At 71.3% G+C, this 57,470-nt stretch carries 44 protein-coding genes and 2 pseudogenes; 12 read left to right on the top strand and 34 right to left on the bottom strand.

Annotated elements, in window-relative coordinates; translation table 11 throughout:
• The coding region (locus C3488_RS20470; protein ID WP_103841442.1) for a GTP-binding protein at positions 1-803 on the bottom strand (803 nt) is incomplete at its 3' end.
• Between the two features lie 370 nt (positions 804-1,173).
• On the opposite strand from C3488_RS20470, the gene C3488_RS20465 reads away from it, so the two are divergent.
• Together C3488_RS20465 and C3488_RS20460 are read left to right on the top strand one after the other, a co-directional pair.
• Entirely contained in the window at positions 1,174-1,689 is a 516-nt protein-coding gene (locus C3488_RS20465; protein ID WP_103841440.1) for a DUF6082 family protein, read from the top strand.
• 252 nt (positions 1,690-1,941) lie between these two features.
• A complete protein-coding gene (locus C3488_RS20460; RefSeq protein WP_103841438.1) occupies positions 1,942-2,178 on the top strand; it encodes a hypothetical protein in 237 nt (78 codons plus the stop codon).
• Positions 2,179-2,255: 77 nt separating this feature from the next.
• Here the strand turns inward: C3488_RS20460 and C3488_RS41670 are convergent.
• Positions 2,256-2,411, bottom strand: a pseudogene (locus C3488_RS41670) (citrate/2-methylcitrate synthase); the annotation flags it as partial.
• Here C3488_RS41670 and C3488_RS20450 point away from each other — a divergent pair.
• The 4 genes and pseudogenes from C3488_RS20450 to C3488_RS20435 form a co-directional block, all read left to right on the top strand.
• A pseudogene (locus C3488_RS20450) lies at positions 2,404-2,875 on the top strand (citrate/2-methylcitrate synthase); the annotation flags it as partial. The pseudogenes C3488_RS41670 and C3488_RS20450 overlap by 8 nt on opposite strands.
• Positions 2,876-2,918: 43 nt before the next feature.
• A complete protein-coding gene (locus tag C3488_RS20445) occupies positions 2,919-3,869 on the top strand; it encodes a sucrase ferredoxin (RefSeq protein ID WP_103841436.1) in 951 nt (316 codons plus the stop codon).
• A 119-nt stretch (positions 3,870-3,988) separates the two neighbouring features.
• Positions 3,989-5,710 carry a sensor histidine kinase gene (locus C3488_RS20440; protein ID WP_103841434.1) on the top strand — a complete coding sequence of 574 codons (1,722 nt, stop codon included), beginning with the start codon at positions 3,989-3,991 and terminating at the stop codon, positions 5,708-5,710.
• Positions 5,707-6,396 carry a response regulator gene (locus C3488_RS20435; protein ID WP_103841432.1) on the top strand — a complete coding sequence of 230 codons (690 nt, stop codon included), beginning with the start codon at positions 5,707-5,709 and terminating at the stop codon, positions 6,394-6,396. The genes C3488_RS20440 and C3488_RS20435 overlap by 4 nt, the downstream gene beginning before the upstream one ends.
• Before the next feature lie 16 nt (positions 6,397-6,412).
• Here C3488_RS20435 and C3488_RS20430 read toward each other — a convergent pair whose 3' ends face one another.
• The 3 genes from C3488_RS20430 to C3488_RS20420 all read right to left on the bottom strand — a co-directional run bounded on the left by C3488_RS20430 (position 6,413) and on the right by C3488_RS20420 (position 9,226).
• Positions 6,413-7,474 carry an ABC transporter substrate-binding protein gene (locus C3488_RS20430; RefSeq protein WP_103841430.1) on the bottom strand — a complete coding sequence of 354 codons (1,062 nt, stop codon included), beginning with the start codon at positions 7,472-7,474 and terminating at the stop codon, positions 6,413-6,415.
• 83 nt (positions 7,475-7,557) lie between these two features.
• Complete coding sequence (locus C3488_RS20425) at positions 7,558-8,421, bottom strand: ABC transporter permease (protein WP_103841428.1); 864 nt, start codon at positions 8,419-8,421, stop codon at positions 7,558-7,560.
• Positions 8,411-9,226, bottom strand: coding sequence for an ABC transporter ATP-binding protein (locus C3488_RS20420; protein ID WP_103841426.1), 816 nt, complete (start codon positions 9,224-9,226; stop codon positions 8,411-8,413). The genes C3488_RS20425 and C3488_RS20420 overlap by 11 nt, the downstream gene beginning before the upstream one ends.
• Before the next feature lie 161 nt (positions 9,227-9,387).
• Between C3488_RS20420 and C3488_RS20415 the strand changes: the two genes are divergently transcribed.
• On the top strand, positions 9,388-10,080 hold the full coding sequence (locus tag C3488_RS20415; protein WP_103841424.1) for a response regulator: 693 nt from the start codon (positions 9,388-9,390) through the stop codon (positions 10,078-10,080).
• Positions 10,081-10,138: 58 nt separating this feature from the next.
• Here the strand turns inward: C3488_RS20415 and C3488_RS20410 are convergent, their stop codons facing one another.
• The 6 genes from C3488_RS20410 to C3488_RS20385 form a co-directional block, all read right to left on the bottom strand.
• Positions 10,139-11,731 (bottom strand): cation acetate symporter, encoded by a 1,593-nt coding sequence (locus tag C3488_RS20410; protein WP_103841422.1) that lies wholly within the window; start codon positions 11,729-11,731, stop codon positions 10,139-10,141.
• Positions 11,728-12,288, bottom strand: coding sequence for a DUF485 domain-containing protein (locus tag C3488_RS20405; RefSeq protein WP_103841420.1), 561 nt, complete (start codon positions 12,286-12,288; stop codon positions 11,728-11,730). Before C3488_RS20405 ends, C3488_RS20410 begins: the two co-directional genes overlap by 4 nt.
• A gap of 68 nt (positions 12,289-12,356) precedes the next feature.
• On the bottom strand, positions 12,357-13,040 hold the full coding sequence (locus C3488_RS20400) for a response regulator transcription factor (protein WP_103841418.1): 684 nt from the start codon (positions 13,038-13,040) through the stop codon (positions 12,357-12,359).
• The gene (locus C3488_RS20395) at positions 13,037-14,188 is read right to left on the bottom strand and encodes a sensor histidine kinase (protein WP_103841415.1); all 1,152 of its coding nucleotides are present in this window, start codon (positions 14,186-14,188) and stop codon (positions 13,037-13,039) included. The genes C3488_RS20400 and C3488_RS20395 overlap by 4 nt, the downstream gene beginning before the upstream one ends.
• Positions 14,185-14,709, bottom strand: a complete 525-nt coding sequence (locus tag C3488_RS20390; RefSeq protein ID WP_103841413.1) for a CcdC protein domain-containing protein — start codon at positions 14,707-14,709, stop codon at positions 14,185-14,187. The genes C3488_RS20395 and C3488_RS20390 overlap by 4 nt, the downstream gene beginning before the upstream one ends.
• Before the next feature lie 245 nt (positions 14,710-14,954).
• On the bottom strand, positions 14,955-17,078 hold the full coding sequence (locus tag C3488_RS20385) for a type IIA DNA topoisomerase subunit B (protein WP_103841412.1): 2,124 nt from the start codon (positions 17,076-17,078) through the stop codon (positions 14,955-14,957).
• Positions 17,079-17,519: 441 nt separating this feature from the next.
• Here C3488_RS20385 and C3488_RS20380 point away from each other — a divergent pair, with 441 nt between their 5' ends.
• The gene (locus C3488_RS20380) at positions 17,520-17,750 is read left to right on the top strand and encodes a hypothetical protein (RefSeq protein WP_103841410.1); all 231 of its coding nucleotides are present in this window, start codon (positions 17,520-17,522) and stop codon (positions 17,748-17,750) included.
• Positions 17,751-17,954: 204 nt separating this feature from the next.
• On the opposite strand, the gene C3488_RS20375 is transcribed toward C3488_RS20380, so the two are convergent.
• The 11 genes from C3488_RS20375 to C3488_RS20325 form a co-directional block, all read right to left on the bottom strand.
• Complete coding sequence (locus C3488_RS20375; RefSeq protein WP_103841408.1) at positions 17,955-18,773, bottom strand: serine protease; 819 nt, start codon at positions 18,771-18,773, stop codon at positions 17,955-17,957.
• Between the two features lie 120 nt (positions 18,774-18,893).
• Positions 18,894-20,432 carry an RNA polymerase sigma factor gene (locus C3488_RS20370; RefSeq protein WP_103841448.1) on the bottom strand — a complete coding sequence of 513 codons (1,539 nt, stop codon included), beginning with the start codon at positions 20,430-20,432 and terminating at the stop codon, positions 18,894-18,896.
• A gap of 605 nt (positions 20,433-21,037) precedes the next feature.
• On the bottom strand, positions 21,038-21,925 hold the full coding sequence (locus tag C3488_RS20365; protein ID WP_103841407.1) for a FadR/GntR family transcriptional regulator: 888 nt from the start codon (positions 21,923-21,925) through the stop codon (positions 21,038-21,040).
• A gap of 162 nt (positions 21,926-22,087) precedes the next feature.
• On the bottom strand, positions 22,088-23,827 hold the full coding sequence (locus tag C3488_RS20360; protein WP_103841405.1) for an ATP-binding cassette domain-containing protein: 1,740 nt from the start codon (positions 23,825-23,827) through the stop codon (positions 22,088-22,090).
• A gap of 217 nt (positions 23,828-24,044) precedes the next feature.
• Positions 24,045-24,803 carry an NUDIX domain-containing protein gene (locus tag C3488_RS20355; RefSeq protein ID WP_103841403.1) on the bottom strand — a complete coding sequence of 253 codons (759 nt, stop codon included), beginning with the start codon at positions 24,801-24,803 and terminating at the stop codon, positions 24,045-24,047.
• A 131-nt stretch (positions 24,804-24,934) separates the two neighbouring features.
• Positions 24,935-27,073 carry a glycogen debranching N-terminal domain-containing protein gene (locus C3488_RS20350; protein ID WP_258053535.1) on the bottom strand — a complete coding sequence of 713 codons (2,139 nt, stop codon included), beginning with the start codon at positions 27,071-27,073 and terminating at the stop codon, positions 24,935-24,937.
• 200 nt (positions 27,074-27,273) lie between these two features.
• Entirely contained in the window at positions 27,274-28,815 is a 1,542-nt protein-coding gene (locus C3488_RS20345) for a DUF4192 domain-containing protein (protein WP_103841401.1), read from the bottom strand.
• 343 nt (positions 28,816-29,158) lie between these two features.
• Complete coding sequence (locus tag C3488_RS20340; RefSeq protein ID WP_103841399.1) at positions 29,159-31,915, bottom strand: bifunctional YncE family protein/alkaline phosphatase family protein; 2,757 nt, start codon at positions 31,913-31,915, stop codon at positions 29,159-29,161.
• A 4-nt stretch (positions 31,916-31,919) separates the two neighbouring features.
• Positions 31,920-33,284: an ABC transporter permease gene (locus C3488_RS20335; RefSeq protein ID WP_103841398.1), complete on the bottom strand. Its 1,365-nt coding sequence runs from the start codon at positions 33,282-33,284 to the stop codon at positions 31,920-31,922.
• The gene (locus C3488_RS20330) at positions 33,281-34,222 is read right to left on the bottom strand and encodes an ABC transporter ATP-binding protein (RefSeq protein WP_103841396.1); all 942 of its coding nucleotides are present in this window, start codon (positions 34,220-34,222) and stop codon (positions 33,281-33,283) included. The genes C3488_RS20335 and C3488_RS20330 overlap by 4 nt, the downstream gene beginning before the upstream one ends.
• A 363-nt stretch (positions 34,223-34,585) precedes the next feature.
• On the bottom strand, positions 34,586-36,745 hold the full coding sequence (locus tag C3488_RS20325; protein WP_103841394.1) for a RecQ family ATP-dependent DNA helicase: 2,160 nt from the start codon (positions 36,743-36,745) through the stop codon (positions 34,586-34,588).
• 376 nt (positions 36,746-37,121) lie between these two features.
• Between C3488_RS20325 and C3488_RS20320 the strand changes: the two genes are divergently transcribed.
• Positions 37,122-37,757: a hypothetical protein gene (locus C3488_RS20320; RefSeq protein ID WP_103841392.1), complete on the top strand. Its 636-nt coding sequence runs from the start codon at positions 37,122-37,124 to the stop codon at positions 37,755-37,757.
• A 686-nt stretch (positions 37,758-38,443) separates the two neighbouring features.
• Here C3488_RS20320 and C3488_RS20315 read toward each other — a convergent pair.
• From C3488_RS20315 to C3488_RS20305, 3 genes are all read right to left on the bottom strand, one after another.
• The gene (locus tag C3488_RS20315; RefSeq protein ID WP_103841390.1) at positions 38,444-39,046 is read right to left on the bottom strand and encodes a hypothetical protein; all 603 of its coding nucleotides are present in this window, start codon (positions 39,044-39,046) and stop codon (positions 38,444-38,446) included.
• A 69-nt stretch (positions 39,047-39,115) separates the two neighbouring features.
• Entirely contained in the window at positions 39,116-39,817 is a 702-nt protein-coding gene (locus tag C3488_RS20310; RefSeq protein ID WP_103841388.1) for a ribonuclease HII, read from the bottom strand.
• Positions 39,818-39,956: 139 nt separating this feature from the next.
• Positions 39,957-40,580, bottom strand: coding sequence for a TetR/AcrR family transcriptional regulator (locus C3488_RS20305; RefSeq protein WP_103841386.1), 624 nt, complete (start codon positions 40,578-40,580; stop codon positions 39,957-39,959).
• Between the two features lie 174 nt (positions 40,581-40,754).
• Here C3488_RS20305 and C3488_RS20300 point away from each other — a divergent pair, with 174 nt between their 5' ends.
• On the top strand, positions 40,755-42,302 hold the full coding sequence (locus C3488_RS20300) for an MFS transporter (protein WP_103841384.1): 1,548 nt from the start codon (positions 40,755-40,757) through the stop codon (positions 42,300-42,302).
• 198 nt (positions 42,303-42,500) lie between these two features.
• Here the strand turns inward: C3488_RS20300 and C3488_RS20295 are convergent, their stop codons facing one another.
• The 3 genes from C3488_RS20295 to C3488_RS20285 form a co-directional block, all read right to left on the bottom strand.
• Positions 42,501-43,406 carry an ADP-ribosylglycohydrolase family protein gene (locus C3488_RS20295; RefSeq protein WP_103841382.1) on the bottom strand — a complete coding sequence of 302 codons (906 nt, stop codon included), beginning with the start codon at positions 43,404-43,406 and terminating at the stop codon, positions 42,501-42,503.
• A 12-nt stretch (positions 43,407-43,418) separates the two neighbouring features.
• Positions 43,419-44,078, bottom strand: coding sequence for a histidine phosphatase family protein (locus tag C3488_RS20290; protein WP_103841380.1), 660 nt, complete (start codon positions 44,076-44,078; stop codon positions 43,419-43,421).
• Between the two features lie 140 nt (positions 44,079-44,218).
• Entirely contained in the window at positions 44,219-44,824 is a 606-nt protein-coding gene (locus C3488_RS20285) for a YdbC family protein (protein ID WP_103841378.1), read from the bottom strand.
• A gap of 152 nt (positions 44,825-44,976) precedes the next feature.
• On the opposite strand from C3488_RS20285, the gene C3488_RS20280 reads away from it, so the two are divergent.
• Entirely contained in the window at positions 44,977-45,507 is a 531-nt protein-coding gene (locus tag C3488_RS20280) for a TerD family protein (RefSeq protein WP_258053534.1), read from the top strand.
• A 58-nt stretch (positions 45,508-45,565) separates the two neighbouring features.
• Here the strand turns inward: C3488_RS20280 and C3488_RS20275 are convergent, their stop codons facing one another.
• Together C3488_RS20275 and nrdR are read right to left on the bottom strand one after the other, a co-directional pair.
• Positions 45,566-48,454, bottom strand: a complete 2,889-nt coding sequence (locus C3488_RS20275; RefSeq protein ID WP_103841374.1) for a vitamin B12-dependent ribonucleotide reductase — start codon at positions 48,452-48,454, stop codon at positions 45,566-45,568.
• Positions 48,455-48,601: 147 nt separating this feature from the next.
• Positions 48,602-49,162, bottom strand: a complete 561-nt coding sequence (gene nrdR, locus C3488_RS20270) for a transcriptional regulator NrdR (protein WP_103841372.1) — start codon at positions 49,160-49,162, stop codon at positions 48,602-48,604.
• A gap of 524 nt (positions 49,163-49,686) precedes the next feature.
• On the opposite strand from nrdR, the gene lexA reads away from it, so the two are divergent.
• Positions 49,687-50,466 (top strand): transcriptional repressor LexA, encoded by a 780-nt coding sequence (gene lexA, locus C3488_RS20265; protein WP_103841370.1) that lies wholly within the window; start codon positions 49,687-49,689, stop codon positions 50,464-50,466.
• A gap of 211 nt (positions 50,467-50,677) precedes the next feature.
• Here lexA and C3488_RS20260 read toward each other — a convergent pair whose 3' ends face one another.
• From C3488_RS20260 to C3488_RS20245, 4 genes are all read right to left on the bottom strand, one after another.
• A complete protein-coding gene (locus C3488_RS20260) occupies positions 50,678-52,675 on the bottom strand; it encodes an ATP-dependent DNA helicase (RefSeq protein WP_103841368.1) in 1,998 nt (665 codons plus the stop codon).
• A gap of 145 nt (positions 52,676-52,820) precedes the next feature.
• Positions 52,821-53,597 (bottom strand): GNAT family N-acetyltransferase, encoded by a 777-nt coding sequence (locus C3488_RS20255; protein WP_181139098.1) that lies wholly within the window; start codon positions 53,595-53,597, stop codon positions 52,821-52,823.
• A gap of 69 nt (positions 53,598-53,666) precedes the next feature.
• Positions 53,667-55,550, bottom strand: coding sequence for an IucA/IucC family siderophore biosynthesis protein (locus C3488_RS20250; RefSeq protein WP_258053533.1), 1,884 nt, complete (start codon positions 55,548-55,550; stop codon positions 53,667-53,669).
• A 301-nt stretch (positions 55,551-55,851) separates the two neighbouring features.
• Positions 55,852-57,306: a diaminobutyrate--2-oxoglutarate transaminase family protein gene (locus C3488_RS20245; protein WP_103841364.1), complete on the bottom strand. Its 1,455-nt coding sequence runs from the start codon at positions 57,304-57,306 to the stop codon at positions 55,852-55,854.
• Positions 57,307-57,470 lie beyond the last annotated feature (164 nt).

Here is a 57,470-nt window from a genome sequence, read left to right as displayed (position 1 = left end):
TTGATCCGGTACAGGCCCTCGGGGCGACTGTCGAGGAAGTCCAGCAGCCGGCGGGGGTTCATGGGCACGTCGGAGCGGAAGGACAGGCTGTCGTACGCGGTGTGCAGATGGGCGTGGTGCGCCTCGTCGTGCCCCTGCCCGTGACCGTCCTGTCGGGGGATGTCGTCGAAGGACAGCTGCCCGACGCGTTCCTCGGCCGGCCGGCAGTCGAAGAGGAACTCCGGGTCGATGCGCCCGTAGGCGGCCGGGACGACGGCGGCACGGTCGGCGAGCGAGCGCACCAGCCGCAGAACCCGCTCGCTGTCCTCGGCTCGGTCGGTCTTGTTGACGACGACGAGGTCGGCGAGGGCGAGATGGCGGTCGAGTTCGGGATGCCTCTCGCGGGTGGCGTCGAACTCCACGGCGTCGACGACCTCGACGAGCCCGCCGTAGACGACGCGCGGCTGCTCGCTGGCCAGCACCATGCGGACCAGCTCCCGAGGTTCGGCGAGTCCGCTGGCCTCGATGACGATGACGTCGATGCCGGCGGAGGGCTGGGCGAGACGATCGAGGTAGAGATCGAGCTCGCTCGCGTCGACGGCGCAGCACAGGCACCCGTTGCCGAGGGAGACGGTGGAGTCCCCGAGGGCCCCGGCGACGGCCATCGCGTCGATCTCGATGGCCCCGAAGTCGTTGACGACGGCCCCGATGCGGCTGCCCCCGCTGTGGTGGAGGAGGTGGTTGAGCAGGGTGGTCTTGCCGGAGCCCAGAAATCCGGCGAGTACGACGACCGGTATCTGTTGTGGACTCGACGACTGGGTCACTGTGCGCCCCTTTTCACACCCGTGCGCCCGCCGGCGCGCGGACCGGCGGCCGTACGGGGACGGCTCGCGGACCGGCTCACGCCGCAACGGGTCGGCTCTCTTACGAGGATTGAATGCCGACCCAGGATACGAGTGCGGGGAAAGCCCGCGAAGTGAACGATTGTTAGCACCACTTGCGGGGCAGACGTTGGGCATGGCGCAGGAGCGTGCGACCCTCGCTTCCCTCCGTGCGCCTCCTCTCCGCCTCCCGGCCGATCAGAGCCGCTCGGCACCCTGGGAGACGGCAAGCGCGCCGCCCATCGCTCGCCGGTCCCCACCAGTCGACCCGCACCCGACGACCGGCGGACGGTCGCCTGATTCGGGGGTTGACATGGTCACACAGAGCTCCGGCATACGGGGGCTTGGCTCCCTCTCCAGGGCGAAGCTGGCAGCCGCCTTCGGCGCCATGACCGGTTGGGGCTCGCGCCAGCGCAAACGCGCAGCGCTCGTGGAGCAGCACCGGCTCCACTTCGAGTTGTTGTGCAAGGCCATGGACGACCCCGCGCTGGCAGCCGTCCTGGACACGTACGACACGGACGTCCCACCGGACAGGCAGCGCCAGTACCTCTTCGCCAACGCCCTGTATATCAACGCTCTGTATTACCACCGAATCGGGGCGCTGAGTCTCAACGAGCTGTACGGGCACCTTCGGATGATCTGCCGCAACGACATCTTCCGCGAGTACTGGGCGGCCACGCGCCACCATCGCGAGAGCCTGCCCGCCTCGTCCGAGGAAGCCAGGCTGGGCACGTTGACGGACGACTTGGTCCGCGACATGGACGCCCTGGTGCGGGAGCAGGAGGACGGCGAGCAGTGGTGGGTGGTGGGAGAACTGCCAGAGGAGTGACGGACGTCAACTCACGGTATGGATGGGAAGACGCGTGACTGGCGCGGGCTGTAGTCTTCCCCGAGTCTGATGCGGTGAAACATTCCGCAAGCTTCACATTCCCTGTGCAGGGCTGCCTTGCCCACGAGGACCGGCGGCCACTCATGAGTTCTTCCGGGCCCCCTCATGAGCTATCCGGACGAAGGAGGCCATCAGCCCGTGCAGCGTCCCACGCACCCCTCGGCCCGTCCCTCGACCAGGCTAGGAACGGACTTGAAGATCGTGCGTCGAGTCGGCGCCTCGCCCCGGGAGCGCGGCAGCGTCTCGGGCCAGAGCTGCCCCGACATCTTCGAGCTGAGCGACGGCAACTTCGCCGTCATCGGCACAGAGGCCACGGATGCTCTTGACGCGGAGCTGCCGCCCGACGCCTCACGGGCGGACTATGAACGGATCGTCGTCATCAGCCGCGAAACACTGCTCCACGCGAAGGCCGACATCCCCGAAGCATGAGGACGGGCGCTCATCCGCCCTTCCACCCGTGGCCTCGATGCGAACAGCATCGAGGCCCGATGGTCATCCGACCCTCCTGCCACCGCCGGCACAGCCACCGGCGGTTCCGGGCCGACATACCGGGCCGCCGGGCGGATGATCGTGGAGCCTTCCGCCTGTTCCAGGATGTTGGCGCTCCAGCCGACCACCCGGGCCGTCGCGAAGGTAGGGATGAACATCTCGCGCGGCAGGCCGCTGGAGGGGCCGTTGCACGGTGCGGCCAGCAGCCTGGCGCACCGGATGCTTCTCGAGGTCCTGGGCCGAGGCACCGCCGCTCCCGTCGTCGCCGACGAACTGCGGGCCGGGCGCCGGATTCCCGGACTCGGACACCGCCTGTATCCCGGCGAGGACCCTCGCGCGCGCCCTTTTCGCGGCCCTGGAGGACCTGCCGTCCGCGGCACCCGCGCTGGCCGCGGCCCGGGACGTCGCGTCCACCGCGGCCCGCCACACCCCCCTGCACGGCGACGTCGACCTGGCCCTCGCCGTGTTCACGGCGTCTTCGGGCATGGACGCCACGGCCGGCGAGACCGTCTTCGCCGTACGCACGCACCGCGGGATGGATCCCCACACCCTGGAGGAGTACGAGGAACGCTGCCTGCGGATGCGTCCCAGCGGTCGGTACACGGGAGCGCGCCCGTCACAGCCGCTCCCGGAGTGAGCCCGACGTTCACCGCCGGCCAAGTCAGGTTAGGCTCACCTCTGTGAGTACGTGCACGACCGCGTCCCGGGACCTCGACGAGCCCCTCGCGGGGACCGCGGCGACCGCGAGGACCTGGTTGCTCCTGGAACAGCCCGGCCCTTGGGGTCCCAAGGCGCTCACCTCCAGCCACCTGGACCGGGCGCTCGGCCGCGCCCTGGAGGCGGCCGCGGAGGGCACCGGCGTGCGGATCGCGCTGATCCGCCGCCCCGGGCGGCACGCCGACTGCGGCACGCCCGCCGAACGGCAGGTCTACGTGGCGCACACCGTGCCCGGAAACGTCTGGCTGCACGCTGCCACGACCTCCGCGCCGGAGCGACTGCTCGATCTGGACTTCGCCGCCCTCGGCACGGGCGATCCGCACAGCTTCGACTCGGTTCTCCAGGGGCGTCCGCACAGCGGCGACCCGCTCGCCCTCGTCTGCACCAACGGCAGGCGCGACCGCTGCTGCGCCCTCCTCGGCCGGCCCCTCGCGGCCGAGCTGACCGCCTCCGGCGTCGGGGGCGTCTGGGAGGTCACCCACCTCGGCGGCCACCGCTTCTCCCCCACAGTGCTCGTCCTGCCGTTCGGATACGCGTACGGGCGGGCCCGGGCCGCCCACGTCAAGGAGGTCCTCCAGGCCGTGCGCGACGGGCGGGTCGTGGTCGAGGGATGCCGCGGCAGCTCCGCCTGGGAGCGGCCCGCGCAGGCCGCGGAGCTCGCGGTGCGCACGACGGCCCAGGAGTACGCGGCGGGAGCGCTGACCGTTCTGCGCACCGACGGCGCGGCGCCCCGCTGGAAGGTCACCGTCGCCCACGCCGACGGCCGCCTGTGGCGCGTCGTCGTGGCCCAGCGCGCCTCGCTGCCGCCGCGCCCGGAGAGCTGCGGCTCGGTGCTGGGTTCCCCGGCGCGGATGGACGTGGTGTCGGTACGGGAGCTGCGCACCGCGGTCGCCGCCCATCCGGCGCGCTGCTGAGGCGCGGGCCCCGCGCGGGACGGGGGCGGCTCCGCGAGACGGGCGGCACCCGCTCCGCACAGGAGATCCACGCCACACCCCCTACGGCACGGCGCGCCCGTCCCCGTACCGTCGTACCCATGAGCCCCTCTGCCCCTGCACGACGACTGCGCCTCGGTCTGCCGCGGCGGATGTTCTCGCAGGTCCTGCTGATGCAGGTGGCGATCGCCGCGGGCGTGGCCGTGCTCGCCACCGGGCTGTTCCTGGCGCCGCTCAGCCGCCTGCTGGACGACCAGGCGATGCGCCGGGCCCTCGCGATCGCGCAGACCACGGCGGCCCAGCCGCAGATCGCGAGGGATCTGCAACGGACGCGGCCGTCGCCCGACGGACCCGTGCAGGCGGAGGCGGAGCGCATCCGCAAGGCCAGCCACGCCGAGTACGTCGTGGTGATGAACACCCGATGGGTGCGCTGGTCGCACCCGGACACCACCCAGATCGGCAAGGTCGTCTCCACCGACCCGAGCGGTGCCCTGGCCGGCAGGGACGTCATGGCCATCGACAGCGGCACCCTGGGCCGCTCGGCCCGCGGCAAGGTACCGCTGCGGGACGAGCGCGGCAGGATCATCGGGGCGGTCTCCGTGGGCATCGAGTACGACAGCGTCCGGGCCCGGCTGATCCACGCGATCCCGGGGCTGTTCGCGTACGCGGGCGCGGCCCTGGCGATCGGCGCGCTGGCCGCGTACCTGATCTCCCGCAGGGTTCAGCGGCAGACCCGTGATCTCGCCTTCTCTGACATCTCCGCGCTGCTCGCCGAGCGCGAGGCCATGCTGCACGGCATCAGGGAAGGCGTCGTCGCCCTGGACCGCGAGGGGCGGGTGCGTCTGGTCAACGACGAGGCGCAGCGCCTGCTGGGCATAGGTGACGAGGTCGTCGGCCGCACCCTCGACGACGCGCTCGGCGAGGGCCGTACGACCGATGTGCTCGCCGGACGGGTCACGGGCACCGACCTGCTCACCGTGCGCGGGCACCGGGTCCTCGTCACCAACCGCATGCCCACCGACGACGGAGGTGCCGTCGCCACCCTGCGCGACCGGACCGAGCTGGAGCAGCTGGGCCGTGAACTGGACTCCACACGCGGTCTGATCGACGCCCTGCGCGCGCAGGACCACGAACACGCCAACCGCATGCACACACTCCTGGGACTGCTGGAACTGGAGATGTACGAGGACGCCGTGGAGTTCGTCGGCGAGGTGGTGGGCGACCACAGGGCCACGGCGGAACAGGTCACCGAGAAGGTTCACGATCCGCTGCTCGCGGCCCTGTTGGTGGGCAAGGCGACGGTCGCCGCCGAGCGTGGGGTGGCCCTGTGGATCGCCGACCGGACACTGCTGCCGGACCGGTTGATCGATCCCAGAGGTCTGGTCACGATCGTCGGGAACCTGGTCGACAACGCACTCGACGCCGTCGCGGGCACTCCGCACGCGCGCGTGGAGGTCGAACTGCGTGCGGAGGAGCGCACGGCGGTCATCAGGGTACGCGACACCGGCCCCGGAATACCCGCCGAGCGGCGGGAGCTGGTCTTCACGGACGGATGGTCCACCAAGCAGCCCCCGGCGCACGGCAAGCGCGGCATCGGGCTGTCCCTGGTGCGCCGACTCGCCGAGCGCCAGGGAGGCGGCGCCCGGGTGACCGAGGCGGACGGAGGAGGCGCGGAGTTCGTCGTCGTCCTCCCCGAGGCGCTCGAGGAACCGGAGCCGGCCGGCGCAGACCGCGGGGTCCTCGTCCCCGCCCGTCAGGCACCTGCGGACAGGGCGCCCGCCCCGGACAGCCCCGCCCCGATCCCCGAGGAGGAGTCGCGATGACCCGGCCGATCGACGTACTGGTCGTGGACGACGACCCCCGGGTCGCCCGGGTCAACGCCGCGTATGTGGAGAAGGTCGCCGGCTTCCGGGTGGCCGGCCAGGCGCACAACGCGGCTGACGCGCTGCGGCAGATGGAGACGCTGCCCCACCTGGACCTGGTCCTGATGGACCACTACCTGCCCGACGACACGGGACTCGCGGTCGTGCAGGAGATGCGCCGGCGCGGCCACCAGACCGATGTGATCATGGTGACGGCGGCCCGTGACATCCGGACGGTCCAGGCCGCGATGCGGCACGGCGCGCTCCAGTACCTGGTCAAACCGTTCGCCTTCGCGGGCCTGCGCGCCAAGCTGGAGGCGTACGCCGAGCTGCGGCGCACCCTCGACGGCGGCGGTGAGGCCGAGCAGGCGGAGGTCGACCGGATCTTCGGCGCTCTGTCGGCGGGTTCGGAGCCGGGGCTGCCCAAGGGGCACTCGGCGACGACGGCGGAGCTGGTACGCCGTGCCCTGGTGGACGCCCCGGGGCCGCTGTCCGCCCAGGAGGTCGCCGAGCGGACCGGGCTGAGCCGCCAGACCGCGCAGCGCTATCTGAAGCTCCTGGAGCGCACGGGGCGGGCCACGCTGACCCTGCGATACGGCGACGCGGGCCGCCCCGAACACCGCTACGTGTGGGCGACCCGCGTCTGAGGCACGGCCGTCGGGCTCAGCCCGTGGCCTTCTTCACGAACTCGGTGGTGAACGTCTTGCCGAGGTCGATCGTGGCGTTCTTGATGTTCGGGTTGAACGCCTTGAGGACCTTCTCGACGGTCTCCGGGCCGTCCTCGGGCATCACGCCGTCCTTGGTGAACATCGGCAGCGTGCTCTTGATGGCGCTCGCGTAGAGCGTCTTGTTGCCCTGCGAGTAGTCGGCCGGCATCTTGGCGGCGATCTCGTTCGCGGAGTGTGTGGACATCCACTTGAGGGTCTTGACGAACGCGTTGGCGAGCTTCTGGACGGTGTCCTTGTGGCTGTTGACCCAGTCCGTCTGCATGTACAGGCTCGACGACGGGTACGGGCCGCCCAGGGCCTCCTGCGACCCCTGCGGTGTCCGCATGTCGACGAGCACCTGGCCGAGGTTCTTCTGCAGGACCGTGGCGACGGTCGGGTCCGTGGTCATGCCGGCGTCGATCGAGCCCTGCTGGAGGGCGGAGATGAACGTCGGACCGGCGCCGACGGCGACCGGGCTGAACTCGCTGACCTGCACACCGTTCTTGACGGCGAGGTACTTGGTGAGGAAGTCGGTCGAGGAACCGAGGCCGGTGACGCCGAGCTTCCTGCCCTTGAAGTCCTTGGGCGAGGTGATGTCCTTGGCGCGCTTGTTGGAGACGATCTCCACCTCACCGGGCGCGTGCGAGAACTGCACCACGGATTCGACGTACTTGCCCTTGGTCTGCAGGTCGAGCGTGTGGTCGTAGAAGCCGACGGCCCCCTGGACCTGGCCGGAGACGAGCGCGGTCTCGGCCTGCACGCCGGCCGGCTCGCTCAGCAGTTCCACGTCCAGGCCCTCGGCGTCGAAGTAGCCGAGCCGCTGGGTGAGCATGGCGGGCAGGTAGATGACCTTGTCCAGGCCACCCACCATGATCTTGACCTTCTCGCCCTTGCCGTCGCCCTTGCTGCCGGAGTCCGACGAGGCGGTGGTGGCCGCGTCGTTGGCGCAGGCGGTGAGCGAGGTGGCGGCGAGCAGGCCGGCCGCGGCGAGGGCGGCGATTCTGGCGGACTTGCGCATGGTGGTTCACGTCCTTGTGAGAGGGCGGTGCGGGAGGGGACTGCGGGTGGGACTGGGGCGTTGACCGAAACCTTCGGGGCAGGTCAGTGCCCCGAGTCCGACGGCTTCCAGCGGAAGATGCGGCGCTCGGCGAAGGTGAGCAGCCCCTCGGCCACCAGCGCGACGACCGCGAGGATGACCATCGCGGCGTAGACACCGGCCGCGTTGAAGGTCCCCTGGGACTGGGCGACGAGCAGGCCGATGCCCTTCGTCGCGCCGATGTACTCGCCGACGATGGCGCCGATGAGCGCGAAGCCGAAGCTGACGTGGAGGCTGGTGAAGATCCACGAGGTGGCCGACGGGATGACGACCTGGAGTGTCACCCGGCGGTCGCTGGCGCCCAGGATGCGGGCGTTGGCGACGAGGTTGCGGTCGACCTCGCGGGCACCCTGGAAGGCGTTGAAGAAGACCGGGAAGAAGACCAGGACGACGGCGGACGCGACCTTGGAGGACGGTCCGAGCCCGAACCAGATCACGAAGATCGGGGCGAGGACGATCCTGGGGATGGAGTTGAGCACCTTGATGTAGGGACCGAGGACATCGGCGAGGAAGGCGATCCGGCCGAGTGCGATACCGAAGACCACACCGGCGATGACGCCGATGATCCAGCCGAGCAGCGCCTCGTGGAGCGTGACCCAGATCTGTTCGCCGAGCGCTCCCTGCGCGGTGCCGTGCATCACCCAGGTGGAGATCTGGTCCCAGATCTTCGACGGCATGGAGAAGTTGAACGGGTCGATGACCTTGCTCCGGGAGAGCGCCTCCCAGAGGCCGAGCACGGCGACCAGGAGCAGCACGCGGACGAGCAGGACTACGGCCTTGCGTCTGCGGGCGGCACGCGCGCGTGAATGAGCGCGGTCCGGCTTGGGGGTGTCGACGGGAGCGGGCGCGGAGATGACCTCAGGCGACATGGGCGGCACCCCTCTCGCGCGTGATGCGGACCTCTTCACCCAGCGACTCCCAGATCTCGCGGTAGATCTCGATGAACCGCGGCTCCAGGCGCACCGACTCGACCTTGCGCGGCCGGGGCAGGTCGATGTCGAAGACCTGCTTCACGGTGGCGGGTCCAGCCGTCATCACGACGACCTTGTCGGCCAGCGCGATCGACTCCTCCAGGTCGTGGGTGACGAAGACGACGGAGGCGCCCGTGCCCTCCCACAGCTCCAGCAACTCGTCCGACATCAGCGCCCGGGTCTGCACGTCGAGCGCCGAGAACGGCTCGTCCATCAGCAGGATCTCGGGGTCGTTGACGAAGGTGGCGGCGAGGGCGACACGCTTGCGCTGGCCGCCGGAGAGCTGGTGCGGGTAGCGGTCCTCGAAGGCCGCGAGCCCCACCCGGGCCAGCCATTCACGGGCCTTCTGCCTGGCCTCCGCCTTGGGCACGCCCCGGAAGCGCGGACCCGCCATGACGTTGGACAGCACCGTGCGCCAGGGGAACGTGGCGTCCTGCTGGAAGACGAAACCGACCTTGTCGCCGACTCCCGAGACCGGCTCGCCGGCCACCAGGACCTCGCCCTCGGTGGGCTCCTCCAGGCCGCTGACCAGGGTCAGGGTCGTCGACTTGCCGCATCCGGTGGGTCCGACGACGGCGACGAACTCGCCGCGCCCGACGGTCAGGTCCAGGTTCCTGACGGCCGTGTGCAGACCGCCTGACGGGGTCCGGAAGGTCTTGCTCGCGCCCCGTAGCTCGATGGCGGGGCTGGTGTCTGCGCTCATGGCCCGGGACGGTAGGTGTGGCGCGGGCCACTGCAGGAGTCTTCTGGGCGCAACCTCGACTTCTGCTTGCAAGAGTCTGTTGTGCTCTTTTTGCTCGCGCTACAACTGCGGAGCCGAAACACGGGCGTAACGCCCGCATGGCCTTGGGAGAAAGAGGCCCGATGATTGACGTCCTGGTCGTGGACGACGACTTCCGTGTCGCCGAGATCAACGCCAAGTACGTGGGAAAGGTTCCCGGTTTCCGGGTCGCCGCCCGCGCGCACAGCGCTGCCCAGGCGCTCGCCGCGGTCGAACGCGCCCCGATCGACCTGGTGCTGCTCGACCACTACCTGCCCGACCAGACGGGGCTCGAACTGGTCCACCGCATGCGCGACCGCGGCCACGGCACCGACGTCATCATGATCACCGCCGCCGGCGACGTGGCGACCGTCCAGGCCGCCATGCGTCTGGGCGCCCTGCACTACCTGGTGAAACCGTTCACCTTCGCGGCCCTGCGCACCCGCCTCGACTCCTACGCCGCCCTGCGCCGCACCGTCGACCGCGTCGGCGGCCGGGGGGTGGCCGGTCAGGAGCAGGTGGACCGGATCTTCGGCGCCCTGCGGACCATGCCCGCGGTCCCGTCGCCGAGGCTGCCCAGCGGCCACTCCGAACCGACGACGGACCTCATCTGCGACGTGCTGCACCGGGCCGGCCAGCCGCTCTCCGCGCACGAGGTGGCGGCCAGGACCGGCCTGAGCCGCTCCACCGCCCAGCGTTATCTGCGGCATCTGGAACAGGTGGGCCGGCTGCGCCTGTCCCTGAAGTACGGCGACACGGGACGCCCCGAGCACCGGTACGCATGGGTGGCGCCTTAGGGGTCCTTGCACCATGGGCGCCCCGGCTCGCGGATACGTCGGCGGGGGCGCCCATCGGTCACACCGCTCCGGCGCCCGTCAGTGACCGCACCTCTGTCTCCGCGTACTTGGCCTCGTCCGGCGCCTCAGGTGAGGTGACCGTGCCGAGCCAGCCCGCGAGGAAGCCGAGCGGGATGGAGACGAGGCCCGGGTTCTGCAGCGGGAAGTACTGGAAGTCCACGGCCGGGAACAGCGATCCGGGGCTTCCCGAGACGACCGGGGACAGCAGCACCAGCGCCAGTGCGGGGACCAGGCCGCCGTAGACCGCCCAGGCGGCCCCGCGTGCTGTGAAGCCGCGCCAGAAGAGCGTGTACATCAGCACCGGCAGATTCGCCGATGCCGAGACCGCGAAGGCGAGTCCCACCAGGAACGCCACGTTGAGGTCGCGGACCAGCAGGCCGAGGGCGATCGCGAGCACGCCGATGCCTACGGCGGCGGCCCGCGCCACCGCCACCTCGCTGCGGGCCTTGCCGCTACGGCGCCGCAGTGAGGGGTAGAGGTCGTGGGCCACGGCGGCCGAGGCGGCGAGGGTGATCCCGGCGACGACGGCGAGGATCGTGGCGAAGGCGATCGCGGCGACCATGGCGAACAGCACCGTCCCGCCGGTGGTGTCCGCACCGCCGCCCAGTCGCTGCGCCAGCAGCGGCACCGCCGTGTTTCCGGCCTCGTTCGAGGCACGCACGGCGTCGGGCCCGACGACGGCGGCCGCGCCGAAACCCAGCACGATCGTCATCAGGTAGAAACCGCCGATGAGCCCGACCGACCAGACGACCGAACGGCGGGCGGCACGCGCGGTCGGCACGGTGTAGAAGCGGGAGAGGATGTGCGGCAGCCCGGCCGTGCCCAGCAGCAGCGCCAGGCCCAGGCTGACGAAGTCGATCCGGGCGGTCCAGTCCCCGCCGTACTTCAGCCCGGGGGCGAGGAAGGCGTCCCCGTGCCCGCTGCGCTCCGCCGCTGTGCGCAGCAACGCGTCCACGTCTCCGTGGAACCGCAGCAGCAGCGCAACGGTCAGCGCCACCGTACCGCCGAGCAGCAGGACCGCCTTGACGATCTGGATCCAGGTGGTGGCCCGCATTCCGCCCAGGGCCACGTAGATCACCATGAGCGCGCCGACGACGACCACCGTCCAGGCGCGCGCCGCCGTGCTCGTCCCCCCGAAGAGCAGCGCGACGAGGCTGCCCGCGCCCACCATCTGCGCCACCAGGTACAGCACGGACACCGTCACGGAGGACGACCCCACCGCGATCCGCACCCGCCGCTCGCTCATCCGTGCCGCGACGACGTCGGCAAGCGTGAACCGCCCGCAGTTGCGCACCAGTTCTGCGACGAAGAAGAGCACCACCAGCCAGGCGACGAGGAAGCCCACCACGTACAGAATCCCGTCGTAGCCGAAGAGCGCGATGAGCCCCGTCACGCCCAGGAAGGAGGCCGCCGACATGTAGTCGCCCGCGATGGCAAAACCATTCTCCATCGGAGAGAACAGCCGCCCGCCCGCGTAGAACTCCTCCGCCGAGCCGTGCCGGTCACGGCTCACCCAAGTGGTGATCGCCAGGGTGATCGCGACGAACACGCCGAACAGCAGCAGTGCCGGCGTCTGATGGTGACCGCTCACCGCTCGCCACCCCTGAGCGGCCGTGTCAACTCCTGGGTGTCCCAGCGCAGATCGAGTGCGGCGCGGTCTCTGCGCAACCGTGCGTGCCGTGCGTACGCCCAGGTGAACAGGAACGTCGTCAGGAACTGCCCGAGCCCCGCCAGCATCGCCACGTTCACGGCTCCCGCCACCGGTCGCGCCATCAGCCCCGGTGCCGCCTGTGCGGTCACCACATAGCCCACGTACCAGGTCAAGAAGACAACGAGCCCCGGAACCACGAATTTCCGGTACCGGCTGCGCACCTCCCGGAACGCCGCGCTGCGCTGCACCTGCAGATAGACGTCGGCGACGCGGTCGGCACCCTCGTCCTCCCGGCGCGCGGAGGGCACGACCGGGGCGGGGGTGCCCGTCCCGTCCAGCTCGCCCCAGCCGGACGCGAGCGCGTCGTACCAGGGGTCGTACTCGGTTCGCCCGGCCGCTCCCGCGCCCGCCGAGGCCGGATCACCGCCGTGGTACTTCTCAACCGAACTCTCGGGACCGTCCCCGCCTCCGTGGAAACGATCATGGTTTGACCTCATGCCCAAGCATGGACAGAGCGGGAAGAGCCCGGACCTTCTTCTCCCCGCGCTTCACCCCATCAGGTGACTCACCGCGATGGGGGTCGGACCAGCCCCGTCGCATACGCGTAACGCACCGCCCGCGCACGGTCCTTGAGCCCCGTCTTGGCGAAGAGATTGTTGATGTGGGTCTTCACGGTCGCCGTGGACACATGCAGTCTGCGGGCGATCTCCTGGTTGCTCAGCCCTTCGGCGATCAGTACGAGCACCTCGGTCTCCCTGGCGGTGAGCCCGTCCGGCGTCCGGGGCGCCGCTACCGGTTCCGGTTCCGGCTCCGCCAGCCGCTCCAGCAGGCGCCGCTGGACGCTGGGTGACAGCCCGGCATCCCCGGACAGCACGTTCCGCACGGCCCGTACGATCTCGTCCCCGCCCGCGTCCTTGGTGAGATAGCCCCGCGCCCCGGCTCTGAGGGCCGAAAACAGCGACTCGTCGTCCCCGAAGGTGGTCAGCACGACGACCTGGGTTCCGGGGTGCTCGGCGCGGATGCGCCGCGTCGCCTCGACGCCGTCGCAGCGCGGCATGCGCAGGTCCATCAGGACCACGTCCGGGGCGAGCTCGGCGACGAGCCGGACCGCCTCCTCACCGTCACCCGCGGCGCCGACGACCTCGATCCCGGGCAGCAGACCGAGCAGCATCACGATGCCCTCGCGCACCACCGTCTGATCGTCCGCCACCACCACCCGGGCGGGCTTCGCGCTCTCCTCCTCCGTCATACGGGCACCTTCAACGTCACCACGAACCCCTCCTCACCGGGCCCTGCCTGCAGCGAGCCGCCCAGCAGCTCGGCACGCTCCCGCATGCCCAGCAGACCGTACCCGGCCCCCGACCCGGCCAGCCCACCCGGCGAACCGCCCGAGTCGCGGACGTCCAGCGTGACTTGGTGCTCGGCGTACTCCAGCCGTAGGCGCACCTTGGCGCCCGGTGCGTGCTTGCGGACGTTGGTCAGGGCCTCCTGAGCGACCCGGCGGACGGCCTGGGAGGCCTCGGCCGGCAGCGGCCGACGCTCACCCGAGAAGGTGATGTCGGCACCGTCCGACGCGGAGACGAGCTCGCTGAGGAAGTCCTCGAGCGGGGACATCTCCCCGCGCAGCGCGGAGAGTGCCTGCCGGGTCTCGGCAAGCCCGTCCCGGGCCATCCCTCGCGCCGCCACGACCCGCTCCAGGATCGTCTCCCGTTCGGCCCCGGCCTCGATCAGCAGCCGGGCCGCCTCCAGATGCACCAGCTGCGCCGAGAGGCTGTGCGCCAGTACATCGTGGATCTCCCGGGCGATCCGCGTGCGCTCCGCCAGGGCCGCCGACTCCGCCTCGGCCGCCCGCGCGGCCCTCTCCTGGGCGAGCAGCCGCAGGGCGTTGCCGCGCGCCTCGGCGTCGAGGCGCAGGACATAGCCGGCGAGCGCGATCCCGATGACAGTGACCACTGTGGTCAGCCAGGCGTCGTCGGTGACCGCCGCGTACGCCCCCAGGCCGAGGCCGGCGGTGGGCGCGGCGGCCGCGAGGGGCAGCCGCTCCAGGGCACCGATGGCACAGCCGCACCACAGGACCATGGCGGGGACGCGCAGGTCCGCCGCGTATGCCGTCGCACCCATCCCGATGAGCACCACGAGCAGTGCGAGCGAGGACAACAGCCGGTGGTGGAAGGTGGTCCGGAAGAAGGCCCACGCGCCTGCCGCGCACACCAGGACCCCCAACGCGGCGGCGACGATGCCCCACGAACGCAGGCTGCCGTCCGTGAACGTCGTCCACAGGAGCATGCCAAGGGCGACGAGCCGTGCGATCCGGGCGAGCCCGCGCCGGGCGGCGGAGACGCCGGCGCGGGACAGGGCCTCTCGGGAGGGCCAACGTGTCCACGCGTACTCCGTCACACGGACTCCTTCCTCGGGGGCGAGGGCAAGCGGTCACCGTACGCCGGGCCATGCAGGTCAGCGCTGGAGACGGAACGCGACCGCCGGACCAGGATCCCGCTGCGCACCAGCAGGGTGGCGGCGAGGGCGAGGAACAGGGCGGAGCTGTCCTGGTGGACGCCGAGGACCGCGCCGATGCCTAAGAGACCGACGCGCAGCGCCACGCCGACGATCCACACCGCGACACTGGCCTTGGTGCCACGGCCCCAGACCGTGCCGTCCGGCTCGGTCCATATACGGGTGGTCCAGGCCCAGCCGGCGCCCGTGGCCAGCCCGATGAGCAGCTCGGCCGCGATGAGGAGGGCGGACTCCGCGTGGTGCTGGGGGTCCAGCGCGCCGGGCTCGCGCACGGCCAGGAAGGCCAGGACGGCAGGCATGACCCACCAGCGCCGGTCGGCCGAGATACGGCGCGCTCGGAACTGACGCACGAGGATCAGGACGACTGCGGCGGTGATCAGCAATGCGTCTGTGGGCCCGGACATCGTGGCCTCCGTGGGCGAGGAAGGGCGTTGCCGCGGCGGGTGCCGTCGACGCCTTCGACGCTACGGAAGCCTGCGGGGCGGCAGATCGGAGCCGGGGTGGATCGTGGGTGGATCCTCGGGCCTGCCCGCTCTCCACCCAGGGGTGGAGAGCCCGGGGTGGGCGCCCGCCCGGAAGCGGATGCGGCCGGGAGGCGCCGAGGCGCCTCCCCCGACCCCCGTGCACCCTGCCCCAGCCGCGCCAGCGCTCAGGCGTCGATGCGGGACCTGTCCAGTGTCGCCGCCGAGCTGGAGATGAACTCCTTGCGCGGTGCCACGTCGTTGCCCATCAGGAGGTCGAAGACCTGTTCGGCGGCTTCCAGGTCGGAGAGGTTGATCCGGCGCAGGGTGCGGTGGCGCGGGTCCATCGTCGTCTCGGCCAGCTGGTCGGCATCCATCTCGCCGAGGCCCTTGTAGCGCTGGATGGAGTCCTTGTACCGGATGCCCTTGCTCTGGAACTCCAGCAGCTTGTCGCGCAGTTCGCGGTCCGAGTACGTGTAGACGTACTTGTCCTGGCCCTTCTTCGGCTGGATCAGCTCGACGCGGTGAAGCGGCGGCACCGCGGCGAACACCCGACCCGCCTCGACCATGGGCCGCATGTAGCGGTGGAACAGCGTCAGGAGCAGGGTGCGGATGTGGGAACCGTCCACGTCGGCGTCGGTCATCATGATGATCTTGCCGTAGCGGGCCGCGTCGAGGTCGAAGGTCCGGCCGGACCCCGCTCCTATGACCTGGATGATCGCGCCGCACTCGGCGTTCTTCAGCATGTCCGTGACGGACGACTTCTGCACGTTCAGGATCTTGCCACGGATCGGCAGGAGTGCCTGGAACTCGGAGTTCCGCGCGAGCTTCGCCGTGCCGAGCGCGGAGTCGCCCTCGACGATGAACAGCTCGCTGCGGTCGACGTCGTCGCTGCGGCAGTCGGCGAGCTTGGCGGGCAGCGAGGAGGACTCAAGGGCCGTCTTACGACGCTGGGCGTCCTTGTGCTGGCGCGCCGCGATACGCGTGCGGGCGGCGGCGACGGCCTTCTCCAGGACGACCCTGGCCTGCTGGGCGGCATCACGCTTCGTGGACGTCAGGAACGCCTTGAGCTCCTTGGAGACCACGTTCGCCACGATGCGGCGCGCCGCGGACGTGCCGAGGACCTCCTTGGTCTGCCCCTCGAACTGCGGCTCGGCCAGGCGCACCGTCACGACCGCGGTGAGCCCCTCGAGCGCGTCGTCCTTGACGATGTCGTCCTCGGCGACGCGCAGCATCTTCTTGGCGCGCAGGACCTCGTTCAGCGTCCGGGTGACGGCCTGTTCGAAGCCTGCGACGTGGGTGCCGCCCTTGGGGGTGGCGATGATGTTCACGAACGACCTGAGCGTCGTGTCGTAACCGGTGCCCCAGCGCAGCGCGACGTCGACGCCGAGCTCCCGGGTGACCTCGGTGGGCGTCATCTGGCCGTGGTCGTCGAGGACGGGGACCGTCTCCTTGAAGATGCCCTGTCCAGAGAAACGGAGGACGTCGCACACCGGCTTGTCGCTCGCCAGGTACTCGCAGAACTCGCTGATGCCGCCGTCGAAGCGGAAGGACTCCTCGCCCTTGCTGCCGCCCTCACCGAGCCCGTACTCGTCGCGGACGACGATGGTGAGGCCGGGGACCAGGAACGCGGTCTGGCGGGCCCGCTGGTGCAGCGTCTCCAGGGAGAGTTTCGCGTCCTTGAGGAAGATCTGACGGTCGGCCCAGTAACGCACCCGCGTGCCGGTGCGGGTCTTGGGGATCTTCTTGGTCTTGTGCAGTCCGCTCTTGGCCTCGAACTTCGCGTCCGGCCCGTCGGCGGCGAAGACGCCCGGCACACCGCGCCGGAAGCTGATCGCGTTGGTGTGGCCGCCACGGTCGACCTCGACGTCCAGACGCGCCGAGAGGGCGTTCACCACGGACGCCCCGACGCCGTGCAGACCGCCGGACGCCGCGTAGGAGCCGCCGCCGAACTTGCCGCCCGCGTGCAGCTTGGTCATCACGACCTCGACGCCGGACAGGCGCGTCTTGGGCTCGACGTCGACCGGGATGCCCCGGCCGTTGTCCCGCACCTCCACCGAGGCGTCGTCGTGCAGGATCACCTCGATGTGGTCGCAGTAACCGCCCAGGGCCTCGTCGACGGAGTTGTCGATGATCTCCCAGAGGCAGTGCATCAGGCCCCGGCTGTCGGTGGAGCCGATGTACATACCGGGGCGCTTGCGCACGGCCTCGAGGCCTTCGAGGACGAGCAGGTGCCGCGCGGTGTAGTTGGAACCGTCACGGTCTGCTCCGGTCAGCAGCGCTGTGGACGGCACGGACGTCTCGGCGGTCACGCGGTTCGCTCCTCGCTGAATTTCAGAATGGGACCCCCTGGGGTGAGGGCCGGCTTCGGTCGCCGGTCCGAGGGTACCGAGGCCTGGTAGAGCCGTTGTAACGCAACCCTCGTCGGCATCTCAGGGTAATCCAGAGTCGCACGGACGTTCGATCCCTCGTGGGGGTGAAGTACATATCACGTTCCCTTCGAGGCATGAACCATTTAGCCTCGGGGCACGTCCTCATCCACAACCGGCAACCCGCCGGGAGGACGGACAACCGACACACAGCGCGAACCCGTACGACACAAGAGACGTAATACGGCACATTCGCCGCCAACCGGCAGCAGACAGCCGGCTCGGAAAGATTTTTTTCGAGGGGAAGCCGCGAGCGGGAACGTTTTCGGCCTGGTTGGATGTTGACCCTGGTACGACAGCTCGTCGAGCTAGAGAAGAGGCGACGTGACTACTGTTCTGACCCACGCGAGCCCGCTGACGGCCGCTGACCGCTGCGACCGTTGCGGCGCCCAGGCGTACCTGCGCGTCGTCCTCCTGAGCGGCGGAGAACTGCTCTTCTGCGCCCACCACGGCCGCAAGTTCGAGCCGGAACTCAAGAAGATCGCCGCTGAGATACAGGACGAGACGGAACGGCTCACCTCCGTTCCCGCGAGCGCGTCCGAAGAGGAACGCTGACCTTTCGCGTTCACGACGAGCCGACACCGGCAGCGCCGCCGGTGAACGGGCGGCCACCCCATCCGGGGAGTGGCCGCCCGTACTCGTAGGACGCGCAGGGCCGGCGCCCTCGTGCCGGACACCCACCGCGCACTCCGTGCCGGCGACAGCCCGCACGGGTGTGCCCTTTCCCGCGGCGCGAGGCGGCGCCCGGCAGCGCCGCCCTCAGTGGCCGCCCCCCAGCGCCTTGACGGCCTCCGAGACCCGCGTGTAGACACCGGGGCGCCCCGGCTGCCCACAGCCGCTCCCCCAGGACACCACGCCGATCAGACGCCCATTGGCGACCAGCGGCCCTCCACTGTCCCCCTGACAGGCGTCGTGGCCGCCTTCGGGCGCCCCGGCGCACAGCATGGAGGACGCGACGTATCTCCCGTCCAGACCGCCGGGATACGCCCGCTCACAGGTCGCATCCGTCAGCACCTGAAGGCTGGCGGCCCGCAGGCTGCTCGTGTAGGTGGCATTCCCCGTGACATCCCCCCAGCCGTACACCGTCGCCGGCGTGCCCGGCGTATAGGCCGGATCCCCGGCGGGCGCCATGGGGATGACGGAGCTGGCGGGCAGCGGGGAGGCGAGGGTGAGCACGCCGAAGTCCCCGGTGTTCGTGTAGCTGTTGTACTGCGGATTGACCCACGTCGAGGCCACGGGGATCTCCTTGCCCTGGTTGGACGTGAGGTCCGTACGGTCCGCGATCACCTTCAGATCCCGCACCCGCGCGGGCGGCCCTCCGAGAACGGTCGCACTCAGACAGTGGGCGGCGGTCAGGACCGTGGAGCGGTCCACCACCACGCCCCCGCAGAACTGCCCCGCCCGGGTGCCTCCGAACCGGTCACGACTGGACAGGGCGACCGTCCACGGGCTCTGTGAGATGTCGACCGGAGACCCTCCGATGACAACGCTGTCTGCCGTCGCCGGCGCGGGTGCCGTCAGCTGTATCAGGGCTGCTGCGGCCGCCAGTGCCAGGGATCGGACGTAGGGGCGAGGCATGCGCTCTCCTCACTGTCGGATGGTCGTAGAACACCCACAGTGATCCAGCTGGCCGCATCCCGCACACGCAAAGGGGCCGCCTCCCGTAGGAGACGGCCCCTGATGACGTAAGGCCGAGGGCTAGTCGAGGTAGTCGCGCAGCACCTGGGAGCGCGACGGGTGACGCAGCTTCGACATCGTCTTGGACTCGATCTGGCGGATGCGCTCGCGGGTGACGCCGTACACCTTGCCGATCTCGTCGAGGGTCTTCGGCTGACCGTCGGTGAGACCGAAACGCATGGAGACGACGCCCGCCTCGCGCTCGGACAGCGTGTCGAGCACGGAGTGCAGCTGCTCCTGCAGCAGCGTGAAGCTGACCGCGTCGGCCGGGACGACGGCCTCGGAGTCCTCGATGAGGTCACCGAACTCGCTGTCGCCGTCCTCGCCCAGCGGGGTGTGCAGCGAGATCGGCTCCCGGCCGTACTTCTGGACCTCGATGACCTTCTCCGGGGTCATGTCGAGCTCCTTGGCCAGTTCCTCCGGGGTGGGCTCGCGGCCCAGGTCCTGGAGCATCTGGCGCTGCACGCGCGCGAGCTTGTTGATGACCTCGACCATGTGCACCGGGATACGGATGGTGCGGGCCTGGTCGGCCATGGCGCGGGTGATCGCCTGACGGATCCACCAGGTGGCGTACGTCGAGAACTTGTAGCCCTTGGTGTAGTCGAACTTCTCGACCGCGCGGATGAGACCGAGGTTGCCCTCCTGGATGAGGTCCAGGAAGAGCATGCCGCGCCCGGTGTAGCGCTTGGCCAGGGAGACCACCAGACGGAGGTTGGCCTCCAGGAGGTGGTTCTTGGCGCGGCGGCCGTCCTCGGCGATGATCTCCAGCTCGCGCTTGAGCTTGGGGGCGAGCTTGTCGGCGTTGGCCAGCTTGTCCTCGGCGAAGAGGCCGGCCTCGATGCGCTTGGCGAGCTCGACCTCCTGCTCGGCGTTGAGCAGGGGGACCTTGCCGATCTGCTTCAGGTAGTCCTTGACCGGGTCGGCGGTGGCGCCGGCCGCGGCGACCTGCTGCGCGGGCGCGTCGTCCTCGTCCTCGTCGGAGAGCACGAAGCCGGCGCTCTCCGCGCCCTCGGGCTCCTCGCCGGCCTTGACGGGGGTGTCCTCGAGGACGTCCTCGTCGAGCAGCTCGACGTCGTCCTTCTTGGCGGCGGTCGTCTTCTTGGCCGCCGTCTTCTTGGCGACGGCCTTCTTCGCGACCGTCTTCTTCGCTGCCGCCGCCTTCTTGGCCGCGGTCTTCTTGACAGGCGCGTCCTCAGCCGGATCGTCGGCGACCGGCACCGCCGGGGCGGCGGGGGCGGTGGCCTGCTTGGTGGTCACCGTCTTCGCCGGGACGGCCTTGGTGGCGGTGCGCTTGGCCGGACTCTTCGCTGCGACGCTCTTGCGGGTGCGCTTGGGCTCTGCGGCACTGACCATCAGCGTCACACCCTCTTCCTCGAGGATCTGGTTGAGGCTGCGCAGTACGTTCTTCCACTGAGTGGCCGGAATCTGGTCAGCTTCGAAGGCCCGACGCACATCGTCGCCGGCGATCTGCCCCTCAGCCTTTCCCCGCTCAATGAGAGCCATGACAGAGACGGACTCGGCGATCTCCGGCGGGAGCGTACGGGATGTGCTGGCCGACACGAACAACCTCTCGGAACGTTGGAAAACGGCTTCCGGCCCCGTCCACAACGGACAGGAGCCGACCGCCGGCTTGGAGATGGGCCGACGGCGCGGGCGGGGGCCGGGAAGATGCACAGCGCCGCGAACGGCGTCCGTATTCCCTCCTCGGCTGTCACCTCTTAGGTCATCGCGCAGCCCCGCAGAGCGTTACGCCCAATCTACGTGGCCCGGATCACACCCCGTAACCGCTCAAAAACGTCCAGATACGGGCAGAGGTGATCGGTCGACGCCACTGCCGACGCTCGGCCGTCGACACTTTCACACCATCGCGTATCCCGGAAGCCGCGTCTGACACAGGGAATCCGCACTCGATACCCGGAATCCGTCGCCGGCTCCGGGGAGCCGCGGTCGCGACCGGGTCACCCAGGACCGGCACCGGCCCCCCGACGGCCGCCTCACCCCGGCTCGGGGCGGGTCGCCGGTCTCCGTCGGGCTCCGCCGGGTCCCCGGAGGATCCGACGGAGTCCGACGGCTGGCGTACGGCGCTCCGCGGGCACCGGCCGCGCGGTCCGGGTGCCACCCGATGCGGGTATCCGCCCCCTGGTCGCATCGCCGACGGTGTGCCGTCAGTGCTCGCGGGGCGCGGGCACCACGCGCTCCACCTCGGGGTGGACGGTGAGCAGTTGCCGCATGGCGCCCTCGGCCGCCGCGCCGTCACCCGCGGCGAGCGCGTCGACGATGCGGGCGTGCTGCGACAGGGCCGTGTCGTTCGGGCGGTCGCAGCCGGTGACCGGGCCGCCGGAGACCTGGAGCGCGGCCGAGACGATCCCCGAGAGGTGCTCCAGCATGCGGTTGCCGGCGACCTGGATGAGCAGCGAGTGGAACTCCGCGTCGGCACGCGAGAAGGTCAGGGAGTCGCCCTGCCCCATGGCGTGGCCCATGATCTCGACCATGTCGCCGAGCCGCTGCTGCACCTCCTCGCGCCCGTGCCCGGCGGCAAGGCGCGCGGCCAGCGGCTCGATGGTCCAGCGCAGCTCGCTCAGCTCGCGGCGCTGGTCGTCGCGCTGCGGCCCGAAGGCACGCCACTCGATGATGTCCGGGTCCAGGAGGTTCCAGTCGCTGACGGGTCGTACGCGCGTGCCGACGTTCGGGCGGGCGCTTACCAGGCCCTTGGCCTCCAGGACGCGCAGCGATTCACGGACGACGGTCCGGGAGACCTCGAAACGCTGCCCGATCTCCTCGGGCACCAGCGGGCGGTCGGCACCCAGGTCCCCGGAGACGATCATCTGGCCCAGTTGCTGGACGAGTTGGCCGTGCAGTCCGCGTCCGCGGCTGCCCGTGGCGCGCCGGCCGACGCGCCCCAGTTCCGGCTCCCCGCCCTCCCACGAGGGGGCGCCGACGCGGTCGGCGGCGGGCGCCTCGGCGTAGGGGTAGCGGTCGAGTTCGCCCGGTCCGGCCAGGCCGGAGTCTGCTGAGCGGGCGGCGGTCATCATGGTGTGCGCAAGGGTACTCACGGATCCTTTGTCGGCGCCCTCTCCAACTCCCTTGAGGTCTTTGGTGAAAAGCACACGAAAGGGTGATCGCTCACGGCGTCGCAATTGACGCCTTATCGGAAAGAAATGGGCGCTTTTCAGGGGAGTTGTGACAGGCGGGGACCGGATCGGCACGGACTGTTGTCACCGGACTCTGCTGCGCAGCGTTGTGATCAGGTAGGCGCACAGCAGGGCGGACAGGGACAAGGTCAGTGCCCCGCCCACGGGTTGGGCGATCATGCGCGCCGCCGCGGCCAGGTATCTGTCCCCGCCGAAGGGCCACCGCAGCAGCATCAGGGCGGGCATCCGCTCGGCGAGGTCCGTCGCGGTCCGCACGGACGGCCCCGCCAGCGCCTTCTCGACCAGGGGTACGACGACGACGGGCACCGCGAGGACGGCGGCTAGCCCCGCGGTGGTGGACCGGAAGAGACCGGCGGCCAGCACACCGGCCCAGGCGCATCCGGCGACCAGCCCGCACCAACTCGCCGCGAGCGCAAGCCAGTCGGCGGGCACCTCGGCGACCTCCCGCCCATAGACGAGCCGGAGCGACACGAGGTCGCAGACGGCGGCGAGGGCGGCCAGCGCCAGCGCCGAGGCCCCGGCGACGAGGAGTTTGGCGGCGAGCAGTCCCAGACGCCGGGGGACGGTCCCGCGGGCCGTCGCCAGGGCGGGATGCCGGAACTCGTCGCCGAAGGCGTGGGCGCCCAGCAGTCCGGCGCCGAGCGCCGCGGGCGGCAGCGGGATCTGTTGCGGCCAGGCGGCCAGCAGGCGGCGCTGCGGAGTGTGCCCGGCCCGGGCGAGGAGGACGGAGAGCAGGACCGAGGTGACGAGGACGACGGCCGCGGTGGCGTAGCCGGTGCCGATCCCGGCGGCACGGCGCAGTTCGTAGCGCAGGGGACGCAGGGGGTTCGGGACGGACCGGACGTCGACGGGTGGCGACAGTGGGGGCAGGTCGCCCGGCTCGGGCGTCGCGGCGGACGGGGCCGGGGCGGACTCCGCACCGGCGGTCGGCCCCATGTCACCGACCTCGTCGGCGAGTTGGTGAACGAGGATCCCATGCCGGAAGGCGGTCTCGCCGATGTCGGCACACGTACTGCCGTACACCGACAGCCGGTTGCCGTCCTCCTGGACGATCTCCACCGAACGCTGCGCGGCCCGGGCCTCCTTGGCGAGCAGGGCGCCGAGGCGGGCGGCGTGCGGGCTGCGGACGGCCACGCGGGGCCGCAGCCGGGTACGGGCGAAGTCGGCGACAGGCTGGTCGGCGAGGATACGGCCCTGGCCGAGGGTGACGACGTGATCGGCGGTGCGCGCCGCCTCCTTCGGGTCGGCCGTGGTGAACAGGACGGTGCCGCCCTCGGCGGCGTGCGCGCGCAGAGCGCCGTGCAGCCAGCGCCCCTCGCGGGCGGAGAGCCCGCCCGCGGGGTCGTCGAGGACGAGCGTGTGCGGGTCGGCGAGCAGGGCAGAGGCCAGGCCCAGGCGGCGGTCCATGCCGCGCGAGAGGTTGCCCAGGCGCTCGTCGCGCAGGCCGACGAGTCCCACCACGTCGAGCACCTCGTCGGCGCGGCGGGCCGGCACGCCCGCGGCCGCGCAGAGCATGCGCAGTTGTCCGCGGACCGTGCGCGCGGGATGACCGGGGACGTCGCCGAGCAGCACACCCACTTCACGGGCGGGGTGGGCGATGCGGTGCAGCGGGCGACCCCGGAAGTAGGTGATGCCGCGGCCCGATTGAAGTTCGAGCATGAGCCTGAGCGCCGTCGTCTTGCCCGCACCCGAAGCTCCCAGAAGCGCGGTGACGTGGCCCGCGTGAGCCTCGAAGGACACGTCGTCGACGGCGGGCGGAAAGTCCTTGCGGGGGGTGCTGGTCAATCCGATCGCCTGGATCACTCGAAGCAAGATAGCGCGATATGCCCATTTTGTCCGGAGCCTTGCGGGCTGACAGGCTCTCACTTTGATCAGAAATAACATGATCGGACATATGTCCGGAGCTGACGTCGGCGACCGGAGGTCCACGACCGGCGCCGACGGCGCCGGGGAGCTCACAGACGACGGCCGGCTTCCGGCAGCCACCCCTGGGTCCGCTCTCCCGCCGTGACGCCGCCGGTCAGACCTCGGGACGCAGCATCGGCGGGTTGAGCAGCGTGGCACCGCCCGCGCGGAAGAGCTGTGCGGGGCGGCCGCCCTGCCGGGTCGTCGTGCCGCCCGTGGGGACGAGGAAGCCGGGCGTACCCGTCACCTTGCGGTGGAAGTTGCGCGGGTCGAGCGCCACGCCCCACACGGCCTCGTAGACCCTGCGCAGCTCGCCGACGGTGAACTCGGGCGGGCAGAAGGCAGTGGCCAGCGAGGAGTACTCGATCTTGGATCGGGCGCGCTCGACACCGTCCGCGAGGATCTGCGCGTGATCGAAGGCGAGCGGAGCCACCGGTTCGTCGGCGCGGCCGTACCCGCCCTGCTGCAGCAACTCCTCGACCGGCGCCCAGCGGACGTTGCTGGCGTCACCGCCGGCCCGGGGCGCGGGCAGGTCGGGGGCGAGCGCGAGATGGGCGACGCTCACCACCCTCATCCGCGGGTCGCGCTTGGGGTCGCCGTACGTGGCCAGCTGCTCCAGGTGGGCGCCGTTGTCCTGGGCCGGTGCGGACGGGTCGTGGGCCCGCAGTCCCGTCTCCTCGGCCAGCTCGCGTGCGGCTGCCTGCCCCAGGTCCTCATCCGCCCGGACGAAGCCGCCCGGCAGCGCCCACCGGCCCTGGAAGGGCGGCTCGCCCCTGCGCACCGCCAGCGCACACAGGGCGTGGCGGCGCACGGTCAGCACGACCAGATCCACGGTGACGGCGAAGGGCGGGAAGGCTGACGGGTCGTAGGGCATGCCGCGATCATAGTCGTCTTCCTGACGATAAACACTCCCTTCCGTGACCGCTTCGGCGGCTGATCCACTTCCCTCCGACACAGGTCCCATCGACAGCCGCCCTCCATGCCGCCGCGCCACGTCATCCGAGGTCACACACCCAGCTGCAGCCCGTCGGCAGCCTCCTCCACCATGGCGAGGCCGAGCCGGCCCACGCGCACCGAGAAGGGGGCGCCGGCCAGCCTCAGCCCGGTCAGGACGATCTCACCCAGCGGTGCGCTGCGGACCGGACACAGGGTCACCGTCCCGGCGGGCGCGTCGGGACGGATTCCGACGAGCGCGGTGAGCAGCAGTACCCCGGCGGCGGCCGCCGTGGCGGCGGGCCTGCAGGCCGCCGGATGCGGCAGCGGCGCGCTCCCTTCCGCCCGAGGCTCACCGGCGTACATCTCGGGCAGCCGGTATCCGAACGCCTCCGCCGCCGCCAGCATCCCCCCGAGCAGGCCACCCGCCTCCTTCTCGTACCCGGCGGCGGCCAGCCCCGCGACGGCGACCGCCGTCTCCTGGACGCGCACCGCTCCCCCGCGGTGTCCGAACGGGTTGTACGCCGCCTCCCCGGCCGCCAGGCCGCGCAGTCCCCAGCCCGAGTCCATGGCGGGGCCGCCCAGCAACCGCGCGAGCTGCTCGGTGCGCACCTTGTCCAGCAGGCCGGGCGCAAGCGTGCCGCAGCCGAGCAGCCCGGTGTCGAGGAGGTGGGCGGTGCCCGCGCCGAGGTGCGGCACCAGGCGTCCGTCGCGGGTGCGGGCGGCCGCCGGTCTGCCCCCCGACCGGTCTTCGATCCAGAAGTCCTCACAGAACGCGTCGCGCAGCTCTTCGGCCCATTCGCGAAGCTCCGCCCCACCCGGTCGCGCGTATGCGTCGAGCAGGTCGGCGCCAACCACCGCGGCGCGGTGGGCGTACGCCTGGGTCTCGCAGCGCAGCGGCCCGGCCGGCTGGGGGTCGGGGAGGTAGACGCCGTCACCCACGGTGGTGCGCAGCCACCGCAGACAGTGCTCGGCCGCCGGCAGCAGCTCCTCTGTCTCCCGCTCGGGAAGCCCCCAGCGCCAGGCTTCCGCGAGGAGCACGGGGAACAGCAGGGTGGCCTCGGTGCCCGTGCAGCCCGGTGGAAGATGCGCGCCCGCGTCCCGGCGGGGCCCCGGGATCATGCCCGAGCGCAGGCCCGGGCCGCCGATCTGGGTACGTGCCAGGATCCGCAGCGTGCCCGCGGCCAGCCGGGTACCGAGCGGCAGCGTCATCCGGGCCGCCGCCAGGGACTCCGCGGGCGCCGGGCCGCAGCGCCACGGCGCTCCGGCCGCCAGCTGGATGTCGCAAGGGTGCGCAGGGTCCCGGAGCAGCAGGGCTCTGAGGTCATCGACACAGGTGTCGAGCAGCGGCTGGACACGTGGGTCGTCCCCGGTGGCCCGGGGCTGCGCGAGCGGGCTCGCCGCGCCCTGTCCCACCGCTCTGACCGGGGCCGCGCCGTCCGGCCGAAGCCGCAGCTCCACGCTGCGCGTCCCGCCGGGCGGCAGCTCCAGTTCCCAGCGCAGCAGCCCGGCCGAGGCGAGGGCGTCCGTGGGGGGCGGTGCGGCCGTGACCGCGCAGTCGCCCTTCTGACAGGACCAGCGCAGCCCGGAATCATGGACGGTGGCGGGGAGTTCCGGTCCGGTGCTGCCCGAGGCGATCTCTCCCAGTTCCGCGAGGTCCGTGCCGAGCGCCACCTCCACCGGAAGCCGCAGCGGGCGCGGGGCCGCGCTGTGCAGGGTGATCCGCTCCGTGCCGTCGGCGAACCGAACGCGCTCCACGACGACGTCGGGGTCCGGTCCCGCGTCGGGGGATACGTGCACCGTCCCCACGAAGCGGGCCCGGTCGGCCGCGACCATGCGGGCCTGCACGGGAAGCGGCTCCCGCCCGGCCACCCGCACCTGGCAGCGGGAGAGCACGCGCCGGCCCGCTCGGTAGAACCCCTCCAGGCCCTGTCCCGTCAGTTGTCCCTGGGCCGTGGAGATCACAAGACCGGGCAGGGCGACGCAGATCAGTGCGGTGTGGGCGGGCGGCAGGTCGGCGACTCGGCGCGGCACAGCGGGCAGGGGAGGAGTGCAGGCCTGGGGCCGGTCTGCGTGCGGGACGGGAGCCGGTGTGCCGCGCGGCATCCAGGACACGGCCGGTGGGGCGCCGCGGGACGGCCGGGGCTCCGAGGGGCCGTGGCGGGAACGCCGGTTGCCGTCGGGGGCGGAGAACGGTGCGGGCACGGGCATGAGGCGGCTTTCTCTGCGCTCGGTACGCCTGGGGTGCGCCCGGAGCCGGGTGGGCGGCTCCGGAGAGGGTCGTGAGCGATGCGGCGGCGCGACCCGATCACGGGTTCCGCCACTCAGGTGAACGGGTCGCGCCTGCCCGGGGTCACGCCCGTGGGAGGGGAAGCCGACCGAACGGCGGTACCCCGCGCGGCAGGCCGTGCTCATGTGCCGCCCTCCTCCGTACACCGGCCGGGACGGCGGCGGGCACCGGACCGGCCGGTCGCGTCCTCCGTCGCCCGCTGTCCTTCGCCACCGGGCGGGCTGTCGGCGGGACGCCGGTGACGGGCCCTGGTCCCCTCGGCGGGACCACGGGTCGGCCGGCTGCCGCCGGTTGCCGGGCGGGCCGTGCGCCGCCGCCGGGGAGTGCCAGGGGCACGGGTGGGCTGCTGCGGGGTGGGCACCCCGGCCGCGGCGGGAGGTGCGGCGCCGGCCGAGAGGTCGGTCGTGTCATCCGGCATCGTGGTGGGCGTCCCCCGCTCCCCTGCACGGTTCGCCCGTTCCGCCCGCAGGCAGCGGCGGACGGTCTCCGGGTCGAGGCCCTCGTTGCACGCCTGGTGCAGGAGGCGGGCGAAGAGGTAGTCCGGGTCCGCGCCCATGGCCATGGCGAGGGCTTCACGGGCCTCCAGTTCGTCGCCGGTCGACCAGGCCACCCACCCGGCGAGCGTCAGCGGCGCCGCGGCGTGCTCGCCGTACGAGGCGACACAGCGACGGGCCAGGGCGCGCCACAGCCGCAGCGCCACGGCGGCCTCCGCGCCCTCCATCCACTCCGCCGCACGGTCGCGGGTCATGCGGTCCTGGAGGCCGACGATCAGGGCCGCGGCCTCGTCGTGCGCGAGCAACTCGTCGTCGCGCCGGTCCGCCGCCGAGGCCGCGGACACCGGCGGGGCCTCCGCGAGCCGGGCCATGACCCGCTCGGCGAGCGCGAGCGTCTCGGCGGCGACCCCGTCGCGAGTGCCGTCGTCCAGGATTCTCCGGACGAGCGCCATGCTCGCGGCGTCCAGCGCGGCTTCCTGATCGAGCGCGGCCGCCGTCTCCCAAGGGCTGAGCCTCGCCCGGAACTCCTTGAGCGTGCCGCGTACCTGAAGGCCCGCGTAGGTCGCGGCGGCGGCCAGGACGGAGGTGCCGGGCAGGCCCAGCGGCTGCCCCTCGGAAGGACAGCAACCGGGGCTGGGGCACACGTACGACCAGAAGCGGCCGTCGGAGAGACACAGAGCCTCCACCACGGGCGCGTCGAGGCTGCCGCACGCCGTGCGCAGCGACTGGGCCAGCGGCCGGAGGCGCTCCATCACATCGCGTCCGGTCTCACCGCTCGACGGTTCCTGGACCAGATAGGCGACCATGCTCTCCGGCCGGGGACCCCTGCGCTCGCTGCCGGCCACCAGGCCGCGCGCCAACTGCTGTGCCGCGGACGGCCAGTCGCCGGGCTGGGCGGGGATGCCGAGCCGTGCGCGCCCGCCGAACCTCCCGCGCCCGTTCCGGTCGTGGAGTGCCACCAGCACGATGCTGTCCTCAGGGCGGTACCCGAGCAGGTACGGCAGGGCGTCGGCCAGTTCGGCCGGGGTGCGCAGCGTGACCTGGGTTTCGCCCGGGCCTCCCGCCGGGCGACCGTGTCCCGCGTACGCGGTGGGCTCGCCGCTGTGGTGTGCGGATCCGTGCATGTCTCCGATGCCGGAGGGCCCGGCTGCTTCGTCGTGGTTCGTCATGCCGCGACCATCTCGCGGATCTTGGAATTCCGCTTGGCCTGTGGACAATCATGATCATGAGCACGCCAGGAGTTGTCCACAGGCAGCCGGGCTCGCTCGCACGATGTCCGACCGATCGGGTTGCCTGGACGCCATGACCGACGAACACCTGCGCCCGACGACGGACGAAGCCCCGCACATCGCGGCATCGGGGCCACGAACCACCGCTGCCACCGGCCCCAGCGCCCCCGCCACGGTCGGGGGCGGCCCTCATGCCGCTGCCTGCGCGCAGCGCCCGACGGACGGCGCAGGCCCCGGACCGGCGGTGACGCCGGCCCGGGGCCCCACGACTCGAACAGTTGCGTCAGCCGTCGGACTCCGACGACGGGATGTAGGCGCCCGGCACCTCGTTCGGCGCGTAGATCTTGCTGTCACCGGGGTACGGCTTGGACCAGTTGTGCGTCTCGTACCAGGTGAGACGGTTCATCTGCTCGGGGTTGGCGAAGTCGGGCACCGCCTTTGTACCGGTCAGCCGCTGCTGCGACTCCCAGGTCTTCCACCGCGCCGCGACCTTCTGCTCGGCCGCCGGCACCGTTACGGACGTCTGCGCGGGTTCCGCCGCGGCGTCCTGCGGCGCCGGGGTGTCCGGGCCGCAGGAGGGCTGGGTGCTCAGGCCGAGGGTCAGCGAGGTCCGGTTGGGCTGCGCCTTGAACGGCGTGTAGTCCGGCTTCCGGGTGAAGGCTCCGAACATCGGGGTGGCCGCGCTGTCCATCTGGTTCATCGGGTGGATCCCGAGGATCTGCTCGATGGTGCGGATCATCGTGATCTGCGAGTAGTAGTGGTTGTCGACCTTGCCGTGCTGGGCCCAGGGGCTGATGACCTGGACCGGGGCACGGTGGCCGTCGACGTGGTCGAGGCCGGCCTGCGAGTCGTCCTCGACGACGAAGATCGCAGAGTCCTTCCAGTACTTGCTGTGCGTGATCTCGTCGACCATCTTGCCGACCGCGAGGTCGTTGTCCGCCACCTCGGCGGCCGGGCTCGGCGGACCACCGGTGTGGTCGTTGGAGAACCAGAACATGTTCAGGTTCGCCGGACCGTTCTTCTCGAAGTCCTGCTTCCAGATCTGTTCCTTGTAGATGTCCGGGACGCTGAGGTCGAACAGCGGGAAGCCGGGCACCGAGACCTGGTTGAGCGACGGGATCGCCGAGCCCGTCTGAATGGGGTAGGCGGTCTTCTGCCCGGTCGCCTCCATGTTCTTGGCGTCGCAGTACAGGTTCTGCCAGGTCGCGCCGGCCGGCTTGCTCTCGATCGACTGGAACTCGCCGTAGTCCTTGACGGACTTGCCCGCGGCCTGCGCACCGGTCCAGATGAATCCGGACGTCTGGTGGCCGAGAACGTCGTCCTCGGTGTCGTAGCTGCGGGTGTACTCACCGGCCGAGGACTCGGTGTACTCCGGGTTGTCGGACTGCATCAGCCAGTTGTGGCCCTCGGCGGAGTTGGTGCCGATGTCGTAGAAGTTGTCGTACAGCCCGAACTGCTCAGCCAGCGCGTGCTGGTTCGGCGTCACGTTCTCGCCGAACTGCGTGAGCGACGAGTCGCCGTTGCCCTGCTTCATGTCACCGAGGACCTGGTCGTAGGTCCGGTTCTCCTTGACGAGCAGGAAGACGTGCTTGATCGTCGAGGGGTCGCCGAGCCGCACCGGGACCGGCACCGGCTTCGCGTGGCTCTTCCCCCTGGTCGACTTCACCGAGCCGGGGGTCCAGCCGTTCTGCTTGAAGACCTTGGCCGTCTCGGACCTGGTGACGCTGTCGTCCGGCAGCGTGAACTGCGTCAGGCTCGACGTCGTGTCGTGGGTGCCGTGGCCGGCGGCGGTGGTCGGCCGGCGGGCGTCGATGCCACGGGTGTTGGAGACGACGACCTTCTTGCCCACGGTGGCGATCTGCGCGGGGAAGTAGTCCGTCGGGAGCAGGCCGACGTAGCCGGCCGGCTGCTGCGGGGAGGTGTACCGGTAGACGGCGACGGCGTTGGCGCGGCCGAGCGTCACCAGCAGGTGACCGTCGTCGGTGAGCGTCACCGCGTCGGGCTCGTAGCCGACCGACGCCTCCGGCCACGGCTGGGTGGCGATGGTCTGCACGACCTTGTCGTTGGCGGTGTCGATGACCGACACGTTGTTGTCGGCGGTGTTGGTGACGAACACCGCCCCCTTCTTGGCGTACACCGCGGTCGGGTGCAGACCGACGTCGATGCTCCCGACGGCCGCGGACGGGTTCGCCAGGTCGATGACGCTGACCGTGCCGGTGGTGGAGGCACCGGTCTTCGGGTTGGCCGGCACCTGCGTGCCGTAGGAGTTCATCGTGGTGTCGCCGGCCTTGGCCGGACGCCCGCCCTCGTTGCTGACGTAGAGCTTGTCGCCGGCCAGGGCGATGCCGCGGGGGGCGTTGCCCACGGCCCAGCTCTGCTTGACGGTCCCGGTCGCCGCGTCGATGGCGACCACCCGGTTCTGGCCGTTGACCGCGCAGTACACGGTCGAGCCGTCGGCCGAGAACACCGCGGAACCCACCAGGGCGTGCTTGGAGCCGTCGGCCGGTATGGAGATGGTCGTCGGGTTGGAGAGGGTGCCGTCCGGGTTCACGGTGAACTTGGTGTAGCCGTCGCTCTGGCCCAGCCACAGCTGCGAGCCGTCGGGCGAGTACGTCGGGCCCTCCTGCCCGACGGAGCCGGTCTTGATGCGCAGGTCGTCCGCCGCGTTGGTGCCGACCTTCTGCTTCACCTGCCCGGTCTTGAGGTCCATGATGACCAGCGCCGCGTCGCCGTCGGCGACCGAGGCGGCGAGACGGGTGCCGTCCGGACTGACCGAGGACGACATGATCTTGCCGTCGCCGATGACGGTACGGCTGCCGTACGGGGCGATGTACTGGTCGGCGGAGACGACCTGGCCGTTGGCGGTGACCTGGCCGACCTGCTGGGTGCCGAACTGGTACGTCTGGGCGACTGCGGTGCCCGTGACGGCGAGGGCGACAGCGATGCCCGACGTCACCAGCAAAGCCCGGCGGCCGACACGTCTACCGAAAAGGCTGACCTGCTCCTTCTCTTGGGTTCGACGCTGCCGTGTTACCTGCATGGAACTATCCCTTCGAGGAGGTGTCGAGCAGCTCGACGCTGCCGTCGAACTGCCAAAGGGGGTTCGGGGCGTCCCCGGTGGGGGTACGGACCAGGAAGTAGCCGTTCACTTCCTTCGGTCCGTCGCCGTCGGCCACGAACCGCCCGTCTGAGGCGACGTCGAGTTGGTAGACGGCCGTCCCTGCGGCCGCGACGCCGGGGAGATGCCAGGTGACGACGCAACGCCAGTCGTTGCCCGCCCCCTGGGGGGCGACCTGGCCGTCGCCCTTGTTGCACGCCGCCGTGGCCTTCAGTTGCGTCTCGGTGACGGCCGGCCGGTGGAGCTGTTCGGTCTGCATGCGGTAGAGGTGGGCGAACGCCGTGGCGACCGACCGCTGGACCTTTTCCTGTTCGATCCCGGAGCCCATCGACGGGGTCCCCACCGCGACCGCCGCGACGGTGAGGGCGGTCAGTCCGACGAGCGGCAGGAGTCCGGTGGTGACCGCGCGGCGCCCGGAACCGTCGTAGGCCGGGTTGGTGAAGTCGCGGCGCTGGAAGAGCAAGTACGCCAGCTCTGTCGCGAGCACGGCCCACACCAGGCCGACCGCGATGCCGATCAGGAGCGGACCGACCTGCGCCGGGCTGGTGAACAGACCGTTCCAGGAGACGAAGGCGGAGCCGGGCAGGGCGAGGCGCACGGCGACGGGCAGCGGCAGCATCTGGGCGACCTGCATCGCGAGCGCGACGACCGGGGGCAGCAACAGCCCCATCGGCGAGCGACCCAGGGCGACCGACCCGAGGAGTCCGATCGCGGCGAGGGCCAGAGTCGGGGCGAGGGCGCAGACCCAGGCGAGCAGGACCTTGCCCGCGGCGTCCCCCGGCGCGAGCAGGCGGCCGTCGAGGCCGACCAGCGGCTGGTTGCCGACCGCCACGATCCCGCCGACCGTACTGGAACAGGCCAGCCCGGCCACGAGCAGCAGGGTGACGGTGAGGCCGGCCAGTACCTTCGCCGCGAAGATCCGCCTGGGCGACCGGACGGCCACGAGCAGGTGGCGCCAGGTGCCGAGCCGGTCCTCGGAGGCGAACACGTCGCCGGCGACCACCGAGGTCAGCAGCGGCAGCGCCCAGGTGCCCGCGAAGCCGAGCGTCACCAGCGGTCCGGCCCACCCCGTGGCGTGCATCCAGCGGCCGAAAAGGGTGTCGGCGGGGAGCGTGCTCTGCCGGCTGACCCCGGCGACGAAGAGCGCCGGCGCGATCCAGCAGGCGAGGACCAGAAGGCGGATGCGCCATTGCGAGACCAGCTTGACGAGTTCGAAGCGGTAACCACGCGCCACCGAGACGCGGGGAGCACGGCCGGTGACGACGTTGTCATCGACGATGGTCGCGGTCATCGGGCTGCCTCCTGCTGCTCGGTGAGGGCCAGGAACGCGGCTTCGAGCGGCGACACGAGCGGGGCGAGTTCCCGCACCGCGACGCCCGCCTGCACGAGCCCCACCACCAGTTCGTCGAGGGCGGGCACCAGCGCCCGCACCACGAGCACCTCCGCGTCCTGCCGTGCCCCGGCGTCGTCGACGATCCGTGTCCCGGCGGTGTCGGCAGCCAGTCGGCGGGCGGCCTGCGGGTCGGAGGTCCGCAGCCGGTAGTCGAGTTCACGGTTCTCGGCGGCCAGCTTGCCCAGCGGGCCGGAGAAGACGACGCGTCCGGTGGCGACGATGGTGACCTCGGAGCACAGTGCCTCGAGGTCGTCCATGCGGTGGCTCGAGAGCACGACGCTGGTTCCGTCCGCAGCGAGCCGGGTGAGGACACCGTGGACGCGTCTTTTACCGGCCGGGTCCAGGCCGTTGGAAGGTTCGTCGAGCACGAGCAGCCGGGGCTTGGTGAGCAGGGCGGCGGCGAGCCCGAGCCGCTGACGCATGCCGAGGGAGAAGCCGCGGGCCCTGTCGTCGGCGACATCGGTGAGTCCGACCTGGTCGAGTACGTCGTCGATCGCCGTCGTCCGGGCGTCGTGGCCGCGGAGAGCGGCCAGTGCGGCGAGGTTCTGCCTCGCGGTGAGCGAGGGGTAGAGACCGGGGCCGTCCACGAAGCCGGCGACACCGTCGGGAGCGGCGAACGCCCGCCCGAGCGGCGTACCCAGGATCTCGAGGCGGCCGCTGTCGGCGACGGCCAGGCCCAGCAGGAGGCCGAGCAATGTCGTCTTGCCGGCGCCGTTCGGTCCGACCAGGCCATGGATCTGACCCTGTGTCACGTCCAGGTCGACGCCGTCGAGTGCGACGACGTCGCCGAAACACTTGGTGATGCCGCGAGCCCGGACTGCGAGGAGTCTGCCCATGGGTCCCTTCTTTCGAGTCCGCAGGGACCCTAGGGACGACACACAACCCAGACGCAGACGGCTGGCTGAACGTTCGCGGAACGAATCGTCAAGGCGTCGGCAAGTCGTGTCCGGGAGCCGCCGGCATCGAGCCGGGCTCCGGCGACATCTGGACGCGCCGCGTCGCTGCGAAGTACCGTGGCGCGCTTCTTCGTACCGTGGAGCGCTTCTTGCGCCACCAGCAGGAAGCAGGCGCCTGCGGCGCGCTTCAGGTCACTCTCCGTCAGGGACGTTGAGGCAGACGCTGCCGGCAGCAGACACTGCCAAAAGCCGAGCGTGCCGCGTCCACTTGCAGCCGGGAAGTGGACGCGGTTCGGGGGAGGCTCAGCCTGCGACAGCGAGGACCAAGGGGAGGACCTGTTCGCTGCCTGCCCGGCGCAGGAGTCGGGCAGCGACTGCGAGGGTCCAGCCGGAGTCGGTGTAGTCGTCCACGAGCAGGACGGGTCCGGGGGAGCCGCCCAGGGCACCGGCCAGTTCCTCGGGGACGGTCAACGCGCCGGACAGCGCCCTCAGCCGCTGGGCGGAGTTGCTGCGGCGTGCCGCGTGCGCGCCACTCGGCCCGGTGTAGGTCAGGGTGCCCAGGAAGGGGAGGCGGCCGATGTCCGCGATGCCCCCGGCGAGCGAACCCACCAGTTGCGGTCGGGTCAGGGACGGCACGGCGACGACTCCCACCGGCCGGGCGGAGGCGTCCGGGGCATTCGGCGCCCAGCCGCCCGGAGAGCGCGCCCAGTCGGCGAGGACCGCCACCGCCGCCCGCAGGACGTCGTCGGGGACCGGCCCGTCGGGCGCGTCCTCCGCCAGCAGCGGGCGCAGACGGTTGCCCCAGCCGATGTCCGAGAGCCGCCCCAGCGCACGCCCGGTGGAGCACTGCTCGCCGGCCGGGATACGCCCCTTGAGGTCGACGCCCAGTGCGGGCATCCCCGTCGGCCACATGCGGCGCGGCTCGACCTCCACCCCCGGACGGTCCAGTTCCTTGGCCGCCCCTGTCAACGTCTCCGCCGAAACAGCGGAGTCGGCCCAGGGCCCTGCGCAGTTGTCGCAACGCCCGCACGGGGCCGCCCCCTCGTCGTCCAGCTGCCGGCGCAGGAACTCCATCCGGCACTGGGACGTGCTCACGTAGTCGCGCATGGCCTGCTGCTCGGCAGCCCGCTGCCGCGCCACCCAGGCGTACCGCTCGGAGTCGTAGGCCCACTGCTCGCCGGTGGAGATCCAACCGCCCTTCACCCGCTTGACCGCGCCGTCCACGTCGAGCACCTTCAGCATCGTCTCCAGCCGGCTGCGCCGCAGATCCACCGACGCCTCCAGGGCCGGCACGGACAGCGGTCGCCCCGCGCCGGCGAGGGCCGAGAGGGTCTGTCGCACCTGGGCCTCGGGCGGGAAGGCGGTGTCGGCGAAGTAGCGCCAGATGGCCTCGTCCTCCTTGCCCGGCAGCAGAAGCACATCGGCGTGGGCCACACCGCGCCCCGCACGCCCCACCTGCTGGTAGTAGGCGATGGGCGAGGACGGCGAGCCGAGGTGCACCACGAAGCCCAGGTCCGGCTTGTCGAAGCCCATGCCCAGCGCCGACGTCGCCACCAGCGCCTTGACCCGGTTCTCCAGCAGGTCGGCCTCGGCCTGCAGCCGGTCGGCGTTCTCCGTGCGCCCCGTGTAGGAGGCCACCCGGAAGCCGCGCTGCCGCAGGAATGCGGTCGCCTCCTCGGCCGCGGCCACCGTCAGCGTGTAGATGATGCCCGAGCCCGGCAGCTCCCCGAGATGCTCGGCCAGCCAGCCCAGGCGGTGCGCGGCGTCCGGCAGCTCGACCACCCCCAGCCTCAGACTCTCCCTGTCGAGCGGGCCGCGAAGGACCAGGGCCTCACCGGCGCCGGTACCCAACTGCTCGGCCACGTCCGCGGTGACCCGTGCGTTGGCGGTCGCCGTGGTGGCCAGCACCGGTACGCCGGGGGCGAGCTCGGCGAGCATCGCCCGCAACCGGCGGTAGTCCGGCCGGAAGTCATGCCCCCAGTCGGAGATGCAGTGCGCCTCGTCGACCACCAGCAGACCGGTCGTGGCCGCGAGCTTGGGCAGCACCTGATCGCGGAAATCCACAGAATTGAGACGCTCCGGGCTCACGAGGAGAACGTCGGTCTCGCCGCGCTCGATCTCCTCGTGGATGGTGTCCCACTCCTCCGGGTTGGCCGAGTTGATGGTGCGCGCCCGGATACCGGCCCGCGCCGCGGACTCCACCTGGTTGCGCATCAGCGCCAGCAGCGGCGAGACGATCACGGTCGGGCCGGAGCCGCGCCGGCGCAGCAGCGCGGTGGCAACGAAGTACACCGCCGACTTGCCCCAGCCGGTGCGCTGCACCACCAGGGCACGCCTGCGCTCCCGCACCAGAGCCGCCACCGCCTGCCACTGGTCCTCCCGCAACCGGGCCGGGCCCCCCGGGTCACCGACGAGTTCGGCGAGGATCGCGTCGGCTTCAGCTCGGAGCTCGCGTTCGTCCATGTCCCCATGCAACCCGATGGCACTGACAATCGGCCACCTCACCCAGCGTGACCGGCGGCTCGCGAAGGGTCCGGGAGCACGCACGGAAAGGCGCTCGCCGGAGCGGAGAGGTTCTTGCCGATGGTCCTCGCGTGCAGGAGTGACCCGACCCTTCGCCGGGAAGACACCGGGCAGAGAAGTAGAGGGGATATAGGCCACACATCACCAGAATCCGGTCGGCGGCCCCAATTGCTCGTTGCCGCAACCCAGTTCGACGGGAAGAATTGAGATCCGCTCCCCGCACGGCTCGTCCGTGATCCGGCAGGGCTCTGCCGCGGTGCGCCCCCCCCAGTCCCACCCCGCCCGCACTGTGGGCGCGTCAGCCGAAGGGAGGATCGTGACCTTCGGATTCGCTCCGTCCTCGGCGGCATCCCTGGCAGGTTCCGCCGCCCCGTCCGCCGCTTCCGCCCATCCCGTGGCTCGGCTGCTCGAGCCGGCGGAGTGGGCAGCCGCCGAGATTCCCCTGCTGCGCAACCCCCGCGAAGTCGTCAGCGGGCTGCACACCCGGCACCGGCCACGACCCTCCACGGCCGTGGTGGCCGTCCTGGATCCGGAGGAACGGCTGTGCGCGAGCGCGTCGTTCACCCGGCGCCCCGCCCCGGCGGACGGATGGGTGTTCCGCAACGCGCTGCTTGCCCAGTTGCGCCGGGTCATCCCGCACGACCTGCGGCGCCGGACGCCGGTGCGGACGGCGGTGCTGCTCTACTGCCGTGAGGGCGACACCCGGTGGACCGAGGAGGACGGCGCGTGGATGTGGGGTCTGCGCGACGCGTGCACGTTGCACGGGCTGCGCTGTGGCGCGTACATCACGCTGACGCGCGATGGCTGGCAGGTCCTCGGTGAGGACCGCGGGGGCCGCCGCCCCAACGCGAAGTCGACGCCCGAGGAGTTCGATCCGGCGGGCATGCCGCTGCAGCAGCCTCGTACCGGGGGCGTCTCCTCGGACCTGCTGCGCCGGGCCGCCGCCCGCTGAGCGGCGCGGCATTGTCGCGACACCGCCGGGAGCAGCGACGTACGACGACGGGGGCCTTTCCGCACCACAGCCCGTGAGTCCTCGCCCGGAGGCGGCGGCCGACCGCGGCACCCCGTCCGCGAACCGGTCGCGCGTCGGAAGAGCACGGAAGTCGCCCACGCACGGCGGCCAGACGGAACCGTCCGCCCGAACAGCGGCACCGACGGCCGATACCGCGGCGCTGTTGACGGCCGATACGGCGGCGCTGTCCACCGACATCGACACAGCCCACCGGCATACGTATGCCCTGGCATGCATCTGCCCGCAGACGCGCGTGTGCCGACGTCATGCATCCGCCCACCCGGCATGCGTCAGCACGTCACCCGGCATGCGTCAGCACGCCAACCGGCATGCGTCTTCACAGCCGGCCTGCGTCACGCCAACCGGCATGCGTCTTCACCAGCCGACATGCGCCATCACCAGCCAGCATGCCGCTAACAGAAACCGGCATTCGCCATCGCCGACCGATGCCACTGAGCCCCACACCGGTGACCCGACCGCAGAAGGGCATGGTGAAGAGAGTCGCCGTTCCAGGCGTCGTCGGCGCCGCACTCACCGGCCGCGGCGGCCGAAGCCCGAACCGGTTACCCGGCTCGGCCCCCGGCGCGAAGGGCGGGACACGAGCGGACCGGACCGGGCCGGACCGCTCAGACGCCCGCGCCCAGCACCGAGTTGATCTGCTTCGGGTCGCCGCAGACGATCAGCAGGGCGCCGGACCGGCTGAGCGCCAGCGGAAGCGTGGCGGCGACAGTGGCGTCGGCACCGCCGTTGACGGCGACCACGACCACCGGCCGGGCGGCGGCACGGGAGGCCACCGAGGCGTCGGCGTAGAAGACGTCGTCACCGGCGTCGTGCTGCGCCCAGTAGGCGGCCTCACCGAAGGACAGTTCGTGCGCGGCCCACGGGTGTGGCTCGCCGGTGGTGATCACCAGCACGTCACCAGGGGCGCGACCGGACTCCAGCAGCAGGTCGACGGCTTCCTCGGCGGCATCCAGCGCTCCCTCGGCCGAGGCCGGGATCAGCTGGATCTGCGGAGTGGATGCGGAAGCGGAGGGTCCGGGCTTGGCCGGCTCGCGCGGGGTGCGCTGGGCCGGCATCGGCCGGATGGGCCCCGGGCGTCCGGGGCGGGCAGGGGCCGCGGGGCGGGGGCCCGGTACGGGACGGGGGGTCGGCGCGGTACGGCCGCCGGCCGTGGCGCGGGGACCCTGGGCACTCTCGTGAATCTGAGGCTCCTCGGGAATGAGAGGCATGAGCTGATTTTTATCAAACGCCGAAGCGACCGGCATCGGCGGGTGGCACGTCAGTGCGACCGGAACCGGTCAGAAGTCGAAGCCGAGCTGGCCCTCGATTTCCGGAACGCTTCCGTCCGCCCAGCTGCGGACCTTCTTGAGGTGCCGCCACTGGGGCAGCGCATCAAGATACGCCCACGACAAGCGGTGGTACGGGGTGGGGCCCCGTTCCTCCAGTGCGGCCTTGTGCACCGGTGACGGATAACCGGCGTTGGCCGCAAAACCGAAGTCTGCATGGTCGATACCCAGTTCGGCCATCATTTTGTCGCGGTGAACCTTGGCTATCACCGAGGCCGCCGCGACCGCCACGCACGACCGGTCGCCCTTGATCACCGTACGGACCTTCCAGGGCGCGCCCAGGTAGTCGTACTTCCCGTCGAGGATCACCGCGTCGGGGCGGACGGGCAGCGCCTCAAGGGCGCGAACCGCCGCGAGCCGCAGGGCGGCCGTCATCCCGAGGTCGTCGATCTCCTCGGGGGAGGCATGCCCGAGGGCGTAGGCCGTGACCCACGTCCGCAGCAGCTCGGCGAGTTCGGTGCGCCGCTTGACGGTCAGCAGCTTGGAGTCGGTGAGGCCCTCGGGCGGTCGGCGCAGGCCCGTGACCGCCGCGCAGACGGTGACGGGACCGGCCCACGCACCGCGCCCCACCTCGTCGACACCGGCGATGACCTTCGCTCCGGTCGTTGCGCGGAGGGAGCGCTCGACGGTGTGAGTAGGTGGTTCGTACGGCATGGCGCCCTTAGCGTACGCCGCCGGGATCGCCGTGCGACACCCCGGTTTCCCCCGGCGGCGGCCCACGCGCCGGCGGCCGCCCGGAAGGACGGCGACAGGGTCGCGGCGGCTGGCCGGCAGCGGCGACCCGGGAGCCGGATCAGTCCCCCATCGGACGCAGCAGCGGGATCATCAGCCGGTCGATCATCTCCTCGATCTCCTGGTCATTCCATTCGCAGGAGCTAATTTTTGTGCGGTACATCATCATCGCCGGCATGACGTCGAAGACATATCCGTTCGCGGCGTCAGGCCGCACCTCTCCCCGCTCGATTCCCTGCGTGATGACCTGACGCAGCAACCTGACGCTCGGCTCGATGACACCCTCGTAGATCACCCCCTGGAAGCGCTCAGCCTCCAGTGTGTCGCATTCGTGAATGACTGAACGGAGGGCGAACCCGGGGCGTGAGTACATGGCGTCACGCGCCTGCCGACACAGGGCCAGCAGGTCCTCCCGCAGGGTCCCGAGGTCGGGCGCCTCGTCGAAACGCGGCAGTCCGGCCTGGAGCGCGTCCGCGACGAGGTCCTCCTTGGACGGCCAGCGACGGTAGACGGCCGCCTTGCCGGTCTGCGCACCGGCGGCGACGCCCTCCATCGTCAGGCCCTTCCAACCGACCGTGCTGAGCTGCTCGAGCGCGGCGTCGAGGATCGCGCGTTCGAGCACGGCACCACGCCGGCGGAGAGAGGCCGGCCGGGAAGAGGCGGCCGTCCAGGACGAAGTACCCATCTATGTTCTCCGTTGAGCAGCGGAAGCGGGGATTCCGAGGATAGGGCGAGCAGTTGGGCGGCGCAGCACGGCGACGAATTCAGTGAACGCTTGCGTTCACTGACGGGGACTCACTACCGTGTGACAGGGAAAGTGAACGCGATCGTTCACTAACGCATTCGTGGGGGACCCATCGTGACAACCTCTCCATTGATTGAGGACCAGAAGCCGAAAGCCGCCCGCCGGGAGGGGCGTCCCGGCATCGCGCTCACCGTCATCGCGGCCTGCCAACTCATGGTGGTACTCGACGCGACGATTGTGAACATCGCGCTCCCGCACATTCAGGACGCGCTGAAGTTCAGCACGACCGACCTGACGTGGGTCGTCAGCGCCTACACGCTCACCTTCGGCGGCCTGCTGCTTCTCGGCGGGCGGGCCGGTGACATCCTCGGCCGGCGACGGGTGTTCATGACGGGCATCCTGCTGTTCACCTTCGCCTCGCTGCTCGGCGGACTCGCCCAGGAGCCCTGGCAGTTGCTGGCCGCGCGCGCCCTGCAGGGCGTGGGTGGCGCGATCGCGTCGCCCACCTCACTGGCGCTGATCACCACCACGTTCCCCGAAGGTCCCGAGCGCAACCGGGCCTTTGGAGTCTTCGCCGCCGTCTCGGCCGGAGGCGGTGCGATCGGCCTGCTGACCGGCGGCATGCTCACGGAGTGGCTCGACTGGCGCTGGGTCCTCTTCGTCAACGTGCCCATCGGCGTGCTGATCGCCGTGCTCACACCCATGTACATAGGCGAGTCCGAACGTCATCCGGGCCGGTTCGACATCGCGGGCGCCCTGACGTCGACGGCGGGCATGGCGTCGCTGGTGTACGGCTTCATCCGCGCTGCGGAGGACGGCTGGCGGGACAGCGTCACGATCGTGTCCTTCGCGGCGGCCGTGGTGCTGCTGCTGGCGTTCGCCCTCATCGAGAGGCGGGCCAGGGAGCCGATCACCCCGCTGCGGATGTTCGCCGACCGCAACCGCTCGGGCACGTACGTGATCATGCTGAGCCTGGCCGCGGCGATGTTCGGAATGTTCTTCTACATCGTGCTCTTCGTGCAGAACGTGCTGGGGTACACGCCGATCTCGGCGGGCGTGGCCTTCCTGCCGGTGACGGTGGCGATCGTGATCGGCGCCGGCCTGTCGCAGCGGTTCCTTCCGGTGCTCGGCCCCAAGCCGTTCATGTTGGTCGGGGCGACGCTCGTGACGATCGGGCTCGGCTGGCAGACGTTGATCAAGCCCGACAGCTCCTACGCGGGCGGTGTGCTCGGTCCCATGCTGGTGTTCGGCTTCGGGATGGGCCTGAACTTCGTGACGCTGACGCTCACCGCGGTCTCGGGCGTCGCCCAGCACGAGGCGGGGGCGGCCTCGGGTCTGCTCAACGCCACCCAGCAGGTGGGCGGTTCGCTCGGTCTGTCGATCCTGACCACGGTGTTCGGGACGGCGAGCCGGGACGAGGCGGGCAAGCAGTTGCCGAAGTTCCTGGCGAACGGTACGGCGGAGCAGAAGGCGGAGTTCGCCAAGACGCACCAGTTGCCGGCTCCGTGGGGGAACGAGGTGCTCGCCCACGGCATATCGACGGCCTTCGTGCCGGCCGCCGCGATGGCGATCCTGGCCCTGCTCACGGCCGCGGTGGTCATCCGGGTACGCAAGAGCGACCTGGAGGCCCTGGCGGGCACGGCAGGCCCGGCCGCCGGCTGAACGTCCCCACCGTCGTTGTCCTCCGCCGCGCAACCGGAGGACAACGACGGCCGGGCGCCCGGGGCGGCGACGCCGAGAGCAACGGTCGAGACGAGGGTGCGCATGGCGCGCACCGCCACGCCGTCCGCGCCGTTCCGGCTCTCGGCGGGCAGCCGGACCGGCCGCGATGGCGGTATTCCGCTCAGCGGTCCACGTCGGCTACGAAAGCGACGGCGCCCACTCCGGCAGCCGCTCCGTTCGCTCCAGCCACTCCCCCGGCGGAGCTCCCGCCTTCCCGGAGGCGACCACTCCGCCGACGATCGCGCATGTCGTGTCCATGTCCCCGCCCACCTGGGCGGTGGTCCAGAACGCCCTCGGGTAGTCACCGAGGCCGCGCGCGGCCGACCACAGCGCGAACGGCACCGTGTCGTGCGCAGTCGTACGCCGCCCGCAGCCGAGCACAGCCGCGACCGTCGTCGCGTCGCCGTAGTCCAGCATGTCCCGCGCCCGCCGCAGCCCCGCCGCGACGGCGCTCCTCGGTACCAGCGCGATCACCCCGTCGAGCAGGGCCTCGGCGCTCGGCGGCCCCGCCGGAGCCGCGGCGAGGGCGGCCGCCGCGGCCACGGCCATGGCACCGGCCACGGCCTCGCGGTGCTGGTGCGTCGGGTACGCGGAGATCTCCGCCTGATGGGTCGCCTGCTCCGGGTCGTCGGCGTACCAGGCGCCGAGCGGCGCGATCCGCATCGCCGCGCCGTTGCCCCACGATCCCTGCCCCTTGAAGAGCGCCGCAGCCAGCTCGCGCCAGTCGCCGCCCTCCCGGACGAGCCTCAGCAGGCGGCCCACCGCCGGCCCGTAGCCGCGGTCGAAGTCGTGGTGCTCGGCGAAGGAGCGGGCCAGCTCGTCCTGGTCGATGCGCTGGTGCGTGGCCAGCACGGACACCACTGAACAGGCCATCTCGGTGTCGTCCGTCCACTGCCACACGCCCGGTGGCAGCTCGCGGCGCTGGAGGAGCGGATAGTTCGCGGGAACGAAGAACTGTGAGCCCAGCGCGTCCCCCACCGCGAGTCCGCGCAGACAGGCGAGCGCGCGTTCCAGGCGCCCGAGCGGAGAGAAGTCAGAGGTCATCGCCCTGCCACTCTAACCGGTGACCCAGTACGGATCCGGGTCGCGCCAGCGGTCGAAAGGCCTGTCGAGCCTGTACTTGCCGTTCTCCTGCAGCAGGAGCATGCGCGTCTCGCCGTTCCCGGGGTTGGACAGCGACTCGAATTCCGCGACCGTCCAGTGGAACCAGCGCATGCAGAACAGCCGCATGGCGAGCCCGTGCGTCACCAGGAGCACGTTCGGTGGGTGATCCGGCTCCTCGAAGCTGCGGAACAGGCTCTCCAGGAAGCCGCCCACCCGGTCGTACACATCGGCGCCGGACTCGCCCTGCGCGAAGCGGTAGAAGAAGTGCCCGTAGGCGTCGCGGTACGCCTTCTGCAGCCGTACGTCCTCGCGGTCCTGCCAGTTCCCCCAGTCCTGCTCGCGCAGGCGGGGCTCCTCGCGCACACGCACGAGATCGGGATCGAGGTGGAAGGCGCGGAGCGTCTCATGGGTGCGGCGGTAGGGGGAGACGTACACGCTGACACGTTCCCTGCCGAAGAGCTCCCGCAGCCGCTTGCCCGTCTCCTCCGCCTGCCGCCATCCCCTCTCGGTGAGCGGCAGTGCGTGGTCGGGCTCGCGCTCGTACACGGAGTCATCGGCGTTCCCCACCGACTCGCCGTGCCGGACAAGGACGATGCGCCGTGGTCGTGCCATGCCAGAACCCTAGATCGAGTGACGGCCGAACGGGCAGTGGAGGGCCTCCGTAAGGCGCAGGTCACACCGGCGCCACACCCAGAGGTCCGTCCGGTTTCCAAACGGTGCGCGTCAGACCGTCCACGCCGAAACGGTCGGCCTCAGACCGTCCACGTCGGCTCCAGCTCCACGATGTCCCCGGTGAGCGCCGCTACGTCCGCCTCCGTCTGCGCCCGCAGCGCCAACCGCTCCACGCGCTCCTCGCGGTACTTGCCGTGCTCCGCAGCCGACTGCCACATGGACAGGATCAGGAACTCATGGCCCGGCGCCTCGCCGAAGAGTCCGCGGGTCATGCCGGGTGAGCCCGCCATGGCCGGGTTCCAGACCTTCTCCTGCATCAGCGCGAAGTGCTCGGCGCGCTCCTCGTGGACCCGGCAGTGCGCCACACGCACCAGGTCGGCGTCGGTGAAGCGGGGCTCGAAGCCGGTCTTCACATCGAAGCGGTGGTCGAACAGCCGGACCTGCTGGTCCTTGAACGTGCCCGCCTGCGCGGCGGCCAGCCGGTCGTGCGAGCGCGCCATGAACGAGTCGTAGAAGGCGCGGCTCTCCCAGAACGCGAAGACGTGCGCCACGCCGAGCCTGACCCGGCTGAAACCCCCGCCCTGTCCCCGGAAGCCCGGCTCCCCCAGAAGCCCCGCCCACTTTCGCTGCCCCCGTTCGAAACCGCGGCGGTCGACCACGGTGCAGCGAGTCCACTTGACCAGCACCGCGCCATCGTAAGGCCAGCTTGCGTGGCGTTGGTCACGCTCCTGCGGAGTGCACCCGAGCGAGCGCCCCGCGCACGAGGCACAATGGACAACTGGCCCTGATGGAACGGGAGTTCCCACAAGGGCAGATGACAACGGGGAGGGGATGGGAGATGACCGGTCTCAACAAGGGCATCCGCAAGGTCGAACTGGCGGTGAAGTGGGACCCGAGTCCCTCCGACCAGCCGCCCACCGACCTCGACATCGTGGCCGCGGCCTATTTGGCGGATGATCCCTATGGGGCTCCCGCCTATGTGGTGCACTTCGACAGCCGCTCCCCCGACGGCACGATCTACCTCAACCGCGACAGCCTGGACGGCAAGGGGTTCGGCTGGGACGAGGTCATGACCGTGGAGCTGTACCGGCTGGACGGCCGGTACGCGCGCGTGGTGGTCGGCGTCGCCATCCAGCAGCGAGCCGGACGCAGGACGTTCGTCGGCGTTCTGAACCCGGCGCTGCGGGTCCGCGAGGACTACACCGTGCTCGCAGCGGACGACTTCGGGGGCGTCCTCGGCGCCACGGCGGCGAGGGTGGCGGAGTTCGTGCGCGACTCCTCCGGAGAGTGGACGTTCCACCCGGGCGTGCACGGCTTCGACACGGATCCGGAAAGCTTCGCCCGCGTCATGGGCCGGCCGCTCTCCTAGGGCCTGTCCACGCCGAAGGGCGGCACGACCACCGGTCGTGCCGCCCTTCGGGCGTCGGTCAGCTGCAGCCGCTCGTCGAGCCGCAGCCCTCGCAGATGTAGCAGGAGCCCGCCCGCTGCATCTTCGTGCCGCAGGAGAAGCACAGCGGAGCGTCCGCCTGGATACCCAGCTGCATCTCCACCAGCTCGGCGCTGGTGTGCGCCTGCTTCGGGGCCGGCTTGGCCGCGGCGGACTCCGTCCTCGGCGTGGCCACCGCCTTCAGCTCCTGGGCGCGCGGGGCCGACTGGGCGAGGCCCTCGACGTCGACCTCCTCGTCGTCGATCGGCTCGTAGGAGCCGGTCTCCAAGTGGCGCTGACGCTCCTCGGCGGAGTGGATGCCGAGCGCCGAGCGCGTCTCGAAGGGCAGGAAGTCCAGCGCCAGGCGGCGGAAGATGTAGTCGACGATCGACTGCGCCATCCGCACGTCCGGGTCGTCCGTCATACCGGCCGGCTCGAAGCGCATGTTGGTGAACTTGGAGACGTACGTCTCCAGCGGCACCCCGTACTGCAGGCCCACCGAGACGGCGATGGAGAAGGCGTCCATCATGCCCGCGAGGGTCGAGCCCTGCTTGGACATCTTCAGGAAGACCTCGCCGAGACCGTCGTCCGGGTAGGAGTTGGCGGTCATGTAGCCCTCGGCGCCGCCGACGGTGAAGGAGGTGGTGATGCCGGGACGGCCCTTCGGGAGGCGCTTGCGGACCGGGCGGTACTCGACGACCTTCTCGACCGTCGGCTCCGCGGCGGGCTGCTCGGCCGGCTTCTCGGCGGTCTCCTTCTTCTTGGCGGAGAGGGGCTGGCCGACCTTGCAGTTGTCGCGGTAGATCGCCAGCGCCTTGATGCCCAGCTTCCAGGCCTCGAAGTAGATCTCCTCGACGTCCTCGACGGTCGCCGACTCCGGCATGTTGACCGTCTTGGAGATCGCGCCGGAGATCCACGGCTGGATCGCGGCCATCATGCGGACGTGGCCCATCGGGGAGATGGCGCGCTCGCCCATGGCGCAGTCGAAGACCTCGTAGTGCTCCGGCTTGAGGCCCGGCGCGTCGATCACATTGCCGTGCTCGGCGATGTGGGCGACGATCGCCTCGACCTGCTCCTCCTGGTAGCCGAGGCGACGCAGCGCCTGCGGCACGGTGCCGTTGACGATCTGCATCGAGCCGCCGCCGACCAGCTTCTTGAACTTGACCAGCGCCAGGTCGGGCTCGACACCGGTGGTGTCGCAGCCCATGGCCAGACCGATGGTGCCGGTCGGGGCGAGGACGGACGCCTGGGAGTTGCGGAATCCGTTCTTCTCGCCGATCCGCAGCACGTCCTGCCAGGCCTCGGTGGCCGCGGCCCACACCGGGGTGTCGAGGTCGTCCATGCGGACCGCGGTGGCGTTGGCGTCGGAGTGCTGCTTCATGACGCGCAGGTGTGCCTGCTCGTTGCGGGCGTAGCCGTCGTACGGGCCGACGACCGCGGCGAGTTCGGCGGAGCGGCGGTATGCGGTGCCGGTCATCAGGGAGGTGATGGCACCGGCGAGGGCGCGGCCGCCGTCGGAGTCGTAGGCGTGGCCGGTCGCCATGAGCAGGGCGCCCAGGTTCGCGTAGCCGATGCCGAGCTGGCGGAAGGCGCGGGTGTTCTCGCCGATCTTCTGGGTCGGGAAGTCCGCGAAGCAGATCGAGATGTCCATCGCGGTGATGACCAGCTCGACGACCTTGGAGAAGCGCTCGACGTCGAAGGACTGGTTGCCCTTGCCGTCGTCCTTCAGGAACTTCATCAGGTTCAGCGAGGCGAGGTTGCAGGACGTGTTGTCCAGGTGCATGTACTCGCTGCACGGGTTCGAGCCGTTGATGCGGCCGGACTCCGGGCACGTGTGCCAGTGGTTGATCGTGTCGTCGTACTGGATGCCCGGGTCGGCGCAGGCCCAGGCGGCCTCGGCCATCTTGCGGAAGAGGGTCTTGGCGTCGACCTCCTCGATGACCTCACCGGTCATGCGGGCGCGCAGGCCGAAGTTCTCGCCGTTCTCGACGGCCTTCATGAAGGTGTCGTTGACGCGGACCGAGTTGTTGGCGTTCTGGTACTGGACGGAGGTGATGTCCTCGCCGCCGAGGTCCATGTCGAAGCCCGCGTCGCGCAGGGCGCGGATCTTCTCCTCCTCCTTCACCTTGGTCTCGATGAAGTCCTCGACGTCCGGGTGGTCGACGTCCAGGATGACCATCTTGGCGGCGCGGCGGGTCGCACCGCCCGACTTGATCGTTCCTGCGGAGGCGTCGGCGCCGCGCATGAAGGAGACCGGGCCGGAGGCGTTGCCGCCGGAGGAGAGCAGTTCCTTGGAGGAGCGGATGCGGGAGAGGTTCAGGCCGGCGCCGGAGCCGCCCTTGAAGATCATGCCCTCTTCCTTGTACCAGTCGAGGATCGACTCCATGGAGTCGTCGACGGACAGGATGAAGCAGGCGGAGACCTGCTGGGGCTGCGGGGTGCCGACGTTGAACCAGACGGGGCTGTTGAAGCTGAAGATCTGGTGCAGGAGGGCGTACGCCAGTTCGTGCTCGAAGATCTCCGCGTCGGCGGGCGAGGCGAAGTACTTGTAGTCCTCACCGGCCTTCCGGTAGGTCTTCACGATGCGGTCGATCAGCTGCTTGAGGCTGGTCTCGCGCTGGGGGGTGCCGACGGCACCGCGGAAGTACTTGCTGGTGACGATGTTGACCGCGTTCACCGACCAGAACTCGGGGAACTCGACGCCACGCTGCTCGAAGTTGACCGAGCCGTCGCGCCAGTTGGTCATGACGACGTCACGGCGCGCCCACTCGACCTCGTCGTACGGGTGCACGCCCGGGGTCGTGTGGATGCGCTCGATACGCAGCCCCTTGGTGGCCTTGGCGCCCTTCGCTCGGGAACCTCGTGCCGGACCGCTCGCCGTCTCTGTCATGCCGCCTCCCTGTACGGGCGAAAACGCCCTGAAGTGCCCTTTTCTTCCCATGGCACGGTGTTGTGTCTGCTTGTCACGCGCGTCCTGCGGGCGCGCGTGACGGGTCTGTGTGCGCCGCCGACGGGGCCGACCGGGTCGGCCCGCCCGTCAGTCGGCGGCGGTGGCGGGCAGGAGGGCGTCGGCCGCCCCTCCGGACCCGCGGTCGGTTCCCTGGCGCTCCGCGTCAGTGATCTCGTGGTCGTCGTCGTCCACGGCGGTGCGCTCCCGCTGCTGCCTGAGTTCCGCGATGGCGGCCTCGAAGTCCTCCAGCGAGTCGAACGCCCGGTAGACGGACGCGAACCGCAGGTAGGCGACGAGGTCGAGCTCCTGCAAGGGGCCGAGTATGGCCAGGCCCACGTCGTGGGTCGTCAGCTCGGCGCTCCCGGTGGCCCGCACGGCCTCCTCGACCCGCTGGCCGAGCTGGGCGAGTGCGTCCTCGGTGACAGGCCGCCCCTGGCATGCCTTGCGCACGCCGTTGATGACCTTGGTACGGCTGAACGGCTCGGTGACTCCGGACCGCTTGACCACCATCAGCGAACAGGTCTCCACGGTCGTGAAACGACGGGAGCAGTCGGGGCACTGGCGGCGCCTGCGGATCGACGTGCCGTCGTCGGTCGTACGACTGTCGACGACGCGGCTGTCGGGGTGCCTGCAGAAGGGGCAGTGCATGGCTCCATCCCTCCTTTTCAGCACGACGCATAGACCTCATGGGTCTCACCGGCCCCACGAAGCAGCCCCAAGCATAGGCGATCTCGGTGACCGCGGAGACCGGGGGGACCACAACTTGTGGGTCACTACTGCAATCCAACCACTAGATGTAGCGATTGGCTCGTACATTCGGCGGCGACACGCGCACCCCGGGCGTCTTGGCACGTGCCGCGCGGCCATACCCATTCGGGCCATGCGCGGATACGGTGGACGCCCCATGGAGAAGCGGGGCCGGTACGCGGCCCGCGGCGCATCGGATGGCAGACTGGGCGCCGTCCGCGGCGGCCCACAAGGCCCTCGCCCCGGCGGTGAAGAGTACAGCAGCGGGCGCTGCCGCCCGCCGGAGGCGACGTCGGCTCAATACACCCCGAGTCTCGATCACGTCAGGCAATTCCGGGTTTTTCACTCGAACGTGTGTTTGGCGCAACCTTTCGAAAGCAACTACCGTTGTGCTGCACGGGAGACCATCGAGAGGGGCCGACGACGTGACCACCACCGCAGACAGTGCCACCATCACTGCCCAGGACCGCTCCCAGGGCCGACTCGAGCCGGTGCATGCCATGAACGAAGCCACGAACCCCGAGGGGCCCAAGAGGTCCCTGCCCGGCCGACCTCCGGGCATCCGGGCGGACAGCTCCGGGCTGACCGAGCGGCAGCGCCGGGTGATCGAGGTCATCCGGGACTCGGTACAGCGGCGCGGCTACCCGCCGTCGATGCGGGAGATCGGCCAGGCCGTCGGCCTCTCCAGCACCTCCTCGGTCGCACACCAGCTGATGGCACTGGAGCGCAAGGGCTTCCTGCGCCGTGACCCGCACCGTCCGCGCGCGTACGAGGTGCGCGGCTCCGACCAGGCGTCGTCCGTGCAGCCCACCGACACCGCGGGCAAGCCCGCCGCGTCGTACGTGCCCCTGGTCGGCCGGATCGCGGCCGGTGGCCCGATCCTCGCGGAGGAGTCGGTCGAGGACGTCTTCCCGCTCCCGAGGCAGCTCGTCGGTGACGGTGAGCTCTTCGTCCTGAAGGTCGTCGGCGACTCCATGATCGAGGCCGCGATCTGTGACGGCGACTGGGTCACGGTCCGCCGCCAGCCCGTCGCGGAGAACGGTGACATCGTCGCCGCGATGCTCGACGGCGAGGCCACCGTGAAGCGGTTCAAGCGCGAGGACGGCCACGTATGGCTGCTGCCGCACAACTCCGCGTACCAGCCGATCCCGGGCGACGAGGCGACGATCCTCGGCAAGGTGGTGGCGGTACTGCGGCGGGTGTGACCCTCCGCGGCGGGCGCTCGGACGCCCGCCCCTGATCCGGGCCCCGGGACCCCTGCGCCGGTTCCGGGGCCCCATGCTGTACGCGGCCGGCCACGCCCCGCACCCCCTCTCCCCTCCCCGCCACCGCACCGCAACCACTGCCTCCCGCCACTGCGCCGGGGCGCGGCTGGGCCACCGGCCGGCGCTGCGGGCGGCGCATGCGGACGGGGAGCTACGCTCCCTGCGCCTTCGCCGCCGCGTCGATCGCCGCCAGGGACTTCCGGACCTGGTTGCGGTCCGTCGTGTACCAGAAGTCGGGCAGGGACGCCTTCAGATAGCCGCCGTAGCGGGCCGTGGCGAGCCGCTGGTCCAGGACGGCGACCACACCTCTGTCCCCGGACGCCCGTACGAGCCGGCCGGCACCCTGCGCCATCAGCAGCGCGGCGTGCGTGGCCGCGACGGCCATGAAGCCGTTGCCCCCGGCCTCCTCGACGGCCTTCTGGCGGGCGCTCATCAGCGGGTCGTCGGGGCGCGGGAAGGGGATCTTGTCCATGACCACCAGTTGGCAGCTGGGCCCGGGGACGTCGACGCCCTGCCAGAGCGACAGTGTGCCGAAGAGGCACGTCCCCGGGTCCGCCGCGAAGTTCTTGATCAGCTCCCCGAGGGTCTCCTCGCCCTGGAGCAGGATCGGGAACTCGGGGATACGGGTGCGCAACTCCTCCGCGGCGAGCTGGGCGGCCCGCATGGATGAGAAAAGGCCCAGGGTGCGGCCGCCGGCCGCCTGGATCAGCTCCGTCAGCTCGTCCAGCATGTCCGCGCGCTCGCCGTCCCGCGCGGGGCGTGACAGGTGCTTCGCGACATACAGGATGCCCTGCTTCGGATAGTCGAACGGGGATCCGACGTCCACGCCCTTCCACGTGGGCACGTCGTCGCCCTCCGTGCCCTCGGGAGCCAGGCCCAGGGACGCCCCGACGCCGTTGAAGTCGCCGCCCAGCTTCAGCGTGGCGGAGGTGAGGACGACCGAGCGGTCCGCGAACAGCTTCTCCCTCAGCAGCCCCGACACCGACATGGGGGCGACGCGCAGGGAGGCGCCACTGTATCGATATGCGGCTCCGCCGCGGGGCTCATGGCGCTCGTACCAGACGACGTCCCATTCGGATCCGTTGGTGATCCGCTCCGCCACGTCGTGCACGCTCTCCACGGAGGCCAGCGCCTGCTTGCGCACCGCGTCCTCGTCCTGGATGGACTTGTCACGGGTCGCGCCGATCGCGGAGATCACCGTGCGGCAGGCGTCGCGCAGCGCCATGAGTGCGTACGCGAGGTCCTCCGGGATCTCCTCAAGACGGCCGGGCAGGGCCAGCTCCATCAGCCGCTCGAAGCCTTCGGCCGCGGTCTGGAGCTGGTCGGCGGCCTTCTCGTTGACGAGTTTCGCCGCGCGGCGCACCGCACGGTTGACCTGGCCCGGGGTCAGCTCTCCGGTGGCGACGCCCGTCACCCGGGAGACCAGCTCGTGGGCCTCGTCGACGATCAGCACCTCGTGCTGCGGGAGGACCGGGGCACCCTCGATGGCGTCGATCGCGAGCAGCGCGTGGTTGGTGACGACGACCTCGGCGAGCTTGGCCCGCTCACGGGCCGTCTCGGCGAAGCACTCGGCGCCGTACGCGCACTTCGAGGCGCCCAGGCACTCCCGGGACGACACCGACACCTGGGCCCAGGCCCGGTCGGAGACGCCCGGGGTGAGGTCGTCACGGTCGCCGCTCTCCGTCTCCTGGGACCAGTCGCGCAGCCGCAGCAGGTCCTGGCCGAGCTTGCTCGTGGGCGCCGCGGCCTCGAACTGGTCGAAGAGGCCGTCCTCCTCGTCCTGGGGCACTCCTTCGTTCAGGCGGTGCAGACACAGGTAGTTCGACCGGCCCTTGAGCATGGCGAACTCGGGGCGGCGGCGCAGCAGCGGGTGCAGCGCCTCCACCGTGCGCGGCAGGTCCCGCTCGACGAGCTGCCGCTGCAGCGCCAGGGTGGCGGTCGCCACGACCACGCGCTCCCCGTGCGCGAGCGCCGGGACCAGGTAGCCCAGCGACTTTCCGGTGCCGGTGCCGGCCTGGACCAGCAGATGGGAGCCGTCGTCGATCGCCTCCGCGACGGCCTGGGCCATGGCCACCTGGCCGGGGCGCTCCGTGCCGCCGACGGCTGTGACGGCTGCGTGGAGGAGTTCGGGGAGTGAGGGCTTTGTCATAGCGCGACCACCCTACGGTGCGGCACTGACAAACGGGCGCTGCTTCCCTCGGCGCATGGAAGGGTCATGTGGGGTGCGGGGGTGCTGGGGTGGTGTGCGGGGAAACGAACATCGTTACTCACAGTGATGACGCTGGGGCAGGGCGCTAGAGCAGATTGCGCAGGGCCCGGTCCCGGACCATCAGGGCGGCCCGCTTGTCGGGCAGGTCGACCTCGGCGGAGAAACGGAAGCCGGCGCTCAGGAACGCGGCGACGGAGGGCGTGTTGCGCAGATCGGGTTCGGCGACGACGCGAGCGCAGGAGGGACGCCGGTCGAGGACGAGGTCGGCGACGCAGCGGAGCAGTGCGGAGCCGAGGCCGCGCCCGCGGTCGGCGACACCGCCGATGAGGAGGTGGATTCCGGTGTCGTGGGGACGGGCGGGGTAGTTGCGGGCCAGGGGATCGAGGTCCGCACGGTAGATCTCCCAGTAGCTCATGGGGGTGCCGTCCAGCACGCCGAGGCAGGGGACACTGCGCCCGTCACCGGCCAGTTGGGCGCGCAGGTGCCGCTCGGTGACCGAGGCGTCTCCGGCCAGTTCCCAGAAGACGGCCACGGCGGGGTCGTTCATCCAGCGCACGATCAGCGGGAGATCGCGGCCGAGGTGGACCGGAACGAGGTGGAAGACACCCACGGGGGTGGTCGTGGCGCCCCAGTCGGCGACATGGTCGAGCAGGTCGTCGTCCGGCGGAAGGGCCGACGTGCCCGGCTCCTCCTGGACGCGGAGGGCGAGGAAGTCCCCGGGCAGCCGTAGATCGAGGGTTTCCTCGCAGTCGGAGCCGGAGCTCGGGCTGGCGCCGGATGGAGCACCGGCTCCGGGGCCCGGGGCGGTGACGGGCTCCACGGAGGCGGTGCCGGTGTCGGTGCTCGCGTCGGTGGGAGACACGGCGACGCTCCTCTCAGAAGACGGGACGGGGCATGTTCCTCGGGGTCAGGGCGGTGCGTGACGGCCAGGTCAGGGGTGGAGGGGGTTGGTGATGGCGACGTAGACGGACTGGGTGTCCACCGGGCCGACGAGTTCGTCCAGGCCGTGCAGCCGGGTCAGCAGATTGGCCTTGCACCTGAGGACGGGTGAGTCGAGCAGACGGGCCGGCAGGGACGTGCGCAGCCGGCCCGGGCCGGTGGCGGCGTCGGCGAGGAAGCGGCGGAAGGCGGCGAGCAACAGCCGCTCGTCGGCGAGGCGTTGGGAGCCGAACGCTCCGATGAGACCGAGCACGTTGTTGATGCCGAGGTAGTAGGCGAAGCGTTCGTCGGTGACCTCGTCGGAGACGAACGTGTCGCTGTGCTCGCCGATGCCGGGCAGCCGCGTCTCGAGTTCGGCGCGGCGGGACGCGCGGAAGTAGTAGCCCTGGTTGTCGCGGTAGCGCCCGCCGGCGGGCCAGCCCTCCACGTCCAGCAGGAGCACGGTGTTCTGCTGGTGTGCCTCCAGGGCGATGCCGGCCTCGCTGTCCAGCCACAGCACCGGGCGGACCACGTGCCGGAGATAGCGCAGGAACCATTCGGCGGCGACGGCCCCGCGCGAGCGGCCGGTGCGCCCGGCGAGACGCGTGACGATCTCGGTGAGCCGGGAGGACGTGGCGGGGCGCCGCTGTCCGTCGGGGTGCGGGCGGGGCCTGGGCGAGACGAGTCCGGCGACGCAGGAGGCGTCGTCCGTCGGGCCGAAGGGGTTGTGGCGGATCACCACGTCGAGTCCGGCCACGGGGCTGCCGTCCTGGTCGTCGACGGCGACCCAGGCCGGGTCGCGGAGGACGTCGAAGCCGGGGTGGACTGCGCGCAACTGCTTGCTGAGGCCGCCGCGCAGCAGGCGGTGCACCTCGACGCCCCGGTGGAGTTCCTTGCGGAGGTTCTCCCGCCGCGAGTTGGTGATGCGCAGGCCCAGCGACAGCTTGAGCATCGCGGGTGCGCCCGAGCGGTGGACGGTGCGGACGGAGGAGGTGGGGTGCCAGGGCGTGCCGTGGGGGCCGAGGTCCCGGAGGAGCCCCGCGTCCAACAGGGCGGCCGCCTCGGGGCGGTGCCGGATCTCATGCGCCTGCCAAGGGTGCAGCGGCAGTGCGGTGAACCCCTGGGGCAGCGGGAGGTCCGGGCCGGCGAGCCGTTCGGTGAGCCGGTCGGCGGGTACCGGCCGGCCGCCTTCCGTCCATGCCGAGTCGGCCGCGCACACCGAGGGCGCGACCGCGAACCAGTGCAGCGGGAAGGAGCCGCGCAGCTCGGGTGAGTAGAGCCGGGCCTCGGTGTCCGAGAGGCCCTCGCGGCTCTTGGCCGTGGGGTGCATCGGATGTCCGAGCAGCAGGGCCTGTTCGGCGGAGAGGAAGAGGTCCGCACCGTCCGCGGGACGCTCCCGGCGGTCGGTGAGGAAGATGGCGGTGCGGCGTACGGAGTCGGCGACCCGCGCCAGCAGGTCGGTGACGTGGTTCGGCACGGCGCCCGGCTGCGGGGCCGGTGCGGCCGTGACGGAGGCCGGTGCGGCCGTGACGGGTGCGGGGGCCGGTGCGGCCAGGGCGCCCACCGTCTCCCGTGCCAGCAGTGCCGCCACCGTCACCGCGTCCACGGGCGGGGCCTGCTCCGGGGCGCCGGCGAGGCGGGGCAGGCCGAAGCGGTGCCAGCCGGTGAGGGACCAGTGGTGGACCGGGACGAGGAGGGCCGTGCCGGCGGCGAGGAGGGGGATGCGCAGGGTGCCGTCGGCGGGAGCGGTGAGGTCGTTCTCGCGGACCCAGCAGCGCAGCAGGTTCTCCAAGGTCGCGGCCTGGGCCGCCGTGTGCGGGTCGGGATGGTCCAGAGGGTCGACGGCGGTGCCGTGCGGCTCACCGGCCTCCGGCGATGCCGCCTGCTGCGCAGGCACGCGGGATCCCGGGGGCACGGTGGCCTGCGCGTGGCCGGCGCCCCGCGTGGGGGCGGGGGCGTGGCCGTCGGAGGCGGGGTGGTCACCGTCGGGGGCGGGGCCGTCATGGGCGGGGTGGCGTTCAAGGGCGTACCTCGTGAGGTCGTTCCGGCTCGTACGGCGACGGGCCGGTCGGTGCGGGAGCGGGTGCGGATCCGGTGTCGCCGGGACCGGTGAGGGGCCGTACGGGGTCGGCGGAGGTCGTGCCGGGCCGCCCGCAGGTCCTCGGTGCCCGTGCGGGCGAAGGGCAGGGCGGGCGGGCTCAGGGATGGACCACCGGCTCTGCGGCCACCGCGGCCACCGCGTCGGCCAGCCGGTCGAGGACCGCGTCCGTCTGCTCGTCGGTGATCGTCAGCGGCGGCAGCAGGCGGATCACGCTCGCGTGCCGTCCGCCCAGCTCCACGATCAGACCGCGCCGCAGGCACTCCCGCTGCACCGCGGCGGCCAGCGCGGGCGCGGCGGGGCGTGGTCCGGTGCCTCCGAGCACGGGGTCGGGGGGCGCCGGGTCGGATGCGGACTCGGGGGTCACCAGCTCGATGCCGATCATCAGCCCCCGGCCGCGCACGTCCCCGACGCACGGGAACTCGGCGGCGAGGCAGCGGAGTCGGTCCAGCATGCGGGCGCCCAGTGTGGCCGCTCGCTCGGCGAGGCGGTTCTCGCGGACGAAAGCGAGGGTCGCGGTGCCGGCGGCCATGGCGAGCTGGTTGCCGCGGAACGTGCCGGCGTGGGCGCCGGGCTTCCACACGTCGAGGTCGTCGCGGTAGACGACGACGGCGAGCGGCAGGCTGCCGCCGATCGCCTTGGACAGGACCATCACGTCGGGCACCACCCCGCTGTGTTCGACTGCCCAGAAGCGTCCGGTGCGGCCCACGCCCGTCTGCACCTCGTCCGCGATCAGCGGGATGGCCCGGGTCTCGGTGATCCGCCGCATACGGCGCAGCCACGCGTCCGGCGCCGGGTGCACTCCGCCCTCGCCCTGGACCGGTTCGAGGATCATCCCGGCGGGCAGCGGCACCCCCGACTTGGTGTCGTCGAGGAGGGACTCCGTCCAGCGGGCGGACAGCTCGGCGCCGCGCTCGCCGCCGACCCCGAACGGGCAGCGGTAGTCCTGGGGGAACGGCAGGCGGGTCACGCGGACGTCGCCCGCGCCCCCGGACGCCTCGAGCGCCCCCGCGGTCATCCCGTGGTAGGCGCCGGTGAAGGCCAGGACGCCTTTTCGCCCGGTGGCGGTGCGCACCAGTTTCAGTGCCGCCTCGACGGCGTCCGTCCCGGCCGGTCCGCAGAACTGCACCCGCGCGCGATCGGCGAGGGCGGGCGGCAGGGTGCGGAACAGCTCCGTGGTGAAGGCGTCCTTCACGGGCGTGGCCAGGTCCAGGACGTGCAGCGGCGCACCCGAGTCGAGGACCTTCCGGATCGCTTCCAGGACCACCGGGTGGTTGTGGCCGAGGGCCAGCGTGCCCGCGCCGGAGAGACAGTCCAGGTAGCGGCGTCCGTCGGCGCCCTCGATGGTGAGCCCGCGCGCCCGCACGGGCACGATCGGCAGGGCGCGCGCGTAGGTGCGCGCCGCGGACTCGCGCGCCGACTGCCGCCGCAGAATGCCTTCGTGCGCGCCGCGCACACGCTCGGTTCCCGAGGCTCCCGCGCACCCCTTCTCGGCTCCGGCGCGCCCCTCCGGCGCGCCCTCCACCGGCACCACCGCAGTCTCCGTCACGGTCACGACGTCAGTTCCTCCCGCTGTTCAGAGGCGATGGCCGAGGGCCGGGCCGGGACGGCAGGCCCCCGCACCTACCAACGACCCGGGCGGCGCGGGGAAGCGGGCGGTCGGAAGATCTTTGGGCGCTGGACGATCGGCCCGGCCGGAGGCCTGTGGCCGAACCGTTG

Origin of the sequence: Streptomyces sp. Ru72, assembly GCF_002920635.1 — a bacterium.
Taxonomy (GTDB): domain Bacteria; phylum Actinomycetota; class Actinomycetes; order Streptomycetales; family Streptomycetaceae; genus Streptomyces.
The sequence above is the reverse complement of the archived record's forward strand: the minus strand, read 5'-3'. Positions and strand labels throughout refer to the sequence as shown.

Coding starts and splice junctions, on each gene's coding strand:
- C3488_RS20465 (WP_103841440.1), top strand. CDS start 1,174: ATGGTCACACAGAGCTCCGGCATACGGGGGCTTGGCTCCCTCTCCAGG.
- C3488_RS20440 (WP_103841434.1), top strand. CDS start 3,989: ATGAGCCCCTCTGCCCCTGCACGACGACTGCGCCTCGGTCTGCCGCGG.
- C3488_RS20435 (WP_103841432.1), top strand. CDS start 5,707: ATGACCCGGCCGATCGACGTACTGGTCGTGGACGACGACCCCCGGGTC.
- C3488_RS20430 (WP_103841430.1), bottom strand. CDS start 7,474: ATGCGCAAGTCCGCCAGAATCGCCGCCCTCGCCGCGGCCGGCCTGCTC.
- C3488_RS20425 (WP_103841428.1), bottom strand. CDS start 8,421: ATGTCGCCTGAGGTCATCTCCGCGCCCGCTCCCGTCGACACCCCCAAG.
- C3488_RS20420 (WP_103841426.1), bottom strand. CDS start 9,226: ATGAGCGCAGACACCAGCCCCGCCATCGAGCTACGGGGCGCGAGCAAG.
- C3488_RS20415 (WP_103841424.1), top strand. CDS start 9,388: ATGATTGACGTCCTGGTCGTGGACGACGACTTCCGTGTCGCCGAGATC.
- C3488_RS20405 (WP_103841420.1), bottom strand. CDS start 12,288: ATGAGGTCAAACCATGATCGTTTCCACGGAGGCGGGGACGGTCCCGAG.
- C3488_RS20400 (WP_103841418.1), bottom strand. CDS start 13,040: ATGACGGAGGAGGAGAGCGCGAAGCCCGCCCGGGTGGTGGTGGCGGAC.
- C3488_RS20390 (WP_103841413.1), bottom strand. CDS start 14,709: ATGTCCGGGCCCACAGACGCATTGCTGATCACCGCCGCAGTCGTCCTG.
- C3488_RS20375 (WP_103841408.1), bottom strand. CDS start 18,773: ATGCCTCGCCCCTACGTCCGATCCCTGGCACTGGCGGCCGCAGCAGCC.
- C3488_RS20355 (WP_103841403.1), bottom strand. CDS start 24,803: ATGCCCTACGACCCGTCAGCCTTCCCGCCCTTCGCCGTCACCGTGGAT.
- C3488_RS20350 (WP_258053535.1), bottom strand. CDS start 27,073: ATGCCCGTGCCCGCACCGTTCTCCGCCCCCGACGGCAACCGGCGTTCC.
- C3488_RS20345 (WP_103841401.1), bottom strand. CDS start 28,815: ATGACGAACCACGACGAAGCAGCCGGGCCCTCCGGCATCGGAGACATG.
- C3488_RS20340 (WP_103841399.1), bottom strand. CDS start 31,915: ATGCAGGTAACACGGCAGCGTCGAACCCAAGAGAAGGAGCAGGTCAGC.
- C3488_RS20335 (WP_103841398.1), bottom strand. CDS start 33,284: ATGACCGCGACCATCGTCGATGACAACGTCGTCACCGGCCGTGCTCCC.
- C3488_RS20330 (WP_103841396.1), bottom strand. CDS start 34,222: ATGGGCAGACTCCTCGCAGTCCGGGCTCGCGGCATCACCAAGTGTTTC.
- C3488_RS20325 (WP_103841394.1), bottom strand. CDS start 36,745: ATGGACGAACGCGAGCTCCGAGCTGAAGCCGACGCGATCCTCGCCGAA.
- C3488_RS20315 (WP_103841390.1), bottom strand. CDS start 39,046: ATGCCTCTCATTCCCGAGGAGCCTCAGATTCACGAGAGTGCCCAGGGT.
- C3488_RS20310 (WP_103841388.1), bottom strand. CDS start 39,817: ATGCCGTACGAACCACCTACTCACACCGTCGAGCGCTCCCTCCGCGCA.
- C3488_RS20305 (WP_103841386.1), bottom strand. CDS start 40,580: ATGGGTACTTCGTCCTGGACGGCCGCCTCTTCCCGGCCGGCCTCTCTC.
- C3488_RS20295 (WP_103841382.1), bottom strand. CDS start 43,406: ATGACCTCTGACTTCTCTCCGCTCGGGCGCCTGGAACGCGCGCTCGCC.
- C3488_RS20290 (WP_103841380.1), bottom strand. CDS start 44,078: ATGGCACGACCACGGCGCATCGTCCTTGTCCGGCACGGCGAGTCGGTG.
- C3488_RS20280 (WP_258053534.1), top strand. CDS start 44,977: ATGACCGGTCTCAACAAGGGCATCCGCAAGGTCGAACTGGCGGTGAAG.
- C3488_RS20275 (WP_103841374.1), bottom strand. CDS start 48,454: ATGACAGAGACGGCGAGCGGTCCGGCACGAGGTTCCCGAGCGAAGGGC.
- nrdR (WP_103841372.1), bottom strand. CDS start 49,162: ATGCACTGCCCCTTCTGCAGGCACCCCGACAGCCGCGTCGTCGACAGT.
- C3488_RS20260 (WP_103841368.1), bottom strand. CDS start 52,675: ATGACAAAGCCCTCACTCCCCGAACTCCTCCACGCAGCCGTCACAGCC.